Origin of the sequence: Desemzia sp. C1, from assembly GCF_020882875.1 — a bacterium.
GTDB classification, from domain to species: domain Bacteria; phylum Bacillota; class Bacilli; order Lactobacillales; family Carnobacteriaceae; genus Desemzia; species Desemzia incerta.
Genome location: NZ_JAJIZP010000003.1, coordinates 1,935,183 through 1,992,853, shown reverse-complemented (window position 1 = coordinate 1,992,853; position 57,671 = coordinate 1,935,183). Strand labels below are relative to the sequence as shown.

At 37.7% G+C, this 57,671-nt stretch carries 49 protein-coding genes and 1 other annotated feature (2 of these 50 cut by a window edge); of the genes, 7 read left to right on the top strand and 42 right to left on the bottom strand.

Annotated elements, in window-relative coordinates; genetic code table 11:
* The 4 genes from pepF to spxA form a co-directional block, all read right to left on the bottom strand.
* Positions 1–549: the beginning of an oligoendopeptidase F gene (pepF, locus tag LMF32_RS10105; RefSeq protein ID WP_230524662.1), read on the bottom strand. The gene continues 1,272 nt to the left of window position 1, outside the view; only the first 549 of its 1,821 coding nucleotides appear in the window; its start codon is at positions 547–549; its stop codon lies off the left edge, out of view.
* A gap of 85 nt (positions 550–634) precedes the next feature.
* A complete protein-coding gene (locus LMF32_RS10100) occupies positions 635–1,798 on the bottom strand; it encodes a competence protein CoiA family protein (protein ID WP_230524661.1) in 1,164 nt (387 codons plus the stop codon).
* A 222-nt stretch (positions 1,799–2,020) separates the two neighbouring features.
* Complete coding sequence (locus tag LMF32_RS10095; protein WP_092479725.1) at positions 2,021–2,698, bottom strand: adaptor protein MecA; 678 nt, start codon at positions 2,696–2,698, stop codon at positions 2,021–2,023.
* A 275-nt stretch (positions 2,699–2,973) separates the two neighbouring features.
* Entirely contained in the window at positions 2,974–3,372 is a 399-nt protein-coding gene (spxA, locus tag LMF32_RS10090) for a transcriptional regulator SpxA (protein ID WP_092479726.1), read from the bottom strand.
* 515 nt (positions 3,373–3,887) lie between these two features.
* On the opposite strand from spxA, the gene trpS reads away from it, so the two are divergent.
* Complete coding sequence (gene trpS, locus LMF32_RS10085; RefSeq protein ID WP_230524660.1) at positions 3,888–4,892, top strand: tryptophan--tRNA ligase; 1,005 nt, start codon at positions 3,888–3,890, stop codon at positions 4,890–4,892.
* Between the two features lie 148 nt (positions 4,893–5,040).
* Here trpS and LMF32_RS10080 read toward each other — a convergent pair whose 3' ends face one another.
* From LMF32_RS10080 to murC, 19 genes are all read right to left on the bottom strand, one after another.
* On the bottom strand, positions 5,041–6,060 hold the full coding sequence (locus LMF32_RS10080) for a lipoate--protein ligase (RefSeq protein WP_230524659.1): 1,020 nt from the start codon (positions 6,058–6,060) through the stop codon (positions 5,041–5,043).
* Positions 6,061–6,124: 64 nt separating this feature from the next.
* A complete protein-coding gene (locus LMF32_RS10075; protein ID WP_230524658.1) occupies positions 6,125–6,865 on the bottom strand; it encodes an MBL fold metallo-hydrolase in 741 nt (246 codons plus the stop codon).
* Positions 6,866–7,084: 219 nt separating this feature from the next.
* Positions 7,085–8,491, bottom strand: a complete 1,407-nt coding sequence (gene hemG / locus LMF32_RS10070) for a protoporphyrinogen oxidase (protein WP_230524657.1) — start codon at positions 8,489–8,491, stop codon at positions 7,085–7,087.
* Between the two features lie 99 nt (positions 8,492–8,590).
* Positions 8,591–9,673: a M42 family metallopeptidase gene (locus tag LMF32_RS10065; protein ID WP_230524656.1), complete on the bottom strand. Its 1,083-nt coding sequence runs from the start codon at positions 9,671–9,673 to the stop codon at positions 8,591–8,593.
* A gap of 323 nt (positions 9,674–9,996) precedes the next feature.
* The gene (locus LMF32_RS10060) at positions 9,997–10,278 is read right to left on the bottom strand and encodes a DUF1232 domain-containing protein (protein ID WP_188205433.1); all 282 of its coding nucleotides are present in this window, start codon (positions 10,276–10,278) and stop codon (positions 9,997–9,999) included.
* A 129-nt stretch (positions 10,279–10,407) separates the two neighbouring features.
* Complete coding sequence (locus tag LMF32_RS10055; protein WP_230524655.1) at positions 10,408–12,081, bottom strand: peptide ABC transporter substrate-binding protein; 1,674 nt, start codon at positions 12,079–12,081, stop codon at positions 10,408–10,410.
* Positions 12,082–12,322: 241 nt separating this feature from the next.
* Positions 12,323–13,612 (bottom strand): group II intron reverse transcriptase/maturase, encoded by a 1,290-nt coding sequence (gene ltrA, locus LMF32_RS10050; protein WP_230524654.1) that lies wholly within the window; start codon positions 13,610–13,612, stop codon positions 12,323–12,325.
* Positions 13,613–14,145: 533 nt separating this feature from the next.
* Entirely contained in the window at positions 14,146–14,505 is a 360-nt protein-coding gene (rplT, locus tag LMF32_RS10045; RefSeq protein WP_092479733.1) for a 50S ribosomal protein L20, read from the bottom strand.
* 102 nt (positions 14,506–14,607) lie between these two features.
* On the bottom strand, positions 14,608–14,808 hold the full coding sequence (gene rpmI, locus LMF32_RS10040) for a 50S ribosomal protein L35 (protein ID WP_092479734.1): 201 nt from the start codon (positions 14,806–14,808) through the stop codon (positions 14,608–14,610).
* Positions 14,809–14,831: 23 nt separating this feature from the next.
* Positions 14,832–15,356, bottom strand: a complete 525-nt coding sequence (infC, locus tag LMF32_RS10035; protein ID WP_188205450.1) for a translation initiation factor IF-3 — start codon at positions 15,354–15,356, stop codon at positions 14,832–14,834.
* A 28-nt stretch (positions 15,357–15,384) separates the two neighbouring features.
* Positions 15,385–15,527: a sequence feature (ribosomal protein L20 leader region), on the bottom strand.
* Positions 15,528–15,592: 65 nt separating this feature from the next.
* A complete protein-coding gene (thrS, locus tag LMF32_RS10030) occupies positions 15,593–17,533 on the bottom strand; it encodes a threonine--tRNA ligase (protein WP_188205455.1) in 1,941 nt (646 codons plus the stop codon).
* 490 nt (positions 17,534–18,023) lie between these two features.
* Positions 18,024–18,965 (bottom strand): primosomal protein DnaI, encoded by a 942-nt coding sequence (gene dnaI / locus LMF32_RS10025; protein ID WP_230524653.1) that lies wholly within the window; start codon positions 18,963–18,965, stop codon positions 18,024–18,026.
* 3 nt (positions 18,966–18,968) lie between these two features.
* Positions 18,969–20,417, bottom strand: coding sequence for a DnaD domain protein (locus tag LMF32_RS10020; RefSeq protein WP_230524652.1), 1,449 nt, complete (start codon positions 20,415–20,417; stop codon positions 18,969–18,971).
* 24 nt (positions 20,418–20,441) lie between these two features.
* The gene (gene nrdR, locus LMF32_RS10015; protein WP_092479739.1) at positions 20,442–20,909 is read right to left on the bottom strand and encodes a transcriptional regulator NrdR; all 468 of its coding nucleotides are present in this window, start codon (positions 20,907–20,909) and stop codon (positions 20,442–20,444) included.
* A gap of 212 nt (positions 20,910–21,121) precedes the next feature.
* A complete protein-coding gene (gene coaE, locus LMF32_RS10010; RefSeq protein ID WP_092479740.1) occupies positions 21,122–21,721 on the bottom strand; it encodes a dephospho-CoA kinase in 600 nt (199 codons plus the stop codon).
* 40 nt (positions 21,722–21,761) lie between these two features.
* The gene (gene mutM / locus LMF32_RS10005) at positions 21,762–22,616 is read right to left on the bottom strand and encodes a DNA-formamidopyrimidine glycosylase (protein WP_092479741.1); all 855 of its coding nucleotides are present in this window, start codon (positions 22,614–22,616) and stop codon (positions 21,762–21,764) included.
* A 29-nt stretch (positions 22,617–22,645) separates the two neighbouring features.
* Positions 22,646–25,306: a DNA polymerase I gene (polA, locus tag LMF32_RS10000; RefSeq protein WP_230524651.1), complete on the bottom strand. Its 2,661-nt coding sequence runs from the start codon at positions 25,304–25,306 to the stop codon at positions 22,646–22,648.
* A gap of 166 nt (positions 25,307–25,472) precedes the next feature.
* Positions 25,473–26,705 carry a hypothetical protein gene (locus tag LMF32_RS09995; protein ID WP_230524650.1) on the bottom strand — a complete coding sequence of 411 codons (1,233 nt, stop codon included), beginning with the start codon at positions 26,703–26,705 and terminating at the stop codon, positions 25,473–25,475.
* 216 nt (positions 26,706–26,921) lie between these two features.
* On the bottom strand, positions 26,922–28,253 hold the full coding sequence (gene murC / locus LMF32_RS09990) for a UDP-N-acetylmuramate--L-alanine ligase (protein WP_278046294.1): 1,332 nt from the start codon (positions 28,251–28,253) through the stop codon (positions 26,922–26,924).
* Between the two features lie 508 nt (positions 28,254–28,761).
* Here murC and LMF32_RS09985 point away from each other — a divergent pair.
* Positions 28,762–29,586, top strand: coding sequence for an aldo/keto reductase (locus LMF32_RS09985; RefSeq protein WP_188204429.1), 825 nt, complete (start codon positions 28,762–28,764; stop codon positions 29,584–29,586).
* 204 nt (positions 29,587–29,790) lie between these two features.
* Complete coding sequence (locus tag LMF32_RS09980; protein ID WP_230524649.1) at positions 29,791–31,191, top strand: FAD-binding oxidoreductase; 1,401 nt, start codon at positions 29,791–29,793, stop codon at positions 31,189–31,191.
* A 55-nt stretch (positions 31,192–31,246) separates the two neighbouring features.
* Here LMF32_RS09980 and LMF32_RS09975 read toward each other — a convergent pair whose 3' ends face one another.
* The 6 genes from LMF32_RS09975 to pepA all read right to left on the bottom strand — a co-directional run bounded on the left by LMF32_RS09975 (position 31,247) and on the right by pepA (position 38,830).
* Positions 31,247–32,911, bottom strand: coding sequence for an FAD-dependent oxidoreductase (locus LMF32_RS09975; protein ID WP_230524648.1), 1,665 nt, complete (start codon positions 32,909–32,911; stop codon positions 31,247–31,249).
* Positions 32,912–33,046: 135 nt separating this feature from the next.
* Positions 33,047–36,136, bottom strand: coding sequence for a DNA translocase FtsK (locus LMF32_RS13715; protein WP_230524647.1), 3,090 nt, complete (start codon positions 36,134–36,136; stop codon positions 33,047–33,049).
* Positions 36,137–36,311: 175 nt separating this feature from the next.
* Positions 36,312–36,920, bottom strand: coding sequence for a YtpR family tRNA-binding protein (gene ytpR, locus LMF32_RS09965; protein WP_230525110.1), 609 nt, complete (start codon positions 36,918–36,920; stop codon positions 36,312–36,314).
* Positions 36,921–36,925: 5 nt separating this feature from the next.
* Positions 36,926–37,393, bottom strand: coding sequence for a universal stress protein (locus tag LMF32_RS09960; RefSeq protein WP_230524646.1), 468 nt, complete (start codon positions 37,391–37,393; stop codon positions 36,926–36,928).
* 27 nt (positions 37,394–37,420) lie between these two features.
* Positions 37,421–37,732, bottom strand: a complete 312-nt coding sequence (locus tag LMF32_RS09955) for a thioredoxin family protein (protein ID WP_092479748.1) — start codon at positions 37,730–37,732, stop codon at positions 37,421–37,423.
* Positions 37,733–37,750: 18 nt separating this feature from the next.
* The gene (gene pepA, locus LMF32_RS09950; protein ID WP_092479749.1) at positions 37,751–38,830 is read right to left on the bottom strand and encodes a glutamyl aminopeptidase; all 1,080 of its coding nucleotides are present in this window, start codon (positions 38,828–38,830) and stop codon (positions 37,751–37,753) included.
* Positions 38,831–39,015: 185 nt separating this feature from the next.
* On the opposite strand from pepA, the gene LMF32_RS09945 reads away from it, so the two are divergent.
* Positions 39,016–39,354: a PepSY domain-containing protein gene (locus LMF32_RS09945; protein ID WP_230524645.1), complete on the top strand. Its 339-nt coding sequence runs from the start codon at positions 39,016–39,018 to the stop codon at positions 39,352–39,354.
* 72 nt (positions 39,355–39,426) lie between these two features.
* Here LMF32_RS09945 and trmB read toward each other — a convergent pair whose 3' ends face one another.
* From trmB to LMF32_RS09920, 5 genes are all read right to left on the bottom strand, one after another.
* Positions 39,427–40,086: a tRNA (guanosine(46)-N7)-methyltransferase TrmB gene (trmB, locus tag LMF32_RS09940; RefSeq protein ID WP_188204425.1), complete on the bottom strand. Its 660-nt coding sequence runs from the start codon at positions 40,084–40,086 to the stop codon at positions 39,427–39,429.
* 130 nt (positions 40,087–40,216) lie between these two features.
* Positions 40,217–41,002, bottom strand: a complete 786-nt coding sequence (locus tag LMF32_RS09935) for a phosphotransferase family protein (RefSeq protein ID WP_092479752.1) — start codon at positions 41,000–41,002, stop codon at positions 40,217–40,219.
* A gap of 301 nt (positions 41,003–41,303) precedes the next feature.
* The gene (gene dat, locus LMF32_RS09930) at positions 41,304–42,179 is read right to left on the bottom strand and encodes a D-amino-acid transaminase (RefSeq protein WP_188204424.1); all 876 of its coding nucleotides are present in this window, start codon (positions 42,177–42,179) and stop codon (positions 41,304–41,306) included.
* An 80-nt stretch (positions 42,180–42,259) separates the two neighbouring features.
* Entirely contained in the window at positions 42,260–43,498 is a 1,239-nt protein-coding gene (locus tag LMF32_RS09925) for an ABC transporter permease (RefSeq protein WP_188204423.1), read from the bottom strand.
* Complete coding sequence (locus tag LMF32_RS09920) at positions 43,495–44,235, bottom strand: ABC transporter ATP-binding protein (protein WP_092479755.1); 741 nt, start codon at positions 44,233–44,235, stop codon at positions 43,495–43,497. The genes LMF32_RS09925 and LMF32_RS09920 overlap by 4 nt, the downstream gene beginning before the upstream one ends.
* 149 nt (positions 44,236–44,384) lie before the next feature.
* Between LMF32_RS09920 and LMF32_RS09915 the strand changes: the two genes are divergently transcribed.
* From LMF32_RS09915 to LMF32_RS09905, 3 genes are all read left to right on the top strand, one after another.
* A complete protein-coding gene (locus LMF32_RS09915; protein ID WP_188204422.1) occupies positions 44,385–44,813 on the top strand; it encodes an HIT family protein in 429 nt (142 codons plus the stop codon).
* A 2-nt stretch (positions 44,814–44,815) separates the two neighbouring features.
* A complete protein-coding gene (locus LMF32_RS09910) occupies positions 44,816–45,193 on the top strand; it encodes a YtxH domain-containing protein (protein WP_092479757.1) in 378 nt (125 codons plus the stop codon).
* Between the two features lie 245 nt (positions 45,194–45,438).
* Positions 45,439–46,389: a peptidylprolyl isomerase gene (locus LMF32_RS09905; protein WP_092479758.1), complete on the top strand. Its 951-nt coding sequence runs from the start codon at positions 45,439–45,441 to the stop codon at positions 46,387–46,389.
* A 199-nt stretch (positions 46,390–46,588) separates the two neighbouring features.
* Here LMF32_RS09905 and LMF32_RS09900 read toward each other — a convergent pair whose 3' ends face one another.
* The 8 genes from LMF32_RS09900 to LMF32_RS09865 all read right to left on the bottom strand — a co-directional run.
* Positions 46,589–47,557: an HD domain-containing protein gene (locus tag LMF32_RS09900; protein ID WP_092479759.1), complete on the bottom strand. Its 969-nt coding sequence runs from the start codon at positions 47,555–47,557 to the stop codon at positions 46,589–46,591.
* Positions 47,558–47,636: 79 nt separating this feature from the next.
* Complete coding sequence (locus tag LMF32_RS09895) at positions 47,637–50,492, bottom strand: AAA family ATPase (protein ID WP_230524644.1); 2,856 nt, start codon at positions 50,490–50,492, stop codon at positions 47,637–47,639.
* Positions 50,482–51,729 carry a DNA repair exonuclease gene (locus tag LMF32_RS09890; RefSeq protein ID WP_230524643.1) on the bottom strand — a complete coding sequence of 416 codons (1,248 nt, stop codon included), beginning with the start codon at positions 51,727–51,729 and terminating at the stop codon, positions 50,482–50,484. The genes LMF32_RS09895 and LMF32_RS09890 overlap by 11 nt, the downstream gene beginning before the upstream one ends.
* 148 nt (positions 51,730–51,877) lie before the next feature.
* The gene (locus LMF32_RS09885) at positions 51,878–52,231 is read right to left on the bottom strand and encodes a YlbF family regulator (RefSeq protein ID WP_092479762.1); all 354 of its coding nucleotides are present in this window, start codon (positions 52,229–52,231) and stop codon (positions 51,878–51,880) included.
* Between the two features lie 125 nt (positions 52,232–52,356).
* Entirely contained in the window at positions 52,357–54,468 is a 2,112-nt protein-coding gene (locus LMF32_RS09880; protein ID WP_230524642.1) for a PBP1A family penicillin-binding protein, read from the bottom strand.
* Positions 54,469–54,799: 331 nt separating this feature from the next.
* On the bottom strand, positions 54,800–55,756 hold the full coding sequence (locus LMF32_RS09875; RefSeq protein WP_092479764.1) for a bifunctional oligoribonuclease/PAP phosphatase NrnA: 957 nt from the start codon (positions 55,754–55,756) through the stop codon (positions 54,800–54,802).
* Between the two features lie 49 nt (positions 55,757–55,805).
* Positions 55,806–57,146, bottom strand: a complete 1,341-nt coding sequence (locus LMF32_RS09870; protein WP_092479765.1) for a DRTGG domain-containing protein — start codon at positions 57,144–57,146, stop codon at positions 55,806–55,808.
* Between the two features lie 30 nt (positions 57,147–57,176).
* Positions 57,177–57,671: the 3' portion of a metal-dependent hydrolase gene (locus LMF32_RS09865; protein WP_230524641.1), read on the bottom strand. The gene runs 189 nt beyond the window's last position; the window shows 495 of its 684 coding nt (coding positions 190–684); the start codon falls outside the window, past its right edge; it ends in the stop codon at positions 57,177–57,179.

The following is a 57,671-nucleotide window of genomic DNA, read 5'->3' as shown; positions in this document are numbered from 1 at the left end:
ATCTGCATTGTTCAACACACTGAACGTCTTGCTTGAAGCTCCAAATATTTCACTAGCTCCTGCTAATAAAGCTTCTTCATTTGCAGATAGAATATGATCTCGGTTATCAGTCATCTGATCGATAAAGTGACGGTAAACAGCTAGTTCTTTATTTTCTTCAAAATAACTGTTTAGTTGATTTTCAGGAATTTCTAGTACTTCTGGTTCAAACCAAGCCATTGCTTCTCCAGATTTGGCTGCCAATAAAGAAGCTGAATCATACATACCTTGATAGGTAGAATTAGCTGTATCCTGATCATTTTTTAAATGAGCGTATACATAGACTGTTTCAAGTTTGTTAGAAACATCTAATAACGTTTCGACAGCTTGTTGGAATGTTGTTGCACCTTCTTGCAATTTACCCTTAAACCCAGTTATTTTAGCTAAACTTCCTTCAACATCCTGGTAGGCTTTTTCAAATTCAGCATCTGAGTTAAAAATAACTGTTAGATCCCAAGTCAGTTCTTCTGGTACTTCATGTCGTTTTGGTAATTTGTTTGATTCACTCATAACACATAACCTCCTAAATTTTATCACTTTCTAATCTTAACATAATTTTCACATAAAAAAAGTGAGAGCTGCATTTTTTTCTGTTTTACAGCTCTTTTTTGTCCAATTTTTCAAATTCGTCTAGTTTCTCACTTTCGTATTTGTATGTATAAGGCAGATTATTAATCCGCCATTCCCTTGCATTCAACGAAGTAAGAACAGTCTGTTTTTCCAGTTTTGATAAATAAGAATAGAACACTTTTTCCTTTATTGTATTTTCAATAAAAGGTAAAAGACAAAAATGGAATTCTTTATTTTTTTTCATATCCTCTATTTTTGTATCCAATTCTTCCTTTGAAAATATTTTTCCGCTGCCCTTTTCTTTTATCCATTCTAGAAGAATCATTTTCCAGAAATGTGGGATCGTTTTAATGATCCATTCATTCTCTACAGGTATGTATACTTCTTTAGGTAGGGAAATCAGTGAATATCCATGATAGTAAATATATTTTTGAAATTCGACCATCTTTGGATTTTGATAGAGTCTTCCTTTTATTAAGTATTCGTGGCTTTTTTGGTAAGAAAAATTATGGGTTATTTCATTTGTTGGAACCGTTGATTCGGACATATCGAACCATTTTTTTAATCCGGCCAAATCAACGTGCATTACCCTTTTTCTGACCGAACCGCCTGGCTGGTCAACGGATATATTGGCATAGATTTCGAATAACTGTTTATCTTCTCTTAAACAAATAAAATAAATCCCTAAAAGTGGATGATGTCTCAGAAATAGTTGTTGAAAAGGAGTCACCTGTCTTTTTAATTGAAATTTGCTGCCGGCAATCCATAGAACTTCATACCCGTTTTTTCGATACCCTTCTGTTCGCTCCAACATTTTTTCAAATGATAACGGACTGCACTGAAATTCTATCGCTATCGGTCGGTCTGCCTCTGGCCAAATCAATAAGTCCGGTCTTTGATGCAACTCCGGCAAATAGGCTTCTAATTGACAAGGAATATTTTCATTTGAGAACCATTCAAACAATAATTTTTTTCCTGCTAAATGTTCTTGAGTCTCTCCTTCTGAAAAAAGCGAACAGTTGCTATGTCTGAAGTGAGCAAAATGCGCTTGAATAACTTTGCCGCTTTTTAAAAATACTTTTTCATGACAACCTGGACAGAAATAAACGTGTTGCACCTCCTGGTTATTCCCTTTATTGATTTGGTCAGCAGTAATGTGTTCATTTTTAACCGTTAAAGCTACATACATCCTTATCACTCCTTATTCATCATGATTCCTTATGGATAATATGCGCAAAAAAATAGACTTTTCTTATAAAAAATGATATTTTGACAATTTTTAATTACATATACAGAAAGACGCTCATGCTTTTAGGAGGCGGTATAGAGAAGACCCCTTGATTTTCTATACACAAAAATACCTGATGAGAAAACAAATTCTCATCAGGTATTTTGCACATAGTATTCTAGTTTACTTAAAAAAGTAGCGAAGTGTCTCTAATGCACTTCTTTCAATGATTGATTTGCCGTACTCTTCAAGAATACCACTGGTTACATTGGTTTTCTTAGCAAATTCCAGCACTAAAGCTGTTTCGCGTTCCATATTGAAGATTTGCGCCCCATCTACGAAGAGGACGATTTCTAAATAGTAGCGATTGTTGTAATAATAAACATTTGACACAGCGTTATTCAAATACAATATTTTTGATAAACTGATTAGATCTTCAAAATCTTCAAATTCCACAACCAATTCTTTCGTTTGATTTGATGGATCACCTAAATACATATCGATTTCATCCATATCAGTATCTAAATTTTGATTATCAGAAGTAATTCGGTCTTGAATGTACTGAGTTATCTCATCTTTACTAAAATTTTCAGCATCAGATAAGTCCAAATGGTCAGCAGAAGGGCCTTCTTTACTAATAAATAATTCAAGTCCATTTCCTTTAGGTAAAACTTGAAAAGTTATGGCATCAGATTCATGGAACTGTTCATCAATATCTACTTCTTCCAAAATACTATAAAAGAAATTTTCAATTTGTTTACGGTTTCCTAAGAGATCTAAAAATTTAATTCCTCTTTCTTCTAAATCAGAATTATCAATTTCTACTCGAATGGTATCTTCATTAATACGTTCCATTTCCATAGTCTTGCACCTACTTTCTATGCAATTCCATTGAATTGCTAGCTAAAAGCTCATTTATATCTATAGATTTATTGTATAGGAAATTATTTAAATGTAAAGCCAAAAAACTGTAAACTACTAGCTGGAGGGTAAAAAAATAGAGCTGGACCAAGAGTATTGGTTCAAGCTCTGTTAAATTTTCGCTTTTAGACAAACAGTAAAAATCAACTTCATTACTCAATGTTTATGGATACGACATTTCTTTGAGTCGTTAACCTTTGCTTAACCTTTTGTGTTCAAATTCCTGCTATTAGTTGTGCTTTTTGTAACTCTAATGCACGAACTTCTCTTGGCAAGAAACGACGAATTTCATCTTCATTGTAACCTACTTGCAGACGTTTTTCGTCTACCATGATAGGGCGACGTAATAAACCAGGGTTTTCTTGGATCACATCGTATAATTCTTGTAAATTCATATCATCTAAATCGATGTTTAATTCTTGGAAAGCTTTTGAACGAGTCGAAATAATTTCTTCCGTACCGTCTTCTGTCATACGTAAAATGGATTTGATTTCTGTAATCGTTAACCCTTCAGAAAAAATATTTCTTTCTACATAAGGAATATCATTTTCTTCTAACCACGCTCTCGCTTTTCGACATGATGTGCAGCTTGGTGATGTAAATAAAGTAACCATATGTATTCTCTCCTTTGTAATGAGCTAGTTTTTTTATCAATGGTTGATGTCTCACTTGCTAACTTACAAGGATTATTATAACGAATGATTTATACAAAGTCTACCCCTTTTTGACATTTTTTTGTCAAATTTAGTTATTATTTTTGTATATTTTAGTCACTTTTATTATTTCGTTCACAATAATCATCTTTAAACCTTTTTAAATCAACGTTATTTTATACTTGTGTATATTTATAATAATTATAAATAAGTTATTATTACATTCTGAACTTTTTCCGCCTTTTTAGTGAAAACCGTTTAATGTCAACTTTCTTAAAACAATTTCCATTTTCACTTATCATTTTTTTCGAAATAGTAGACACCCAACAAGTTTTAATAATTTTTCCTTTTATTTAAGGAAAGACCTAAATTTTCAAGGTTTTAAGCAATTATTTCCTATTTTTCATAACAAACGGCTCTTTTTTTGTTATGATATCTAGGAAGCAAGAATTGTATAGATACAGGGAGTGTAAGAAATGACAAAAACTATTTTTTCAGGTATTCAACCTAGTGGTACGCCTACCATAGGAAATTATATTGGAGCTATGAGACAATTCATTCCTTTACAGGAAGAATTTAACTGCTTCTATTGCATTGTAGACGAACATGCTATAACAGTTCCTCAAGATCGCCTGCAATTGAGAAAGCAAACAAAGAGTTTAGCGGCTTTATACTTAGCTATTGGATTAGACCCAGAGAAAGCTACAGTATTCATTCAATCAGAAGTTTCTGCTCATGCAGAAGCTGCTTGGATCGTTCAATGCAACACCACGATTGGGGAACTCGAACGAATGACTCAGTTCAAGGACAAATCCGCTAAAAATGGAAAAGCTGGTGTATCTGCCGGATTACTAACTTACCCCCCACTAATGGTAGCGGATATCATCTTATACCAAGCTGACTTAGTTCCTGTAGGGGAAGATCAAAAACAACATTTAGAATTAACTCGCGATTTTGTCGAACGCTTTAATAATCGTTATGGAAATAACAACGCCATTTTAACGTTGCCTGAAGTGCATATTCCTGAAGCAGGTGGTAGAATTATGAGCTTACAAGATCCTACCAAAAAAATGAGCAAATCAGATGAAAACCAAAAAGGATTTATCTCTATGTTGGATGAACCTAAAGTGATACGAAAAAAAATCAAGAGTGCTGTTACTGATTCAAGTGGTGTTATTGAATATGACAAAAAAAATAAACCAGGAGTTTCTAATTTGCTGACAATTTATTCTTCTTTCACAAACGAATCTATCGATACCATCGTTAAACGCTATGAAGGTGTAGGTTATGGTCAATTTAAAGAAGATCTAGCTGAAGCTGTTGTGGCTGTTTTAGAACCTATCCAACAACGACACGATGAATTATTGGCATCAGAAGAATTAGATCTTATTTTAGACAAAGGCGCTGAAGAAGCAAGATTAGTAGCAAACAAAACTTTAAGAAAAATGAAAAATGCTGTTGGATTAGGCAGAAAAAGATAATATTCACCATTAAAAAGTTCTGTGTCATTATTCCAAGCAATTAAAGTTGACCGAACACAGAAATTTTACACCTATTTCAAAATAAAAAAGACTGAACAAAGTTTACCGCCCAAAAGTTGGGCGCTACTTTGTTCAGTCTCATTTTTATTTAATAAATCAAATGGACTAATTCTTCTTTAGTAATATCTCCAAAATACTTCTTGATATCTATTTCGTCAAATGCTGCAGAAATAGTTTTTGCTTCATATTTAATGCCGGTTAATTTTTCTTCCACATCAGAAATTTCTCCTAGTCCAAAGAAATCTCCGTATATTTTGATGTCTTGGATGATACCTTTTTCAACGTTCAATTTCACATCGATAGATCCTATAGCAAATCGTTGACTTCTTTCAATGTCAAAGTCGGGTGATTTCCCATAATTCCATTCCCAATTTCCAGTGTATTGTTTCGAGAACTCTTCTATTTTATCCCAGTCTTTTTCTGTTAACTTGAATTCTTTAACCTCTTCAACAGAGTCGACTTCAAAAATGTTCAATAACAATCTTTCACGGAATTGCTTCGTATTCATAAATTGGAATTCATCAGACATAAATGGTTTGATGTTGGTTACGCGACTTCTAACAGACTTGATCCCTTTAGATTCCAACTTTTCTTTTTTTGGTTTTAAAGCTTTTACTACTGCATCGATTTCGCTGTCAAACATGATTGTTCCATGAGCTGTCATACGTCCATTTTTGGAGTACATTGCATTTCCAGAAAATTTTTGTCCATTGATCAGCAAATCATTCCGTCCTTTTAGTTCAGCACCTTCAACCCCGATTTTATGCAAGGCTGTAATCACCGGTTCAGTAAATTTGCTGAAGTTACGGAAAGAATCCCCATCATCTTTTGTGATAAAACAAAAAGACAGATTTCCGAAATCATGGTAAACAGCACCGCCGCCAGAAAAACGACGCACGACATGAATATTGTTTTGTTCTACATAATCGCGGTTTACTTCCTCATATGCATTTTGGTTTCTTCCTATTATAATGGAAGGCTCATTGATATAGAACAACAAAATCGGTTCATCGAGATGAATTTCATTCAATAAATAATATTCAATCGCTAAATTTAATCTAGGATCTGTTATTTCTTCTCCATTGCGCTCATTTTTTACGTAATACACACTGCATTCCCCTTTTCTTATACTCACTTCATCCTACTAATTCATGAATCTCTATTCCGTTGCTTCAAATGGTAATCAGCAGATCCTTCTCTGCTAATAGGACTTCTTGAGAACCAAATTCTGCTGCAGCTTGTTCTTTCAATAAAGCTAAATCACCTTGTTGGGGCAAATGAGTCAACACCAATTTTTTAACTTGTGCTTCTTTTGCTATTCTCCCTACCTCGGTAGCTGTCATATGCACTCGATGGTTCTCCATTCCATGAAAGAAATTTGTATCAGCCAGCAACAGATCAGCATGTTTTGAAAATGGTATAAAGCCTTCTAGATAACCTGAATCTGCTGTAAACACCAACACTTTCCCTGTACTAACTTCTTCGATACGAAGCGCAAAACAAGGTACAGGATGCAAGGTCTTCATGGCTGTAATCTCAAAAGGGCCAACTGTAAAAGACTCATTCTCTCTGTAGCCTATTCCTTTTGAAACGCGGTCCATTGTCAATCGATCAAAGTTTTCTTTATCTTCCTCATGGCCGTAGATAGGTACAATTGGAGCTCGGTTCTCACCTACCCCCTTCAATTGACGGGTAAACTGGAATACTCCTAAATCTGCTATATGGTCATGATGATAATGAGAAATCAAAACAGCATCTATATCTAATGGATCTACATGGTTTTCTAACGCAATCAAGGACGCACTTCCCGCATCTAGCCATAGATGGTATCCATTAGATTCAATCAAATAAGAGCTGGTTCCTTCATTTTTCGTGGGGTATCCTCCCCAATAACCTAAAATCGTCAGTTCCATCATCTTACCTCCTAGTTTTCTTTCCTTCACTTTAGTCCAGCGGGGTGTAAAAATCAAACAGCCGCTTTGTTTGGGTTTTACTCGTCTTATTTATGATAACTGATAACTTACTTTAGAATTAAATTCACAAACACTACTTTACAGTATTTCAGAAAAATATGAAATAAAAAAAACATTCAAATCGCTAAATTTGAATGTTTTCTCATTTTCTATCCTACATTAAAGACAATTCTGTTTTTTTATCACTTCTATTAATTGTTCACCAATTTCGTTTCCTTGCCTGATGCAGTGGTTTAAACCAAAACCTTCTAATCCGTTTCCGCCTATTAAGACTCCAGGATATTTCTCTTCCAACATAGGACCAACGACTTCTTTCATCGCCTGTTCTTGGTGAACAGAAAAATGAGGAATGGCATCTGGCCAACGTTTAATGATACGATAATTTGGTTTTTCTGTTACGCCAAGGATCATTTCTAAATCGGCTAAGATTTTTTCTTCGATCTCTTTATTGCTTAACGAAACAATCATGTCTTCACCTTTACGACCAAAATTCACTCCAAGCAACACTTCTTTAGAGCCGTATAAACTTGGCCATTTTTTTCCTAAAAAAGTAATGGAAGAAACAAATGAATCATTTCTTCTAGGAGTCAATATCCCAAAACCATCAGGATAGTTCTTGATCGATTCTGGGTTAAAACTAAAAACAATATATCCAATAGAAGCGGTTTTGATTTGAGAAAATTGTTTATTCAGTTCTTTATCTTTAAACAGCTTTGTATACTCAGTTGTTGGTGTTGCGACACAAATCGCACCTACACGAACCTCTTCTTTAAGATTTATATTGAGAATGTATGTATTCTCTACACCAGGTTTGATTTCAACTACCTTTTTACTGTACTGGATATGAGGCTTTAGGATTTCTTCAAGTTTATCGGTTAATACTGAAAGACCATGAGCAAATGTAGCATAATTTCCTGAACGATCTTCTAGTTCGGGATGCTCTTGTAAGGCTTTTTCAATCGTTCCATACTTTTGTTCTAACTCAAAAACCGTTTCACGATTAGCTTTAACACCCATATCATCAATATCGTTGGCATAAACTTTTGAAAAGAACGGTTCTAACATCAGTTCAACAATTTCATCACCAAGTCTTCTCTTTAAGAAACTGCTCACTTCAATATCCTCTGTTAACTGCTCTGGTTGCAAGAAACGATCTTTAAACGTAGCCACTTTCCCGTTAAAAGAAAGCATTTTACTTTTCCAAATATCCATTTTGTTCATCGGGATACCTTTATACGTCGGAAAAGAATTATGGTGCAACTCATTATAGTAAAATAGATCTTGTTTACCGCCTTCGCTATAGACGAGTTGGTCCTCAATTCCCAATTCTTTAATCAATTCCAAGGCTTCTGGATAACGAGTATCAATAGATTCTGCACCTAAATCCAGGTATTGATTCTCTACTTTCATACTGTAGATTTTACCGCCGACTCTAAGAGAACTCTCTAAAATAATCAGCTCAAATGGTAAATCTTCCGCCTCAATTTTCTGTTTGATACGATAAGCAGCCGTCAGACCCGTTATACCTCCACCGATCACTGCAATCCTTTTTTTTGCTCGCTTCATGCTATTATCACCTGCCAACAACTCGAATTCATTTACCAACAACCTTCTCTAAAAATACTTACTTTATTAACTATTCAGAGTTTTAATGCATATTTTTCACTAGTCGAACGTAATCCTTTTTACTGTCTCAGCATCTAATCGTTTAACGACTTCAGTCATCAATTTTACCGTATTCATGTAATCTTCTTCATGAATAACGGATGTATGAGAGTGCAGATAACGAACCGGTACCGTCACAGCTAGAGAAGGGATTCCATTGTGAGAAACGTGCTGACTTCCAGCATCGGTTCCCCCACCCATTATGACTGTCAGCTGATAAGGTATGTTCAATTCTTCTGCTATTTTAATAACAAAATCGCGTAATCCTTTATGAGCCACCATAGAAGCATCGTATAAAATGATTTGCGGACCTTCTCCCAATTTCGAGTCTGCTTCTTTAGCTGTCATACCTGGTGTATCACCAGCCGTTCCAGTATCTAACGCAAACGCAATATCAGGATTAACTAAATGAGTAGCCGTTTTTGCTCCTCTTAACCCCACTTCTTCTTGGACATTCCCTACTCCATAAGCTATGTTAGGATGGTCCGATTTACTCAAATTTTCCAGAACTTTTAATGTTACAGCTGTTCCAATACGATTATCCCAAGCTTTTGCTACTAAAAACTTCGAATCGTTCAGTCTTCTAAACTCAGTATAAGGAGTAATCATATCTCCTAATTTCACACCCCAAGAAGCAACTTCTTCTTTGCTTCCAGCTCCTATATCAATAAACATATCTTTTATATCGTAGGCTTTTTCCCGTACTTCTTTTGTGAGAACATGAGGCGGCTTACATCCAATAACTCCATGAACTACCTTACCAGAACTTGTAGTGATCTCTACTTGTTGAGCTAACATGACATTTGCCCACCACCCGCCTAGAGGAGTAAAACGGATAAAACCATCATCTGTGATAGAAGTCGCCATAAAGCCTACTTCATCTAAATGACTGGCAAAAAGAATTTTGGGTCCTGATTGATCCCCTGTTTTTTTAGCAATAATACTTCCTAAATTATCATATGTAATCGAGTCTGCAATAGGATCTGCATACTTTTTAAATACTTTACGAACTTGTCCTTCATTTCCAGGAACTCCTTTAGCATCCGTTAGTTCTTTTAAAAAATCGATATCTGTATTTTCCAAATTGGACCCCTCCATCTGTTTTTCACATCATCCTCTTTATTATATCATGTATTATTTCGTTTTGGTTAAATACCACTGAATTAAATTTCTTTAATTGTGAACATCTAGTTCTAATTTATAGGCAATTTTTTGGAACAAATTAGATTCCAATTTAAACCCTTTTTAAAAACAATCGTTTCTTCTATACTATAAAGTTTTTTCTAGTTTCTGTCTCTTTATTTGTCTTTTTTATGATGTAAAGAAAGAAAACTTTATTCATTTCTAAAAAAAAAGTCCGAAATGATTTTCTCTTTATAAGAAAATCATTTCGGACTGTATCGTCATTAAGCTTTTTCTGCTTCTTTTATAGGAGTTGGATGTTCTGATGGAGTTTCGTCACTCAACATTTTGTCTATGACCAAAAAGAGAATCGGCAATAAAATATCGTCTGCGTAACCTGCTAGTGGAATAAAATCAGGAATGATATCTATTGGGCTGATGATGTAAAGAATCATCCCTAATACAGCAAGTTTCTTTTTCCCTTTTACATTAGAGTTGAACAGCGCCAGACATAATGACTTGATTTTGTTTACAGGAGTCTTCACCGTTTTTTTTCTCATTTTCATTGTACATTGTCCTTTGCCTATAATATTTTACAACAAAGACGTTTTCAGTTTCTTTGCTATGTCATTATTATAAGTCACTATACACAATAAATAATCAGACTAAAGGATGACTTTTGAACTTAAAGTAAGTTACTGTACGATATCGGCCCATTTGTAGGTGTACTCTGCTCCAACAGGATGAGCAATAATGCCGTCTACTTTGTCCTTTTGTAAAACAGCTTTATATTCTTGATAAATAGGCGCGATAATACCTTCGTTTAATAGTTGTTTTTCCGCTTCCAACAATAACTTCCATCGTTGGCTCGGCGATATTTCAACTGATTCAGCGTCTGCAATGAGAGCATCATAATTTTCACTTGAAAAACCAGTATTATTGTTTCCATTGTTCGTTGTAAACAATCCTAGAAAGTTGATTGGATCTGCATAATCCGCACCCCATCCAGCTAACTGAATATCGTAATTTTGTTCTTCGTCTGCCGTTAATCGAGCATAAAAAGGCTTATTAGAGATATTGATTTGCAACTCAGGAAAAACATCCATTAAGTTTTTTTGCAGATAAACCAACGAATCTCTGCCTACTTGAGTATCGTCCCCAATAATTTCTAATGAAAGTTTGTCTACACCCAATTCTTCTAATCCTTTTTTAAATAGCTCTACTGCTTCTTGTCTATTGTAAGGCATTAAATAGCCGTTTTGTTTCCTAAAGTCTGTACCAGTCTCAGGGTCATATGCAAAACGTTCAGGAACTAACCCATCTGCCTCGATTGACCCGTTGCGCAAAACTTTTTCGACAAAACCTGATTTATCAATAGCTTTAGCAAGAGCTTTTCGAATATTCTCGTTCGCCAACGGTGTAGGTTCACCATCTTTGTTTTGATTAAATTTCAAATAATAAACCGAAGAGGTTGGGATGTATTCTAACTCCGGATGATCCTTCTCTAACTCAATGAATTCACCAGTCAGCATGATATGATCCACTAAATCATTATTGTATAAATTCAATGCTGTATAAGTTTCTTTCACTACATCAACATTGATGGTGTTCAAATTAACTGAGTCGCGGTCCCAATACTGTTCATTTTTTTCATATACCCAGCTCAACCCTGTGCCATCCCACTCTTTTAGTACAAAAGGTCCATTATATAAGAGAGTTTCACTCGACCTAGCATATTCATATCCCATTTCTATTACATACTCTTCTTTTTGCGGGAAGAAAACTGGAAGAGTCAACAAATTGCTGAAGTAAGTGAACGGTTTTGTCAGTTCTACTTGTAATGTTTTATCGTCTAAAGCTGTTGCACCCAGTTCATTTGAATCCAATTCGCCGGATATGATTGCATTGGCGTTCTTAACGATATCTTGAATCAAATGGCTGCCAACACCTTTTGTTTCAGGATCAACTAACCGTCTCCAAGCAAACACAAAGTCATGTGCCGTGACTGGGTCTCCGTTTGACCATACAGCATCTTCTTTGATTTTGAACGTATAGGTCAATCCGTCATCACTAATAGCAGGTTCTTCTGCTGCCATACCAAGAACGATCTCTCCATCTTTTCCTTGTCGATAAAGTCCTTCAAAAACATTGTTCATCACGTTTCCGCTAACGATGTCTCGCTGCATGACCGTATCCATTGTGGGTATTTCAGATGACTCTGTTAAGTTTAATACATTTTCGTTATTGTGTCTGTTCGTATACTCTTCTGTTAGATATGGGTTACCAGATTGCTTCTCACACGCTCCCATAAAAATCAGTACAGCAACTAACGGCACAAGAACGTTTTTCAATTTTTTAACGCTTCTCATTTTAAATTCTCCCTAATCTAAAAGGCTACCTTACTAAATTACTTGGTTCACCTCTGCTCTACCTATTGATATTATCATCAAACTTTACTGCTTACAATGCTTTATTGAATAGTTCAAAAATCTTAACAAGCACTTAGAGGACTCTTATTAGACAAATCGAGTAGGAGATAAATAATTAATTTATTTATTTATCGTCCTCTCACACCACCGTACGTACCGTTCGGTATACGGCGGTTCAATTTCATATAACATGCTTTTGTTTTAAATAGTAACTATCTGGAGATACTAGACCTTTGAAGGCTAGTATCTTATTGGTTACTGTGGTTGTCATAACCCAGGACAGGGCTATTCGGGCAGTTCCTTTGGAACTGTGGCTATTCATGTAGGCGTTGTAGTCGCTCATCCCTAGTTTAGTGAGGGCTCTTCTTCGATTTTTGGCTGTTTTCCATTGGTGCCAGATACACATCCTCAGTCGATAACGAAGATGACTCGCTATTTTCTTGAGTTTTGTGTGCATATTTCCTATTTTGAAATAGTTCACCCATCCTCTGATGACTTGATTCAATTTAACGATGCGGTAAGCCATATCAATGCCCCAGCTTTTCTTGCTTAGCTGATGAAGCTTATATTTAAACGTCTCGATTGATATGGCATGAGGCTTTGCTTGATAGCCTTTATCTGCTTTCGACCAATAGAATCCAAATCCCAAGAATTTAAAGGTTGGGTCATTAGGTTTAATGATTTTCGATTTACTCGTGTTCACAGTTAAACCCAGAGTTTCCTCAATATATCGTGTAACCGAACGCATTACGCGCCTTGCTGCGAATTCGCTCTTAACGAGGATAATGCAGTCATCTGCGTATCGCACGAAGTGTAGACCTCTTCTCTCTAGTTCTTGGTCGAGTTCATTTAAGAGGATATTACTCAATAATGGCGAGAGGTTTCCCCCTTGGGGAGTGCCAACTGGACTTTCCTCATATTCTCCGTTTACCATAATGCCACTCACGAGATATTTCCGAATCAATGATATCACATCACCATCGGTTATTTTCCGAGAAACTAGATTCATCAGTCGATCATGGTTAACAGTGTCAAAGAACTTCTCTAAATCAATGTCGACAATCCAGTGATAACCTTCGTTCATATCTCTTAGCCCTTGCGCTATAGCCATATGGGCGTTGCGGTTTGGACGGAATCCATAACTACTGTTGTGGAAGTGTTCGTCAAAAATGGGTGTGAGAACTTGTGCAATCGCTTGTTGAATAACTCGGTCAACCACTGTCGGTATACCCAGTAGTCTGACCCCACCCGATGGTTTAGGTATTTCTACTCTTCTGACAGGTTTAGGTTGATAGTGACGTTGACGAATAGTCTGAATAAGCTCTTCTTTGTGCTGACGAAGATATTCTTTAGCCTCTTCGATAGACATACCGTCAATGCCTGCGGCACCTTTATTCCGTTCCACTTGTCGAAAGGCTTCGTTTAAATTATTTCTGGATAGGATTCTATCCAGTGTCCTGTTTTCCTGCATGCTTGTTACTCCTTTTCTGCTCTCGTAAGGCAGCTATCTACTTTTACGCTGTCGTAGCCAATAGTCTTTGGCGGCCTCCAATAAAGATGTTTGTAACGATAAAATTGTTCGGTCCTTCGCTCTTTCTAGCTTTCACTAGCTGTCTTCACTACTACGACCTCTGCTGACTTCTCATGAGTCAAGCACTTATCACTAAGTGTATTTGGTATAACGTCATGAGACCTCCCCAGTTAAGGTGCGAACTCTTTCACTCCATCTATCTGCCACATTTATGCTTCGAGTTAGGACAGTTATCGGACTTTAGCTTCTTTCGCAGCCTTATCCACTCGACTCACCTCTTATGTGATTTCTGTTCGTCAGACCAGAGTTTTGCCTTAGGCTTCCTTCAGATTCCACCTCACGGTGGACACCCTTGCCGTCAGCTATATGCTTACCACTGTCAGGTCGCATTCGGGACTTGCACCCGTTAGAGTTCGCCCATGCTGGGCGAACAAAAAAAGCACCTTCTAAACGAAGGTACTTTTAAAATCGATTTATTTGTTTAATGCTGATTTAGCTTGTTCAGCTAAAGCTGTGAATGCTGCTGCATCTGTAATAGCGATGTCAGATAACATTTTACGGTTAATATCGATTCCAGCAAGTTTAAGACCATGCATTAATGTGCTGTAGCTCATGTCGTTCATACGAGCAGCTGCATTGATACGAGTAATCCATAATTTACGGAAGTTACGTTTTGTAGTACGACGGTCTCTGTATGCATACAAGTAAGACTTCATTACTTGTTGGTTAGCTACTTTGAATAAAGTATTTTTAGAACCGTAATAACCTTTTGCTAATTTTAAAACTTTTTTACGACGTTGGCGTGTTACTGATCCACCTTTTACACGTGGCATAATAATTTCCTCCTTTAAGCAATCCCTTACTAGGAAAACTTAACAAAATATGATTTTAGTTGTTCTCTGTTACAAGAGAACCTTTTATCGTTATGAAATAAATTATTTCATTTGTGAAAGCATTTGACGAATACGTTTGAAATCGCCTTTTGAAACCATTGCTGATTTACGCAATTTACGTTTTTGTTTTTGCGATTTGTTTGCAAACATATGGCTCGTTTTAGCGTGATGACGTTTTAATCCGCCATTACCTGTTCTTTTGAAACGTTTTGCTGAACCACGGTGTGTTTTTTGTTTTGGCATCTGTATATCCTCCTAAAGTCTTCTTACTTATCAGTAGTTTGAGGTGCTAACATCATAAACATGCTGCGACCTTCCATTTTAGCTGCTGTTTCTAAAACAGCGATATCAGCTACTTCTTTATAGAAACGGTCAAGAACTTCTTTCCCGATTTCTTTATGTGTAATAGCACGTCCTTTGAAACGGATAGAAGCTTTCACTTTATCTCCTTTTTCAAGGAACTTACGTGCATTACGAAGTTTCGTATTAAAGTCACCAATATCAATAGTTGGGCTTAGACGAACTTCTTTTACACTAATGGTTTTTTGATTTTTACGAGCTTCGCGTTCTTTCTTTTGCTGTTCGTATTGATACTTACCATAGTCCATTACACGAGCAACAGGCGGTTTTGCATTTGGAGAAACAACAAGTAAATCCAAGTTTGCTTCTTCAGCAATCTTTAAGGCTTCACTTTTTGAGATCACACCAATTTGTTCACCATCGGTACCAATAACTCGCAATTCATGTGCACGAATGTTTTCATTTAACATCATATCTTTTGCTATGGTCATTCACCTCCGTAAAATTTGAGAGAAAGATCAGCAGAAAAATAGACGGGTTCATTTCTGAACCCGCCCATAAATAAATACGTACTTACGCCGTGCGTAAGACATCTTCGTTTATATCTAGCCCAGAGACTTTTCGTCAACTAAGGCGAGAAGCGGGTGCTTCTGCTTTGTTTTCTCAACTTCTATATTATATGATTATTTGAGCCGAATGTCAACACCTTTTTCGAAGATAGAACTATTTATCGTGTTACTTTACCAAATGTTCTGATTTCATCACCGATCATTTGCATAAATGCATCTAGTCCTTGGACATGAGTTTCTTTGTGTCCATATCTGCGGACAGTTACAGATTGATCCTTCAACTCGTTATCTCCCACAACGATTTGGTATGGAATTTTTTGAGTTTGAGATGCACGAATCTTGTATCCCATTTTCTCGTTACGGTCATCAAGTTCTACTCGCATACCTAATTTTTGCATACGTTCTTTGATTTCAGCAGCATATCCTGTATGAAGATCCAAGTTAACAGGAATAATAGTTGCTTGAACTGGTGCCAACCATGTTGGGAAAGCTCCTTTGTATTCTTCGATCAAGTAAGCCACAAAACGTTCCATTGTAGAAACGATTCCACGGTGGATAACAACTGGACGGTGGTTGTTTTCTCCGTCTTCACCTACGTATGTTAAATCAAAACGTTCTGGAAGCAAGAAGTCTAGTTGAATAGTTGAAAGAGTTTCTTCAATACCAATAGCTGTTTTTACTAAAACGTCTAATTTAGGACCATAGAAAGCTGCTTCGCCTTCTGCTTCGAAGTACTCTAATTCCATATCATCCATAGCTGCTTTAAGCATTGTCTGAGCTTTGTTCCACATATCATCGTCATCAAAGTATTTCTCAGTATTGTTAGGATCACGATAACTTAAACGGAAACGGTAATCAGTGATATCGAAGTCATCATAAACGGCCAACATCAATTCTAGTGTGCGTTTGAATTCATCTTGAATTTGATCAGGACGCACAAATGTATGTCCATCGTTCAATGTCATTTCACGAACACGTTGTAATCCAGATAATGCTCCACTTTTTTCATAACGGTGCATTTGGCCCAATTCAGCGATACGAATCGGCAATTCGCGGTAACTGTGAATGTCATTTTTATAAACCATCATGTGATGCGGACAGTTCATCGGACGCAAAACGAGCATTTCGCCATCTCCCATGTCCATTGGCGGGAACATGTCTTCATGGTAGTGATCCCAGTGACCAGAAGTTTTATATAGGTTCACATCAGCCATAATAGGTGTGTAAACGTGTTGGTAGCCTAAACTCACTTCACGATCTGTGATGTAGCGTTCGATCGTACGACGAATCGTAGCACCTTTTGGCAGCCAGAATGGTAGACCTGAACCAACTTCAGGCGAAATCATAAATAAGTCGAGTTCTTTTCCTAATTTACGGTGATCACGTTGTTTCGCTTCTTCACGCATTTGCAAGAATTCTTTTAAATCTTTCTTGTCAAAGAATGCAGTACCGTAAATACGTTGCATCATTTTGTTGTCAGAATTCCCTCTCCAATAAGCTCCTGCTAGTGATAACAGTTTGAAGACTTGGATACGTCCAGTTGTAGGCACGTGAACTCCGCGGCACAAGTCTACAAAATCACCTTGGTCGTAAACGGTAATAATGTCGTCTTCTGGAAGCGCAGTGATCAATTCTACTTTATATGGATCTTCTTTAAATAACTCTAATGCTTCAGCACGAGAAACTTGTTTGCGGACGATCGGATTATTTTCTTTAACGATTTTCATCATTTCTGCTTCAATCTTAGGCAAGTCTTCTTCAGTGATCGGTTGCTCAGTATCTGTATCATAGTAAAAACCAGTCTCAATAGCTGGTCCTACACCAAAATGGATATCTGGGTATAAACGGCGTAAAGCATTTGCCATCAAATGAGCTGCAGAATGACGCAAAACTTGTAATGCATCATCGTGTTCCGGTGTCACGATTTCGATGTTTCCATCAACTTCCAATGGACGATCATAATCCACCAATTCACCATTGAATTTACCAGCTAGTCCTTTTTTTGAAAGGCTTTTACTGATGCTTGCTGCAATTTCTTGTGTTGTCGCTCCAGAAGGAAATTCTTTTACTGCTCCATCTGGGAATGTTACGTTAATAATTGACATATTGCGTTCCTCCATATCCTGTAATAGATTTCGTTGAAATACGTTTAGAAAAAACAAAAAGTCCCATTTATGATTCATACAAATCATAAATGGGACGTCAAATTTACGTGGTTCCACCCAAGTTTAGCTCATACACTTACATTTGTAGGTATAAGGGCTCTCTTGGCTAAATAACGCTAGCTAAACGGCTGGATGCTACTACAAAGTTCACATCCGCTCTCGAAAGTGGTCAATACAAGTCCATTTCAGGAAATTCTCAGCAAATCTTTCCCTCTCTGTAAAACGTGCCGCTTCTATTGGTGTCTTTCTCAACGATTTTTATATCACATACATTAAACCACGTTTAAGGTTTAGGCGCAAGCATTTTTGAGAAGATTTTTTTGAGTACCACAATGATTTGACGGATTTAATTTAGCGATTCAACTACTTTTCTTTGTACACATAAAAATCCGACCCAGAAGGTTCAGGGTCGGATTTTCATTGATTAATTATTTTCATATTGCTGTTGGCGTCTATTAACACCTTGCATCGTGACTTCTTTCGCCAAAAAGCGCACCCTTTCCATAATCCGTTGAGCTTTTAATGGTTCATCTTCTCCACGTTGAGAAAATGTCAGATGCTCTTCCAATTGTTTCAAATCTAAGTTAGACGAAAAGAACGTTGGCAATTGTTCTTGCATACGATATTGTAAAATAACCCCCAGCACGTCATCTCGAATCCAACTGGACATCGAGTCTGCTCCGATATCATCCAACATTAAAATAGGAGCACGTTTGACGGCTTCTATTTTCTCACCTGTAGTGTTTTCACCGATAGATTGCTTCATTTCAACTGCAAATGAAGGGAAATGCATCAAGGTAGATGGGAATCCGCTCTCTGCCAAATCGTGTGCTATGGCTCCCAACAAATATGTTTTCCCCACACCGAACGAACCTTGCAAATACAACCCGCGATGAAATTTTTTAGGAGCTGTCAAGTAGGCTTCAATAAAATCCAAAGCTTCCATCTTAGCTTGTAATCTTTCGGAAGTGTTCTGAAAGTCATCCAATGTTGCTTCCCGTATCCCTTTTGGCATATCCATTGAATGAATCAGATTTTTAATGCTTTTCTCCCGTTGTTTTGCTACCAGTTCAGCTGTAGGTACATATGTTACATCAATGTAGTGATGGTTCATAATTAACTTAGGCTGGTATCCTGGAGCCAATTGATTTTCTTTGTTCTCTTGGTACTTTTTCTTTTCATTAACAAATTCATACAATTTAGCAGCACTTTTTTTTATCGCACTGTTATCCAACATCTCAGAATGTTCTTGGATAAAACTGACTACATCCGGATCTCTCATGACTTCTTTCATCAATTGATTGAACTCTTCATTCCATTTGCGTTCCTTGATGATTTTTGTCAGGCTCTTTCCTATATCATCCATTTTTTACTCACCTTCTTTTTGCATATTTCGAATACGTGCTAATCTTTCCTGAAGTTGTTTCTCAACCTCTGGACTTATTGCAGTCTCTTCGGGCGCTTTATATCCTTCTTTAGCCCATTCAGGCAGTTTTTCTTTTCGGACAGTATTTTTATTTCGCGAATAATTGTTGTTTGAACGAGAACCGGCCGCTTGTTTCCGCTCTTGGTTTTTCTTATATCTATCCGCATTTTCTTGGTACATATCACGCACCTTTTTCAAAGCCGCTTCAGGAGTCGTGATTTTATTTTGAGCCCAGTCATTTGAAATTTTATAAGCCAATCCCTTTTCGAAGACCACATTCCCTTGTATGACCAAAATATAATGAATCAAAATATTGATCACGGCATTTGGTAATCGAGATTTTTTAACAACGTCTTCCAACGTCCACTCCTCTGGTTTAGAAATGTACCCGTTTTTCTGTTCTTTGATGCTTCTCATAAATTCTGCTGGAGAATATTGATGACTGGATTCAATAATCGCAATATCGTAATCAGAAAAGCCTTGTCCCTTCAAGTTTTGCTGATGTTGTACTTGTGTAGTAGCTATTTCTTCCATCTCTTGTTGGACCACATCATTCAGCTGTACTTTCTCATTCGTTTTGCGATGGAAATCATCCACAACGTTTTTCTTTAATAAACGAGCATCAATCGTTCCTGTGTTGATATCGGATGCCTCTAATATATATTGCTGCATCGCCAACTCATCTACTCCATACATATGATGCAGCGTCAAGATCGTTTCTCGAATATCTGCGGTTACTGACGAACGATTGACATAATGTTGATTTAGACCATTAAAGAAAAAGTTCCAATCAAATGAATCTGAATCCAAAGTAATTTTTGACGTCGACGCATCACCGATCAATGTCCCTGAAGTTTTGAACAGTTCTTCATGCTGTTTTATTTGATTCGTATTCAAATGGTAAACATCTAAGAACGATTTTGTGATCTCTAAAAAGGAATTTTGATCTACAGGTTCTACCGAAAATCGATTTCTGAGTTGTTTAAATTTCCGTTCGCCCACCCTCTCCAATAATAACAAGCTAAACAAGTCTTCTTCAAAAAAAGCTTTACTGGATTGGGGCTTTTGAAGTTCATAAACATACAATTTTTCAGGTTCCGTTTGTACGAATGTCTTCAGTAAGCCGATAGCTTCTAACCGAATTCTAGCCTGATACACTTCCGGCATTCCAATATTCAGCAAAGCCAATAATTCTGCATGAAGAATTCCTTCACTCCAATAGGTGTCTTTTTCTGTTTCAGTCCATAAAGTCATGTATAAACTGTAAGCCGTCGATCCGATCAAAGGTTGATACAAAAAGGTGAGTATCTGTTGGTCGATATCCGAAAGCAAACTACTTTGTCTTACCATAAACCCATCTTTTGGACTAAGATTTTTCCAAGGATACGACATGTTTGATTACTCCCTTCGTACCATTTATTTCTTCTCGGTTTTTTTTCGTTCCAACTCTTTCATTTCTTCCATAAATACATCAATGTCTTTAAATTGACGGTACACACTTGCGAAACGAATATACGCCACATCATCAACCTCTGCTAATTTTTCCATGACATGTTCTCCGATAACGGTAGAAGAAACTTCATTCTCTCCCAAATTGCGCAGTTCGTTTTCAATTTCATTGACCATTTTCTCCATTTGGTCCATAGGCACAGGTCTTTTTTCACATGACCGGATAATGCCCTTTAGGATCTTTTCGCGATTGAATTCTTCACGGTCTCCATTTTTTTTCACGATTAATAACGGAACACGTTCGATTCTTTCAAAAGTTGTAAAACGGTATCGACACGATTCACATTCTCTGCGACGTCTTATAGCTCGTCCTTCGTCTGCAGGACGACTGTCAACGACTCTGGTTCCATTATTTTGACAGCGAGGGCATTGCACTGTTCATCATCCTTTTTTAAGCTGTATTTTTATTAAAAAGTTCGCATTTCGCCTTATTATATGAATTATTATACCATACATTTAGTTGCTTAAAAACACTCTAAATGCTGAATATATAAGGATAATCATTTCATTTCCTAATTGTTTCGTTTTAACAGTATACAAAAAGACTAGCCGCATGGTTTGTCGATCCACGGGGCTAGTCTTTGGTCTTAATGTAAAAAATGTTGTTTCTCTAACCAATTCATTACTTGTATTCGAGTATTCTCTTTAGTTCCATTATTATCAATCACGAAATCGGCTTTTAACATTTTATCCATGATCGGTTCTTGAGCAGCTATTTTCTGGCGAGCTGTCTGCTCATCAATTTGGTCCCGTTCCATCAATCGCTGTAATTGGACATCTGGAGTAGTCGCTACCACCATGACTTGGTCAACCACCTCCTGATAACCACTTTCGAATAATAATGGAATATCTAAAACGACCAGCGGATGATTCTCTTCGATGTACCGTTCTTTTTCATCATGAATCCACTCTGCGATCAAATCTCCCAGAATCCGATTCAGTTTCTCTAACTCCTTTGGATTCTCGAAGACAATTTTTCCTAAAGCTTTTCTATCTAGCTGCCCGTTTGAAATCACTTGATGGCCGAAGACTACTTCAATTCGTTTTAAACCCTCGGTCCCTGCTTTTACGACTTCCCGAGCTCCAACATCAGCATCAACTACTGGAATCCCATTCTCTTTGAAGAGATTACTGACGGTTGATTTTCCAGTAGCAATTCCGCCTGTTAATCCTAAAATAAGAGACATCGCTGCTCCTCCATCCCTACTGCTTACGTACATTCTTAGATCACATTACAGGTAATACATTTTCTTCTGTCAGTTTTTGACAATGAGCACAGAAGTGTGTCCCGCGTTGAGCGACTTTAGTTTTTTGAATCGGGTTTCCACAACGAACACACGGTTCTCCAGTTTGACCATAAACTTTCAGATCTTGCTGGAAATTCCCTGATTCTCCTAAGGCATTTAAATAAGTTCTTATCGTTGTTCCTCCAGCTTGAATAGCTTTTCCCAACACTTCGATGATAGATTGATGCAATACAGCTGCTTCATTGGGTGTCAAAGAATTTCCCGGTCTTAAAGGATGGATACCAGCTTGAAACAAAGCTTCGTCTACATAAATATTTCCCAGACCCGTTACGAGGTTTTGGTCCAATAATGCAGGCTTGACAGCTTTTTTGATTCTGCTTAGTTTAGCTTGAAAAGGTTCTAACAAAAATACATCTGCAAAAGGTTCAGGACCTAAACGCTGGATCCCGGCAACCGTTTCTTCTTGTCCCCGCAACACTAATTCCATACGACCGAACTTTCGCACGTCTAAATAACGGATATCTCTTCCATCTTTCAAATGAAAGACGACATGTGTATGCAATTTGAGTGGTTCATCAGTGGGCACCACTTCATATTTACCTTCCATTCTCAAATGGGAAATAAGTGTATAGCGATCAAAATCCAGCAGCAAGAACTTTCCTCTGCGTCTAATTTGTTGTAGTTGTTCACCGACTAATGCTTTTTTAAACGATTCGCCAACTCTGGATCCAGTTATGATTCTCTCCCAAAAAATTTCTACTTCTTGAATAACGGCTTTTTCTACTAAGTTTTCCAGCCCTTTACGGACCGTTTCTACTTCTGGTAATTCTGGCAACCTGTATTTCCTCCATTCGTGCAAAAAACTTATTTGGCATCATACCAACTTTGACCGAAGTCGCTTTCTACTTTTAAAGGTACATTTAATTCAACCGCATGTTCCATCACATCTTCAACCAATTTCTGTAATGCTGGAATCTCCTCTTCAGGCGCTTCAAAGATCAGCTCATCATGTACTTGCAGTAACATAGTAGCTTTTAAATCAGACTCCTTTAAAGCTTGAGCAATTTTGATCATTGCTACTTTCAAAATATCAGCTGCACTTCCTTGAATCGGCGTATTGATTGCTGTTCTTTCCGCAAAAGACCGTAAGTTGAAGTTACGCGAATTGATTTCCGGCAGATAGCGGCGACGATTAAACAATGTCTCTACAAAACCTTTTTCTTTGGCTTCGCGAACTACCTCGTGCATATACGTTTCGATACCTGGATATTTTTTAAAGTAAGTATCGATGAACTGTTGTGCTTCTTTTCTTGTGATCCCAAGATTTTGAGATAAACCGTAATCACTGATACCATAAACGATTCCGAAGTTGACAGCTTTGGCACGACGACGAATATTAGACGTTACCTCTTCCGGCTTTTCAACACCAAATACACGCATCGCTGTGCTTGTGTGGATATCTTGTTCCTCTATAAAGGCCTCTTTCATATGCTCGTCATTAGAGATATGAGCCAATACCCGCAATTCGATTTGAGAGTAGTCAGAAGCAAAAATTTTCCACCCTTCTTCGCGTGGGACAAAGGCTTGTCTGATTTTCCGCCCTTCTTCTAAGCGTATCGGGATATTCTGCAAGTTGGGATCTACTGAACTCAAACGACCAGTACGTGCGATAGTTTGCATATAGCGCGTATGGACTCTGCCTGTATCTTCACGAACCACTTTTAACAATCCTTCCACATAAGTAGATTGGATTTTAGCAATTTGACGGTAGTCTAGAATGTATTCAACGATTGGAGCTTGGTCTTGCAATTTTTCCAACACGTCAACTGCAGTAGAGTATCCCGTTTTCGTTTTCTTGATAACCGGGTAGCCCATTTTTTCAAATAAGATCACGCCTAATTGTTTAGGAGAATTGATGTTAAATTCTTCTCCTGCTTCAGCATAGATTTTTTGTTCGATCTCTTTCAACCGAGCAGAGAACTCTTCTCTCATTTCTTCTAAACGATGACCGTTCACTGTGATTCCTTGTATTTCCATATCTGCAAGGATTTTAGCCAGCGGCAACTCCATATCCGCAAAAAGTTCTTTTTGGTGATTATTCTCTAATTGTTCCATCAAATCAGGACCTAAAACAGCAATTGCTTTCACTTTACGTGCCAAATGTGTGTGCATTTCCGTGATGTCCTCAGGGACTTTAATTTTTGCACCTTTTCCATAAACAGTTTCATCATTTGCTACATCATGATAGTTGTATTCTTCTGCAATCGCAGCTAAATCGTTAGAGTTGTCTTTAACGTCAAGCAAATATGCTTCTAGTAAAACATCGTATTTTACTGCTGCTAATTTGATGCCATAGCGATTCAATGCTACGTACGTTTGTTTGGCATCAAACGTCGCTTTAGAAAGCGAGTCGTCTTCTGCCCACTCTTTAAATAAAGGAGACGTTAAAACATCTTCAGCGGCACCTACATAAATGTGGTCCTCATTTCCCCAACTTACACCAACCACTTCAGCTGTGTGGTAGTTATCACTCAACAACTGTACATAAACAGCCATATCATCTGTAAACATCTCACTGGTAACTTCTGTCACCACTTCAAAATTGATTTCTGTTCGCTTAGCTTCTTTCTCTTCATCTAATTCTGAAGTGTCTAATTTGCTCAAATGAGATTTGAAGTCCATTTCTTTATAAAATTCGGCTAATTTTTTTAAATCTGCACCTTTATACTCTACATCTTCAATAGCGATTTCAAGCGGTGAATTCGTATCAATCGTTGCTAGACGTTTGCTCAAGAATGCTGTTTCTTTATCATTGATCAGATTTTCTTTTCGTTTACTTGGTTTCATGCTGTCGATATTTTCATAAACGCCTTCAACTGAACCAAATTCTTCTAATAATTTTAAAGCTGTTTTTTCTCCGATTTTTGTGACACCAGGAATATTATCCGAGCTGTCTCCTGCCAGACCTTTCATATCAATGATTTGTAAAGGAGTGATCCCCATCTCTTCTTTGATCGATTCCACTGTATAAGGTTTCAGATCGGAAACGCCTTTTTTCGTAATATCTACACGAACATTTTCTTTTGCTAATTGAGTTAGATCTCGGTCCCCAGATATGACTACGACATCAAATTTTTCTGGGTCAGCCTGTACCGATAAAGTTCCAATGATATCATCAGCTTCATAGTTAGCTAATTCGTAATGTGCTATCCCGAACCCTTTCAACAAATCTCTTAAGTACGGCATTTGCTCTGTGAACTCGCGCGGTGTTTTAGAACGACCAGCTTTGTATTCTGGAAAATATTCTGTCCGGAATGTTGTATTTCCAGCATCGAATGCTACCAGAACATGAGTCGGTTTTTCTGTATTTAATACGCTTTGGATCATATTATGGAAACCATACAGTGCATTTGTATGCAGTCCATAATGATTTTTGAATTTCTCTAATTGACCATGCAACCCAAAAAATGCGCGGAAAGCCACACTGCTGCCGTCTATTAGTACCAATTTATTTTTTTTAGCCATTTTATATCTCCTCATAACTGTTATTTAGCTGCTTTTTTACTGCGCCAATATAGTTTTTCTCTTTATTATTCTATCAAAAAAGACAATAGATAGCGAGAATCGAACCATGTACTCCATCTACACGAGGACAAAAAACAAAGAGACCAGTTTCCTAGTCTCTTTTTGATTAGTTCTTTTCCCAATTTAAATTTTTGTATTTTTTAAAGTAATTGATTTGACGTAAAGTCATGAACGCCTTGCGCTTCCATCCTTTATCATGTCTGTAAAACAAAGGATTTTTGTATTTGCCTTCTTTGATCAATTTTCGAACTTCAGCGGCTACTTCCGGGTTCGAAACATGACGTTTCAAAACACCTTTTGGAATCACAGCAAACAAATGATCGCTTTGTACATATTGCAATTCTTTTTCTTTATGGTAAATCACGTCATCAACGATCATCTTGGCAATATTATGTCCGCTCTGAGTCAAGTAGTAACTTGAACGTCCTTGACGAATATTCACTTCAAACACTTTAAACGTATTGTCGCGCTCATCATATTTGATATCAAAGTTAGCAAATCCAGTATACTGGATAGCTTGCATAAATTTGACCAGCTTGTCCATCATTGGTTTGTTTTCTCGCACGATCAAAGAAGTGTAATTCCCTACACCCGATTTAGTCGGTTCTTGAAGGACTACTTGCGCAAATGAGATCAATTGCGGATTCGCATGACGGTCTGCATAATAAACAGCATCCCACATGTACGTATCATCACCAGGAATGTAGTCTTGAATGATCAACTCATCTGTATAACCACTATTTTTGATTTTATTGATTACACGATGCAACTCGTCTTCATTATTTACTTTGAATACTTTTTGCATTCCTTCAAATGGATGTTTGTAGTACTCAATACCATTACTTGGCTTAACAATTAATGGGAAAGGCACTTTTTCATTAAAAGGTGTTTCGTCTTTACAAGAGTAAAAGAAAGTCAATGGAGCATCCAAACCATGCTCTGCACACAATTGGTAAAAATTCTTTTTCAAGAATAGTTTAGGTACCCATTCTTTATCAATGTAGCTAAACACAAAATCTTCTGATAATGCCTCTTTATTGTTAATGATAAAAGTGACGTAAGTATCGTTTGTTCCAATCAATAATAGATCTTCATAATATTGATGATACTCTTTAGCCAAATTCTTCAAGTAATCGATAAAAAAGGCAGTATCATTGATTTTATCCGTATAATAAAATTTCTCGATAATTGTACTGCCTGTTGTATAAGGAATAGGTGCTTTCCCCACAACAATTGGTTTAATTCCATATTCTTCGTGAAAAGAAATCGACATGGTATAACAATTCAAGTCGGTACCTATGATAATAGGAAGGAATTTTTTTTTGCCAGTTTCTTTCATTCTATTTTCTCCTCTGAATAACATAGTAAACGGTGATGTATGTCAATCCCCCGTCAATGTGACTGTTGTTTATCTAAATTCGATTCATTCGTTAACCTTACTAATTATAAATTAGGTTAGCAAAACAGTCAAGATAAGCCCCTTTTGTCAGCCTAGAGGATGCTATCTTGATGATAGAAAAAAAGAGATAGATGGCTCTATCCCTTTTTACGTGACTTACTGATTGCTTAAAGAAGTTTGACTTAGAATCGTTTCGTAAGCTGCTTCGAATTTTTGGACATCTCCAGCACCCATGAAAATAACGACCGCATCATGATGGTCTAACAATGGAGACATGTCATCTTCGGTAAGGATTGGTGCTCCACTTTCAATTTTCGCAGCTAAGTCTTCGATTTTAACTTCGCCTTTTTCTTCTCTTGCTGAGCCAAAGATATCACATAAATAAACACTGTCAGCTAAACTCAAAGCTTCTCCAAATTCACTCATCAAAGCTACCGTACGTGTAAATGTATGTGGTTGGAAGACTGCAATGATTTCTTTGTCTGGGTATTTTTGACGAGCCGCATCAATCGTCGCACGAATTTCAGAAGGGTGATGAGCATAATCATCAATAATCGTCATATCTTCCATTTTCTTCTCCGTAAAGCGGCGTTTTACACCTTTGAAGGTCATCAGATTTTCTTTTACTTTTTCCATATCAATGTTTTCGTAGTGGCAAATTGCAATTACCGCTAAAGCATTTAAGACATTGTGTTTTCCAAAAGTAGGGATCTCGAAATGACCAAAATATTCATTATCATTATAAACATCAAACTCAGAACCCGTTGTAGAACGAGTCAGATTTTTTGCTTGGAATTGATTGTTGTCTTCAAAGCCATAATACACAACTGGAACACTTGCTTCTAGTTTTTGCAGCTGTTCGTCATCTCCACAAGCAATAATGCTTTTTTTAACTTGATTGGCCAACGTTTGAAAAGCATCCACTACATCTTCTAAACTTGTGAAGTAATCCGGGTGATCGTAGTCAATGTTAGTAATGATTGCATAATCTGGTTTATAAGCTAAGAAATGACGACGGTACTCACATGCCTCAAGTACAAAGAAATCAGCATCAGGTACTCCGTGCCCAGTTCCATCTCCGATCAAATAACTCGTCTCTTCTATATTGCCTATAACGTGGGATAATAAACCAGTGGTACTCGTTTTACCATGAGAACCTGTAATAGCGATACTGGTATAATTGTTAATTAACTCAGCTAAGAATTCGTGGTAACGAATGACTTCTAAACCAAGTTCTTTTGCCGCAACGATTTCCTCGTGTGTGTCTGGAAAAGCATTTCCTGCGATAATGATTTGTCCTTTTTGAATGTTTTGTTTGTCGAAAGGCATAATAGGAATGTGAGATTCTTCAAGATTCTTTTGAGTAAAGAAGTATTTTTCAATATCGGAACCTTGAACTTTGAAGCCTTTGTCATGCATGATCAAAGCTAAAGCACTCATTCCAGACCCCTTTATTCCTACAAAATGATACGTCATTTCTTCATTCATCTGTTCATATCCTCCATACTGTGAATCAACTAATAAAAACTGGTCAGATCCAACACTTTGATTTTTGTTCATCTCATTTTTTTTACATAGAAAAATAAATCAACTTTTGAGAAAACACACCTTACATTCTCTCTATTCCTCAGCTGATTTCCATAGGTTGTCTTGTCATAAATCAAGCCTTACTTATCTTTTGTATAGGCTCAGAACGGATACAGTATACCACGATTTAAATCAGACTGAAACTCAAAAATACTAAAAAACTTATTGTTGTAACGTCTTCCCAATAATAAACCGCCTTCATAGCAAATGTGTATCGGAGTTAAGACGATTCTATGAACAACTATGCTCTATTTAGGCTTTTTCCTACCAATTTTATCTTTAGTTGCGCTTCAGCCTGTCTCTAATGCAAAATGAATTCCATTCCTACTATGTAAAATACTAGCGAAAATCGTTTCATTGGAGTAAAGTATAAATTGTTAACGAACACATTAAAAGGAGGATTTTTCGCATGGCTCAAAAGAACACATTTGTTTTTCACAATGATGTAGAGATTCCACATATTGGTTTTGGTACTTGGCAGATTCCTAATGATGAGGTGTATGAACCAGTTACTGTTGCTTTAAAAACTGGATACCGCCACATTGATACAGCTGCTGCTTATCAAAACGAAGAAAACGTTGGAAAAGCGATCAAAGATTTCGGTTTGAAACGAGAAGAAGTATTCATTACCAGTAAATTACGTGCGAGCATTAAAGGGTACGAGTCTACTTTGGAAGAGTTTGAAAAAACAATTTCTAAATTAGGCGTAGATTACTTGGATCTATATCTGATCCATGCTCCTTGGCCTTGGGAAGAAAAAGGAAAAGACTGTAGTGAAGGCAACGTACAATCTTGGAAAGCAATGGAAAAATTGTACAACGATGGCAAGATAAAGGCTATCGGGGTGTCCAACTTCGAAATTTCAGATCTGCAACCGATTCTTGATCAGTGCGATATCGTGCCGATGGCTAACCAAATTCCTTTCTACATTGGTCGTTACCAAGCTCAAAAAGAATTAGTCGATTTCTGTCATGAACACAACATTGTTGTAGAAGCTTACTCACCTCTTGCTACAGGTGAATTATTAAATGGTAAAGAAATCACTGAATTAGCAGAGAAATATGATGTTACTCCAGCTCAAATTTGTTTACGTTACTGTTTAGAAAAAAATACTCTGCCATTACCTAAATCAACACATGAAGAACGTATTGTTGAAAACATGCAGCTGGACTTTACGTTATCAAAAGAAGACGTAGCTTTATTAGATGCTGTTAAAGATGTACGTCAATCGTAGACAAAACAAAAACCCTTACTTGCAGAAGTTGAAAGAACTCACTGGCTCTGTTCCAGTGAGTTCTTTTCTTATTTAAATGAGAAACATCACCTTTTTGAGTTCTTTCGTCAACTTGCAGTTGTCAGATCAAAAACAGAGTGCTAAAGTGTTAATGAAATGGTTTCCAAGCCATTTAGTGTGTATTTCGAAAGGAGTTTTTTGAAAGTGAATCAAGTGTGTGCTATACCTGAAAAAGAATTGTCTCTATTAACAGACATCATTTCCGATCCGAATCGTTTATTGGTAGGAGAATCTATCCCGGAGGATTATTTATCTGACGAGTACGTTAAAGAAACAGGCAAAGTGTACGCTGTTGCTTTACCTCTAACTAAAGAAGAAATCATTCAATTGGTCAAATTTGCTCAATCAGCGGAATTACCAATCATCGTTCGCGGAGCTGGAACGGGACTATCCGGTGCTACTGCACCGATGAAAGGTGAATTGGTCATTGACGTTCATATGATGAATCACATCATCGGACTGGATGAAGAAACTCTTACTCTAACAGTTGAACCAGGAGTCTTACTGGGCGAAATTCAAGAATTCATCGAAAAGAAAGGCTATTTTTATCCGCCTGATCCAGGATCTAAACACTCTTCTATTGGAGGGAATGTCGCTACCAATGCTGGTGGGATGAGAGCCGTAAAATACGGTGTTACACGAGATTATGTAAGAGAAATGGATGTTGTTTTAGCTAATGGCGAAGAAATGACACTGGGCTCTTTAAACATTAAAAGCAGTTCTGGATACGATTTGAAAGATTTGTTCATTGGTTCTGAAGGTACTCTTGGTATCACAACATTAATAAAACTAAAAGTCATCCCTATTCCTAAAGCAAGTCTGTCTGCTATCGTTGCCTTTTTAAATTTACAAGATGCCACTAACGCAGTATTGGATATTTTAAAACATGGTGTGGATCCAACTGCCTTGGAGTTCTTCGAAAAAGAGGGAATCGCCATCAGTGAAAGAGAAAACAACATGCTCTTCCCTGTTCAAAATGGACAAGCGTTTCTATTGATGACACTTGACGGTGACAGCAGTGAGTCTATTGCACGCCGTATGACTTTATTGGAAGAAACGGTCAAACAACACAACTTAGTTGAATTATTACCTTTAACTGACCCTGCCGATGAAAAAACAGCTTGGTTTTTACGCGACACATTATTGACAGCTGTTGTCAATTACACCGAGCAAGTAACGATGGACGAAGTAGTGCCTATCAATCAATTAGCTGCTTTATATCAATACACAAAAGAATTAGAAGCCGAAAGCGGATTAAGTATGATCAGTTTTGGACACGCAGGAGATGGTAACTTACATACATGCGTAGCTCGAGGAAAAGTCACTGATCAAACAGAATGGGAAACCAAACGTGATGACGTTCTACACAAATTGTACGCTAAAATCAACGAGTTAGGCGGTCTGCCCTCAGCTGAACACGGTATTGGCGTAATCAAAAAGCCTTACTTCAAAGAAATGACTGCTGATATCAACATTGAGATGATGCGCAAAATCAAGTCAGCATTTGATCCAGATAACCGATTGAATCCTGCAAAATTATTTTAATCTAAATTAAAAAAAGAATGGAGACCACATTTCTGGTCTCCATTCTTTTTTGCTTTTATTTTTGCTGTTTCATCTTTTTATACAGTTGGTAATTCTTGTTCCCGCCAGAAAGATTGTATACTTCTTTAAATCCTTTATTCAACAAAAGATTCTGAGCAGCATTTCCTGTAACACCTTTATTGCAATAAACAACGGTAAGTAATTGAGGATCCAATTCTTCTGACCGTTCTCTTAATTCAGCTAACGGGATATGAACAGCACCTTCTACATGTAATGTCTCATAATCTTTTTTTCCACGTGTATCAATAATTTGCATGGTCACATTGTATTGTTGTTTCTCCACCAATTCTTTAGGCGTGATTAAGGGATTACGATGCAAAGCATTTTCCAGGGCCATTCCAGTGTACATTACAGGATCTTTTGTCGTAGCAAATGGTGGAGCATACGCCAAATCCAAATGAAACAAATCTTCTGCTTTAGCTCCAAAATTGATAGCTGTAGCAATTACATCGATTCGTTTGTCCACTCCATTCTCACCAATTGCTTGAGCGCCTAACAGACGTCCAGTTTTTTTATCTGCAATAGCTTTTATTGTTAGTTCTTTCCCGCCCAAGTATTCTGCGTGGTCCGGTTTGATACTGAAAAGCACTTCAGTCTCGTAGCCTGCCTTGGTTGCTTCTTTTTCGGTCAATCCGGTTTGTCCCATTTGCATATCAAATAATCGGAATATTCCTGTTCCCAACACTCCTCTATGTTCTAATTTCCCACCAGTTATCACATCTCCGGCGATACGGCCCATTTTATTGGCTGTAGAACCCAGCGGACGATAAAGGGGTTTTCCAGTAATCACTGAAAAACTTTCTGCTGCATCACCTACTGCGTATATATCAGGAATATTGGTCTGCATTTTTTGATTCACGGCGATAGCCTTAGATTCTCCTAAAGCCACTCCGATTTCTTTAGCTAATTGAGTATTTGGCCTTACTCCAGCAGCTAAAATCACTAAGTCCGTATCAATAGATGCTCCATTTGCGGTAATAACTTTTTCAATCGTTTTCTCTCCTAGGATTTCTTTGACTGTATCCTCTAAGTGAAGAATAATACCTTTAGTGCGCAAATATTCTTCCGCTCTAAACGTCATATCCGCGTCCATCGAAGGCATGATTTGGTCCTCTAATTGGACGATCGTCACCTCAAGTCCTTTGTGAGTCAGCTGTTCCGTCAATTCCAAACCGATAAATCCGGCTCCGACAATCAATGCTTTTTTAGGTTGATGGGTAGAGAGAAACTGATGGATATCACGATTGTCTTGAATACTGCGTACTTGAAATACATTCTCATAGCTCGTTTGGTCAAACGGAGGCGGAGTAAAAGGAGATGCTCCTGTAGCAAAAACCAACACATCATAATGATCTTGTTTTACTTCTCCCGTTTTTAAATCAGTGACCATAATGTTTTTTTCTTCTCGATTCACTTTTGTGACTTGGTGCTCTGTAAAAATGTCTACAGCGTATCTCTTTTTGAACCACTCTGCATTACGAGGAACCAAAGTGTCGATTGATTCAACCTCTCCTCCGATTTGATACGGAATCCCGCAAACTGAATACGAAATATCTTTTCCTTGATCGTAGACAACGATTTCTGCTTCTTCTGTATTTCTTCTTGCTTTAGCCGCAACAGATGTACCAGCTGCCACCGATCCAATAATCACTATTCTCATTCTTGCACCTCATTTTTCTTTTCATCCCATATCATATATTTCAAATATAAATGAGTCTCCAGCTATTGTCAAAGGACTTTGATGCAAAAAGAAAACGAGAATTCCCATTTAAATTGGGAATCCTCGTTTACTCATCTATAGAAACTTTTCTTCATAATCAGACCTTGTTAAAAACACATCTCTTGGTCTGGACCCTTTATTTTCTGAAATTAAATTTTTGCTTTCTAATGCATCGATCAAGTTTGACGCTCGGTTAAACCCGATTTTGAATTTTCTTTGCAGTGAAGAAGCCGATACTGTTCCTTTGTCTATAATAAACGGCAATACTTCGTCCAATAATTCGTCTTTTCCTTCCAGCGCCTCAGCTTTGGCTAAAAGAGATTCTGATTGGAAGAGATAATTGGGTTCTTGTTGTTCTTTTACAAAATCTACAATACCGTCAATTTCTTCCTCAACATATGTCCCTTGGATTCTGACTGGTTGGCTGGCACCATTTCCTTGGAATAACATATCCCCTCTTCCAAGCAGCTTTTCGGCTCCGCCTGTATCCAAAATGGTTCTGGAATCCACTTGGCTGGAAACCATGAAAGCTATTCGAGTCGGAATATTGTTTTTAATCGTTCCGGTCACGACATCAACACTCGGACGTTGTGTCGCTACGATCAAATGGATTCCTGCTGCTCGAGCTTTTTGAGTGATTCGAGCAATCGACTCTTGGACTTCGTTGCTGGCTACCATCATTAAGTCGGCTAACTCATCGATGATAATAACGATGTAAGGCATTTTTAAGGCATGGTCCCCTCTTGCTTCAGCCTTTTTATTGAAATGCTCAATATTGCGAACTCCGCCGGCAGCTAATTTCTGATACCGTTCTTCCATCTCATTTACAGCCCATTTCAGCGCCTCATTTGCTGCTTTAGGTTCCGAGATTACAGGAGATAATAAGTGCGGCAAATCATTGTATGGCGCCAATTCAACTGCTTTCGGGTCAATCAAAATCAGTTTCACTTCATTAGGGGTTGCTTTATACAACAAACTGACCAATAAAGAGTTGATAAAGACACTCTTACCTGAACCGGTGGCTCCTGCAATCAAACCATGCGGCATTTTATCGATGGTAGATACAACCGCTTCGCCGGCCAGGTTGACTCCCATTGCGATCGTCAATGGGGAATCACTGTTTTCAAATGCTTCACTTTCAATCACCTCAGAGATCATAACCGGACGGGATTTCAAGTTGGGGATTTCTACCCCGACTGTACTTTTACCAGGTATTGGAGCTTCTATTCGAATATCTTTAGCTGCTAAAGCCAGTTTTAGATCATCTGAGAGATTCGTGATTTTATTTACTTTCACGCCTCGACCCAATTGCAATTCAAACTGCGTAATAGCAGGACCTATCGTCCATCCTACAACTTGAGCTTCAATATTGAAAGCTTCCAATGTCTCGTTCAAACACTCGGCTTGTTCTAATACCCAATCATCTATAGCATTCGGTTCAAAAGTAATCGGTTCATTCAACAAATCTAATGAAGGAAATTGGTAGTGTAAGGATTGGTTCTCTGCAGCTAATCTGCCTTCCACAGGTTTCCATTCTTCTGTATCCATTTCTTGATTCTCTTCTTCGTTTTCTTCTTGGTCAATGACTTCACTTTGATGAGCCTCTTCAGGTTCTGTGTAAAGTGTATCAGGTTCATTAGTAAAGCTATCCTCGATGGAACGTGAAGTTTCATCTTCTTTGGTTGTATCTTCCGGGATCATCACATCAGCTTTTGATTCTTCTAAAAGAAGTGGAGATTCTTCCTTCCCCTCTTGAAGGTCATTCACCTCATTCGATGATTCTTCTAATAAGATAGATTGTTCAGTTTCGTTTTCTTCTACTTCAATGATTTCTGCATCCACTACAACAGGCTCTTTTGATGGAACAAATTCCTCTTTCGAAACAGCAGAATCTGGAGTTGGGTCTTCCAATAAGCTTTCTAATTCATCCGTATACGCTCCACCTTGAGTCATCTGAGCCAACAATTCAGTGATTGTGGCAGGATATGCAGCAGTCGAATCGCTAGCTGATTCTTCTTGTTCCACTTCTATTGGAGTATTCTCTACTTCTTCAACATCCAATGCTGATGTTTCTAAAGAAACTTCTGTCTCCATTTGAGAAGGCTCTTCTATAACCGACTCTAGCTCATTTCCCTCTTCTTCTTGATGGACTTTTTCAATCTTTTCAGTAAAGGCAGCTGAGTCATCAAAGGATTCTTCTTGATTTGATTCTGCGATTTCCTCTGCTGCTGGTTCTGCGATTTGAATGGATTCCTCGACAACCTCTTCTTCAAATTCTGTGTCAACTTTTGTTGCAACAGGTTGATTTTCAGCCGTCATCGGAGTATCTAAAATAGCTTCCAATTCTTTAGGATCTTCACCTTGATTAGCTCTTGCCAACAACTCTGAGATTGTTGCAGGTTGAGAGTTTTCTCTTGAATTCGATTCCTCAAAATAGCGAGCGATGTTTTTCCCTTTATTCAATCTCTCATCTTGCTCTTCTTGAATCATCCCTGCTAAAGAGCGAGATAAACCTCTTTTTTTGGTTTCTTTCAGCATATTGTTTTCTGGAACTTGTTCAGACACAAATGATTCTTCTTCAAGAAAATCATTCGACACTTCTTCCTCTTCTTTAGGCACTAAAAGTTCGTCTGACGCGTCGTCTTCAACGGTTGAAGAGTCTTCTGTGATTTCTTCACTCAAGTCGATTTCATCATTTTCCTCCAACAGCAAAAGATCCTTTTCCGCTTTTGGAGTTTCAAGCACTTCTTGTTCAGAACTGCTGTCCGTTTGTTCAAATTGTTCTTTTCCTAATTCAGACAAATAGTCTTCAAACAGGAGAAAGTCTTCATGTTCTTTTGTTAGATTTTGATAAATGATTGCATACTGAATGGATTCTTTTTTCTCTTCTCTTCTTTCTTGGTAACCATAAAAAGGAGAAGGTACTTTTTTTACTTTAAATGGTGTTGAACTTCGATCTTCTTGATAAGGGGTGACTTTATGAGTCAAACCCTTTTTAGACAATGTTGGTTCAGTGGCTGGTTTAGCTTCATGGTGTTTAAAAAACGGAATATCGTTTGTAGGACTTTTTTCTTGTTGTTTTCTAACTTCACGAGGAGTCGTTTTCTGAACAGTTCTCTCTGATTGAAGTCGTCTATGAAAGACTGGGCCTTGGTATTTGGCCATAGTCGCTCTCCTCCTTCTGACTTGGTACTCAGCCATTTTATCATAATTTGAGTATAGTTAGTAGGCTTGTTCGAAAGTTCTCTGATTCGATTTTTTTAAGTTCACTGCTTTTTTCCTCTATAAAAAAGGCTGTCAACTAAAATTCATTAGTCGACAGCCTATGACAATTTTGATCTTAACCTTTAAATGCTTCTCCAGTAACAGCAGTTTCTGGTAAAACCAAGATCCCTTTTTCGTTTGGTGCATCTTCCAGTTCTAATTCTCGGGCTGAACAAATCATTCCATAGCTTGGTTCACCACGTAATTCGCCATCCCAGATCACTAAACCGTTTGGCATAATAGCTCCCACTTTAGCGACAACTACTTTTTGGCCTTCAGCAATGTTTGAAGCTCCACAAACGATTTGTACTACTTCACCATTGTCAATTTCAGTTTGCGTAATCGACAAATGATCTGAGTCAGGATGCGGCACACATTCTTTAACATGTCCTACAACAAACTTAGGCGTGTTGTCAGCCGTTAGTGTTTCTTCAAATCCTGATTCGGCTAACGCTTGATTCAATAGTTCAACATCTTTTTCAGATAGCACTACAGGACCGTTTCCTTCAATTGTCACGGTTTCAGAAACATTAAAAAAATTGTAGCCTACAGTTTCGTTTGATTCAGCATCGAATATACGAGCGATATTCCCTTTGCGTTCAAAACTTTGTGCTTCTTTTTCACTGTTTTTCAGCATCAGGAGTAACGTATCTCCAACGCCTTCTTTGTTATAACTGCTTACGATCATTCTTATTCCTCATTTTCTAATTCATTTTTTACAATCAGCACGTCACACGGAGCTGTACGTAAAATATACTCGCTGACGCTTCCGATCATCCAACGTTCAATAGCATTCAATCCAGTCTGTCCGACGATGATCAAATCCACTTTATGACGTTTAGGCAATTCTTCCGCTAATAAGGTCCTAGGATGCCCTTTTGCGTTTTCTACGCTGACATTTGAGACTCCTTGTGCTTGTGCTTCTTGTTTGTATTTTTCTAGTTGTTCCGTCATTACTTCTGATTCTGATACAATGCCCTCTGTATATAAAGCGGGCATTCCCATACTATAGGTTCGGGTATCAACGACATGTGCGATCACTAAATCACTATGATTTCGTACAGCAATTCTTGTTGCTTTTTTAAAAGCTCTCTCTGCGGAATCACTTCCGTCTACTGCAACCATAACTCTTTTGTATTCTTGAATAACTTCTGTCATGATAATCCCTCCAATTTAGTTTTCAGTCTATAATGTTGAGATAAATGATTCTATTTCTTCTTTTGTCTTGCGATCTTTATTAACGAAGCGTCCAATTTCACTTCCATTTTCAAAAGCAACAAAACTTGGGATACCAAAGATAGAAAGATCTCCGCATAAATCAATAAACTTGTCGCGATCAACTTCAACAAATGTCATATCCGGATGATTTTCTACGATTTCAGGCATAACGGGTTTAATGAACGAACAATCTCCACACCAGTCAGCTGTGAAGAAAAAGATCGTCTTGCCTTTAGCGGTTAACGGTTCAAATTCTTCTATAGTCATTAATTTTTGCATAAAATCCGCTCTTTTCGTTTAATTATTTTTCATGATTGTTTCTAAAGTGCTGCGATCTAGTGTACGTACGATATGGGTCAGCATTTCTTTAGCCGCTGCGTAGTCATCAATATGGAAGACTGTTTGATGAGTATGGATATAACGAGCACAAACTCCGATGACCGCACTAGGAACCCCATTATTCATTACCTGAGCCGCTCCAGCATCTGTACCGCCTTTAGAGACAAAATATTGGTAAGGGATGTTGTTTGTTTCAGCTGTGTCTAATAAGAATTCACGCATCCCTTTAAGAGTGATCATTCCTGGATCTTGCAGACGCAGTAAGAATCCTTCTCCTAAGTGTCCAAATTTAGATTTGTCACCAGTTAAGTCATCCGCTGCAGAACAATCTACTGCAAAAAACAAATCAGGTTTCAGCATATTGACCGCGCCTTTAGTACCGCGCAAACCAACTTCTTCTTGAACATTTGCTCCTGCGATCAAGGTATTCGGTAAAGCTTCACCAGCTAGTTCTTTCAATAATTCTACTACAACGGTAGTTCCGTAACGGTTGTCCCAAGCTTTAGAAAGAATCTTTTTGCCATTTGCCATTTTAACCGTTTCTACAGCAGGGACAATGGCATCACCCGGACGTACACCGTAAGATTCTGCTTCTTCTTTTGAGTCAAAACCAGCATCAAACAAAATATCGGCTATATCTGGTGCTCCGCCTTTACCATCTGTTCCTCTTAACAAATGAGGCGGTACAGAAGAAGACACACATGGATAATCTCCCTTAGCCGTTTGAAGAGTAAATCGTTGTGCTGAAACTACATAAGGGTTCCAACCGCCAAGTGGGACAACTCTGAATAGACCTTCATTGGTAATTTGAGAAATCATAAACCCAACTTCATCCATATGAGCAGCTACCATGATTCTTGGGGCATCTTCTGTTTTACTTTTTCGAATTCCAAAAACCCCACCTAAACCATCTTGCTTGATTTCGTCCACATAAGGTTCGATTTGTTTACGAAGTTCTTTACGAACACGGTGTTCAAAACCGCTTGTTCCTTGTAGTTCGGTCATTTTTTTGATTAAATCAAATGTTTGTTGTTCCATAAATTGCAGTCACATCATCTACGAATAGAATTGTGCCGCTCCCCCCTTTCAAGTCTATGATTCATCTTTCTCATCAATTATAACTGATATCCTCTTCAATTTTAAGGTAGAACTATCTAATTTCTTTTTTTCTATGAAATAAGCTATACTATATCTATAGATAAATTGAAACTGGAGGTAACTTTATGACACACAAAAAAGTTTTTTCCACGACATTAAGTGTCTGTGGTGGTGTCTTGTTCGGCGCCGGAATAGTTAGCGGGTACTTGTTAAATGGTTATGTGAAAAAAAATAAACCGTTGAACGGAGATAAAATCCTGAAACGCATCAAAAAAGCCTTTTTAGAAGAAGGTCCTATCGAAGGTTCTTGGATTGAGTTGACAAAAGTCCCGATGCAGAAATTTGCTTTAAAAACAAAAGTTTATTACGGAGGCATCTCTCGGATTGAAGAAAACCAACTGGTTCAGTACGAATTTCTCGCAGATGCTTATACCGGAACTGTATTAGATATTTATAGACTCTGATTCTCGTTAACGACTTTAAAAATCCCCACTTCGGAGAGTATCTCCAAAGTGGGGATTTCCTTGTATAAAAGCTTAATTTCCTGCTGCTCTTTTATCTTTGAACTGTGCTTCCACTCGATAAATACGGTTCCCTTTATTGGAGAACTTTTCTTCGTACTCTGTCATCACATTGCCTTCGAAATCACTCTCATGTAAATGCAGCCATACTTGCTTCAAGATCATTCCGTATTGAGAAAAACTAGCCAATGAATATTCAAATAATCCTTGGTTGTCTGTTTTGAAATGAATTTCTCCTTTTGGTACAAGAATCTCTTCATAAACAGAAAGAAAAGATTGATACGTTAAACGTCTTTTTTCATGCTTTTTCTTCGGCCATGGATCAGAAAAGTTCAAGTAAACTTGGTTGATTTCATTTTCAGCAAAATACTGTGTTAGTTCTCCGCCGTTTACTTGCAACAATTGAAGATTCGGCAATTCATTTTCAATCAACTTGTCTAGAGCTGTGACAATAACGCTCATTTGAATTTCGATTCCGATGTAATTGATCTCTGGATGCAATTTGGCCATTTCATAAATAAAACGACCTTTTCCAGTTCCAACTTCAATATGGATCGGGTTATCATTTTTAAAACGAGATTGCCATTTGCCTTTCCAATCTTCTGGAGTCTCTGGAATGTATTGAGGGTAGCTGGCAATTTTAGTTGGCGCCTCTGGTTTATTTCTTAAACGCATAGTATTTCTCCTGTCTTTTTTTAGATTAGTGTTTTCAAGGAAAAAGGAGCTGGACGTAATCGTCTTGGCTCCTTCGTTCTTATTTGTCTATAATTGAATGATGATAACGATAAATAAGTTCTATAATAATTTATTTTTTATGTTGCATCAATTCTTGCAATCGGATAATGTCTTGATTCATTTTATGGAATCGAGCTTTTTTATGGTGTTGCTTGATTTGAGATAAGTAATTCATTGCTGCATACCAAGTCATTTTCTCTGTTAACTCTTCTGTTAACGTTATTCCATAATGAGATAGCCATTCTTCCCATGATGATCTGTCTATGTACTGACATAATAAAACACCTAAGTCCATAGCGGGATCACACAACATGGCAGAATCCCAATCTACTAAATATAACCGATTTTCATCAGATAATAACCAGTTTTTACGATACACATCTCCATGGCAGACACGCAACAATGACGAATCCGTGAAAGGAATCGTGTGCATCAAGTGGTTAAATACTTCAGCTAATAATGAATGATTTTTTAAATCCAATGGAAGATTCCTTTGATAATCTTGCATCAGATCAGTTGGCCTGATCTCTTGACCTCCAACTCGAGTCAACATTCTTCGTAAGTTTTCAGAATTGTGAATACGGCTTAGTAATTGAGCTACAGCTAAAGAAGACATTTCTTCTTTCTCCAAGGTACGACCATTCAGCCATTCTTGTGCTGTTAACACATCACCATTTCCAATACGTTTCGTCCAAATCAATCTTGGTGTGATGCCTTCAACAGAAAGCGCAGCTAAAAAAGGTGATGAATTACGCTTCAAAAAAAGCTTCTCCTCAGCCTTGGTTCCCATATAAGCTTGTCCAGTGTCACCACCGATTGGATGCAATTTCCATCCAGAATTATATTCTAAGTCCATACCAAAATCATTCCTTGCTATAATTTAAAAAGCAACTATCTACTCTTTGGACAAAAAAAGACAGATATCAGCTCAGACATCCATCCTACTCTTCGTTATCTATTTTAGATACAAAACTACATTCAGTCAAGCAACAAATTGAAAATTACAGAACTTCTCTTCATGCAACGGTTTCCACTAGACGAATTTTCGTTTTATTTGTTAAATTGCGATTCAATTATTGGTCATTCTATAAAAAACGTCCCTCACAAGAAGCCTTTTACTTTCTCAACTTCTATCGTAAGGGACTTATTTTAAAGGATTAGATTAAGGAATTCTCCATAATACTTCCACATTGTGCTTCAATTTCTTTTATATAAAACTGTTGCAGCATTTCTACGACAGGTCCTCTTTTACCTGTCCCTACCGCTGTGCCATCGATTTCAACGATTGGCATAGCTTCAATAGTTGTACTGGAAGAAAAAGCTTCATCTGCTTCTTTTAATTGCTCTAACGTAAATTCTTTTTCGATTACTGGAATACCTGCTTTAGCAGCGGCTCTCAGCAAAACGATTTTTGTAATTCCCGGAAGGATCAAGTTTCCGTCTGGATGCGTATAAATAGTTCCGTCTTTGACCATCCACATATTAGAAGACGAACACTCTGTCACGATTCCGTCTCGATGTAAAATGGCTTCATCAAAACCTTTTTTATGAGCCGTGTGTTTTGCCATGATATTCCCTAATAAACTGATAGATTTAATGTCACAATGTAACCAGCGAGTGTCTGGTACGACTGCTGCCGTAATCCCTTTAGACATCTTTTCTTCATTTCTAGGTACTACTGTTGTCGATGCTGTAAATACTGGAGGAACAACAGTCGGCTCAGGAAAAACATGATCTCTAGGAGAAGCGATTCCTCTAGTGATTTGGAAATAAACATTCCCTGTATCTACTTTATTTACATTCAGTAATTCTGCTAAACGTTCTTTCAATTCTGCTTTAGTAAAAGGGGCTTCTAAGTCGATTTTGCTCATACCAGAAAAGAAACGATCGATGTGTTCATCCAACGTAAAGAACTTGCCATTGTAAGCTCGAACCACGTCATAAATCCCATCTGCAAATTGGTAACCTCTATCTTCTAGATCGATTTTCACTTCAGTTCTATCGACAATTTGATCATTCCAAATGACTTTCACTTGATTTCCTTCTCCCTGAAAATTTATTTCCTTTTTATCCTATCAAATTTTATTTACGAATGCATTATTTTTTTAACGAGTCAGACTAGATTTCTTTCATTATTCGACAACTTTTTTATTCGAGCCGGGAAATAGACTTGACTAAATAAGATACTGAATAAACTATTCAGTCCAAATACACTTAAACTAGTGAGAAATGGCATGGTCAGACTAGTAGCGATAAAAAATAAACCGCTTTGAGCAACTAACAGTGTGAACAAAATCTTCTGCATGGCTTTCAATTTCTGTTTCTTTTCAACGGGATACAATACAGAAAGTAAATGATCATCGTAATGGTAATACAACGGAATCAACTGAAACCCTGTCAAATAAAGAAACAATAAACTCATGACAATCACTAATATGGGATACGTTATTAAAGCCACTACTCCCAATCCGATCAAGCTTAGGCGAATGACTAAACCGCTGTATTCTGTCCCTCTCAATAAAGCTTTAGAGAATAAATAGAGATACGTGTTGTCTTGTTTTAATTCCATTCGACCCATGATGTTGTCCAAATAGGCTCTGCGTTTGACCGTCCCTTTCAATGCAGGGATATCTGTAAACAAATTGATGAACTGATAGATATTTTTTAAACGAGTCGATTCTTTTTGAACCAAAAACTCCCATTGGTATCTAGAAACTCTTAACCAGCGATTGATTCTTCCATGCCACAGCACACTGCTCATAAGAGCGCCTGTTAATCCAACGAATGGGTGGACATACAGCCCTAAAAAACTGCTGACAATGGATAAGATTCCTACAATCAATGTCGTTAGATTCCGCTCTTTTTTTTCTACTTGTTTGATTTTGACTATTTGAGCATCTAATTCGACTTCTTTTATAAGGACCATAGAAGCAAAAAATACGATCCAATCGGAGAAAGCAAACGAACTGGTCGCTACTAATAATGGCATGACCGCTGCTGAAATAAACCCGATAACAATCAACGGCAGAATCAAGCTGTAGCTTTTTGCTTTTTTAAAATACCCTTCCATTTCGGCCTCTTTTTGCAGTAAAAACACACTGTCTGCCGGTTGAATAAGCGTAGCTAAGTTTCCGATAAAGATTAGGCTCGAAAAAACGATCCATGCCAAAACTTTTCCATAAGCAAAATCGGTGGAGACACTTTTCAGCATTTCAGAATAAGCATATCCAAGAGCTCCTAATAAGAATAAGCAAACAATCACGAAATGATCATTTAGCACGTATTTTAAATATTTCATCATCTTTTTTTGGTGTTCTGTTACTCGGCGTTTCCATATATCGATGATACTCATACTAAACGACCTTCCTCTTTAGTCAATTCAATATAAATCTCGTCTAAGTTTGCTTCAGGCATTTCAAATGTTTGTCTCAAATCTTCTAATGATCCAGCCGCTCGTACTTTTCCTTCATGGAGAATAATGAATCCATCACAGTAACGTTCAGCAGTCGCTAAGATATGGGTGGACATTAAGATAGACGCCCCGGCTTCTTTCTTTTCTTGCATCAATTCCAATAAGGCGTGGATCGCTAACGGATCAAGACCTAAAAAAGGCTCGTCAATAATATACAAACTAGGTTCTACCAAGAAAGCACAAACGATCATTACTTTCTGCTTCATTCCTTTAGAAAAGTTCGCAGGAAACCAGTCCAGTTTCTTTTCTAAACGAAACGTTTTTAATAAGTAGTCTGCTCGCTTCATCGCTTCTTCCATTGGAAGATCATAAGCCATAGCCGTCACTTCAATATGTTCTTTTAAAGTCAATTCTTCATATAAGGCGGGTGTTTCTGGGACATAACCGAATTTTTTTCGATAATCAGAAGCACTTTCTTTAATGGTCAGCTGGTCTATCTTGATCTCTCCTTTGAAAGGATCCATTAAACCGATAATGTGTTTTAAAGTAGTACTTTTACCGGCCCCATTCAGTCCAATTAACCCAATCAATTGACCGTTGCCAATTTCAAATGATACATCTTTTAATACCGGAAACTGGTTGTACCCTCCAGTTACGTTTGTGACTTCTAAACTCATGCAGGTGCCTCCTGTGCTGTATTATTTTATTTATTGTACCATAAGACACTCCTCTTATTTCACATTAAATCGCTTTTATGATACATTTGACTTATACGAAATTGACATTCCAGATGTTATAAATACTGATGTTGGAAAGAAGGATTTGAATGGAAGATTGTATTTTTTGCAAGATTATCAAGAATGAAATACCTAGTAGAAAAGTATATGAAGATGATGAAGTTGTCGCTTTCTTGGACCTTACTCAAGTGACTAAAGGGCATACTTTAGTCGTTCCCAAAAAACATGTAGCCGATATTTATGAATACGATGAAGAATTAGCAGCACAGACATTCTCTCGCATTCCTAAAATTGCTAGAGGTCTTAGAGATTCAGATCCATCAATCAAAGGGATGAATATCCTGAACAATAACGGTGAGTTAGCGTATCAATCTGTTTTTCACAGCCATATCCATTTAATCCCTCGATACACTGAAACAGATACTTTCAGTGTTGAGTTCGGAAACAATTCTCAAAAACACTCTCCTGAGGAATTAGACACTATTAAAAATGCGATTCAAACCAGAATGGAGGAATAAAGATGAAATTAGGATTAGGAAGCGGTATGTTATTTGGAGCATTAGTAGGCGGTGCTTACGGCTTAATGAAAACACCTCGTAAAGGAACAGAAAACAGAGAAGCAATGAAAAGCTACTTAGACGACACGACTGTTCTTGTACAGGATGTCACAGATAAAGTAAAAGATTTAAAAAGTGCTATCTCAGAATTAACAAATGAAGGTAAATCTCTTGCAACGGATTTTTCTAAAGAAATGAATGAAACCGTACAAGAATTTTCTTACGAAGCAGAACCAAGATTACGCAGAATCCAGGAGCAAGCCAACAAGTTAAATGAAGACGTTCAAGACGTTACAGAACAGTTTTCTTCCTCAGCAGATCAAAAAAGCTCTGCCAGTTAAACAAGATAACTATAGATTGAAAGAATGAGATCTATTTTCTGGTCTCATTCTTTTTTTATGTACAAGTACCCAAAGTTTTTGAAAAAAGACTTTTTAATGACAGAGTATGAGTTTTTTGTGATTTTTCATTGATTTTAAACGAAAACTTGTGAGTTGAGATTTTTTTATCAAATCGATTGTGTTATATTAGTAAGCGAGGTTGTTAATTTGATTAACGACGAAAATAATGAAACGGATGTGTTTAAATGAAAAAAATGTTATTGACAGCGACAGCTATTTTAACAGGTCTAGCATTAGCTGGTTGCGCTGATGATACAGTGGCTTCTTCTACAGCAGGAAAAATTTCAAAAGATGAACTATACGAAGAAATGAAAGAAACTCAAGGAGCAGCTACCCTTCAACAAATGATCATTAACGATGTATTAACAGAATCTTATGGAGAAACTGTTGATGATAAAGCGGTAGATACTGCTTTTGAAGAAGAGGCTGAAGCATACGGCGGCGCCGAAACATTTGAATACGTATTGAGTTCTTCTGGTTACACAGCAGATTCATACAAAGATTTGATCCGTTACAGCTTGTTAGTTGAAGAAGCTGTTAAAGACAATACTAAAATTGAGGATGAAGAATTAAAAACTGCATATGAAGCTTATGTTCCACCAGTTACTGCTTCTCATATCTTAGTAGCTGAAGAAGATCAAGCTAAATCATTGATTGAGCAATTAAACGATGGGGCTGATTTTGCTACTCTAGCTCAAGAAAATTCAATTGATCCAGGTTCAGCTGAAAATGGCGGTCAAATGACTTTCACTACTGGACAAATGGTTGCTGAATTCGAAGAAGCTGCTTTTGCTTTAGAAGAAGGCGAAATTACTCAAGAACCTGTTCAAACGGAAAATGGTTTCCACGTAATTAAAATGGATGAAAAACCTGAAAAAGGATCATTAGAAGAAGAAACTGATGTCCTGAAAGAAAATATCATCAATGAAAAATTAGCAAATGACGAATATGTATTCTCTATTCTTTCTACTATTCTTCAAGATGCAAATATTCAAATCAATGATGAAGACTTAAAAGGAACAATGGATACTTTCTTATTGCCTGAAGATGCTCAAGGTGAATCTGGCGAATCTGGTGAATCAACTGAAGCACCTGCTGAAGAATCTAGTGAACCTGCTGAGTCTAGCGAAGAATAATTTAATCTATCAAAAAGAGAGCATGAAAAAAGGCGTTTAGCCCCGAATCACCGGAGCGAATAAGCACAGGATGGTCGTAGACCATTCGAACATTATTCGTGAAGTGGATGTCGGGGCTGCCTTTTTGAGCGCGTTTACGAAAGCAATATTCGTAAAAGAAGAAGGAACTGGGAATTATTTCCCAGCTCCTTTTTTCGTTTTATTCATTTACGATGGGTTCTGTTTGAGAAGGGTTGTAAAACGACCGGTTGTCTAAGCCGAAAATGCGCTCCGTAAAGCTGCCCGGTTCCGTACGACTCAGTGCGTTATCCAGCATGTTGATCGTAGCGTCTAAATGATCCAAATGATAAAGGATTTCAGCTTCTCTCAATTTTGGCTGAACCGGCGACCCGAATTCCATTTTCCCATGATGTGCTAGAACCATATGTTTCAACAACAACACGTCTTCGATACGCTCATCGATTTTCAACGTCGCACAAGCTTTAGAAATTTCTTCATCTACCAGCACAATATGTCCAATCAAGTTTCCTTCTAGGGTGTATTCTGTAGACACAGGGCCCGTCAATTCCAATACTTTTCCTAAGTCGTGGATAATGACTCCGGCATACAATAGAGATTTATTGATGTTCTCATATTGATTGGCTACTGTTTTTGCCAATCTCAGCATAGACAAAGTATGAAAAGCCAACCCCCCATGGAATGCATGATGAAATCTTTTAGCTGCTGGAGCTTCAAAGTATTCTTTTTGGTACTTCGTCAGCAAGTGACGCACGATTCGATTCCAATGAGCATTGGTGATCTCGAATAATGTTTGGTTCAATTCTTCTACCATGTCTTCTTTCTTGATAGGTGCTTTTTCAATAAACTGCTCTGCTTTGTCCGGCTCTCCAGATGAAGCTAAACGCAATTTAAAAATTCTGATTTGCGGATTTCCTTGATAAAGTTCTCTTTTTCCTGACACTTTAACAATAGCACCTGCGACATACTTCTCAATATCTTCTGAAGAAGCATCCCAAAATTTGCCGTCCATTTGTCCACTTTTATCTTGGAACGTAAAGGCAATAAACTTTTTCCCATTTTTCGCTACTCGTACTTCAGCTGATTTGACCAATAAAAATATCTCAAATGAATCATCAACATTGTATTCATATAAATTTTTTTCTGACATCGTGCCCCTCCTCTAAATACTATTTCATTTTCAGCTCATTCTTCTCGTCTAATTTCCATTCATCGACTCAACACTTTCATTATAGCATTTCTATCGTTTCTTGTGGATAACTTTGATCTATAGTCTCATCAAAGGTAAAATATAAGATTTGAGTCGTTTGACTCATTTGATTCATCAGTTCGAACATTTCATTTTTTCTCTGAGAATCAAAATTGACAAAGCCGTCATCAATCAACAAAGGAAGCTTGACCAAATCACTAGTGTTTTTCACAAAGGCGAAACGTAAGGCAACATATAATTGTTCAGCAGTCCCTTTAGACAACTCTGCTGCATCGAACAACGCCCCATCTTTACGTTGTACGAGAAGTCGTTCTTCTTCTACATAAACATTTTGGTAATTTCCTCTGGTTAATAAGGCGAAAAATGCTGCAGTGTCTATAATGGTTTGAGGGAATCTATCTTTTTTAGCCAGATTCAATGTTCTCTCAATCATGGTAGACGCAACTTTATAACTTGACCATTCATCTACAATCATTTGCAGTTCATTTTCTAAAATACTCATCTCTTGAAGCAAGACAGAATACTCTCCACCTTCTTCAAGACGTTGCATAGACAATTCATAATTGATTTTTTCATTCAGCATCTCTTCTTCGGTTTGTTTCATGTTTTCAATCGCAAGAGAATGTTTCTGGATGCTTTCTGTCAATTCTGCTTGATCTTTGAATTGATTGTACAAATTCAAATCATCAATCAATTGAGTTTCAAGGACACTCAACCGGTCTTTTTTATCCGTCAAATTTTGGAATAGGATGTATTTTTTCCGGAATTCATCTTCATCTTTCACTTGGATGGAACGGAACAGTTCCATCCGCTGTGTCTCCAATTCTTTTTGTTGTTTATCCCAATGCTGCAACCGGTTGTGAACTTCCTTTTCTGACTGGAGCAACTGATTGCGCTGGATTCTCTCGTTGGCTACCTCTTCTTTATAATTTACCAACCCATTTATGATGCTGGGTAACGAATTCCAGTCTAGGAAAACGACAGCCTCTAACAGACTCGCTTTTTCGCTCCAATATCCGATAAATTGTTCCAACTCCGCTATTCGTTTTTCTTTCGAGCGAATATCCGCATTCAACTCTCTGATAAACTGAAACGGATCTGCATCCATTCCGCTGCCAACAACAGAAAAAGAGGCAGGATACCCATATTCAGTTCTTAATCCGTTCTCTTCTTTCTGCAGCTCCTTCGATTCATGTTCTAATCGAACGATCAATTCTCTGATCTGATTGAGATCATAAGTAACTTGATCATTTTCAGCTAATTTTTCTCGCCATTGTTTCTTGAGCTCCTTTTGTTGGATAAACTCTTCATAAGAACTAGCGGAAAATTCGTCATCTGCTGTTTTAGATGGAGTTGCCGATGATTCAACAGCTGTCGGTGATTTTCTTTTCAATCCCCATACTATCGATAAAATTCCTATGCCAATCAGCCCGTATCCCATCATATTATGGATAAGCAACCCGATTGCTACAGCTAAAACTCCTAATATCAGGAAAACAGGACTTTTGCTCTTAGTGCTATGAGCTTGGTTCGATGTCGCTCTGCTAGTAGTATATGCTGTTTCTTCGACATTTCTTTTTTTATATTCTTTTTCAGCATCTTGAAATTTTTCTTGGCTCCACAATCGTTGCTCAAGTGAATCCAACTGCTGAAATAAACTTTGGTTTTGATAGTTTAAATATTGTTCTTTTTCTTTTGCCTCTGCTTGTTCTTGTTCAACTCTTTTCATCAACTCTTCCAATTCGTAGAATCGCTGTTTTACCTGATCCGACAAGGGTTCAGGAATCGAACTATCCGGAGCTAGACCTAAATCAAATTTTTTCTGGATGAGTTGCTGCTCCAGTTGGTGAACTTCTACCTGCAGTTGTTCTTGTTCGATAGCCTGTTGTTGGATATCATTTAATTCTGCTAGTAATTCTTCTACTGTGGTCTCGTTGTTGAAATAGAACCGCAACTTTCTAGAAGGTTCTTGTTTCTTTTGAATCGTCAGCAATTCCTCGTGAATGTCAGTGATTTTCTCTTTGATTTCTCCAATACGCTCTTGCAAATTATTGAGTTGGTACACCCCTTCTTCAGGCAACTCCGTCAATTTCTCTTTAGTCATCTGTTGCTGGATAGACTGCATTTCTGCATAATGATTCCAATTCGCATTTAGTCGTTGATAGTCTTGGATTTTTTCTTCCAGTTCATCCCGCTTATCTTTACTTTGTCGAATTTTTTCCTCTAATTCAGATTTAAGCTGATAAAACTCCATATATTGCTGATTCTTTTCTTTAGCTGCTTGCACTTGCTTTCGTTTGGCTTCAACTTGTCGAATCTTTTGGTTGATTTTGGGTTTGCGTCCTGTCGGCTTATACAATTCGTTGGCTTTTTTTTCAAATTTATCGGCTACACGCAGCAACTGCTCATTACCTAAGGTACCGATACTCAAAAAATAGCGGTTCAATTTCTTTTGATTCATTTTTTGCATGTGCTGCAACCCGTCCAAATCAAAAGAAAATAAGGTTTGATAGGTCTTTTTATCTATCCCATATAAAATGGTTTCCAATAATTCATCTGAGCCTACGACCCCGCTGCTCAACGTAACGGTCACATCTCCATTGGCTTTTCCTTTTACTCGTTCTATCACTGCATCTCCATAGGGCGTATCTGTTACGGTCAGACGTCCTCCGTATCGTGTACTCTCTTTTGGCTCGTAGCGTAATTCGGAACTTTGTTTCGTCGGAAAACCAAATAAAACACTGTGGACAAATGACATCAACGTTGTTTTTCCTGCTTCGTTTTTCCCGTAGTAAATTTGCAGCGAACCGATATCGGTGAATGATTTGTCGACCCATTTTCCATAACCATATATTTCTATCTCTTTAATCTTCATTTAAATCACTTCCTTCAGGACCACCCAATTGCTGACGTATCTCTTGTTCAGCTAATTGAACGATTTTCTTGCGGTAGGTTTCATTTCGTGGTCGCAGAACTCCCTCAACTCTTTGACTATCGAAAAAGCTCTGTGTCACTTCACTAAACAGTTCATCTTCTTGGAGCTCCATGATGGTTTGATGCCATTCTTCAGGAAACAGCTGAATCAAAGAAGGCAGATTCGCTTCTTTTTTTCGTTGAATCGATAGCTGATGGACAAAAACAAACGGTGTTGAATGAGTTATTTCTTGCAGTCCTTCCAGCAAGTCTCCTTGATGAAGTTTCCGTAAGACTCCTTCCATCAAACTTTCTGTATCCGTCAATTCAATCGTCAACAGAGTACTATGGGTAGATTGCTGGTACTGAGAAATGACTTCATTCAGCACGTGATAGACTTCTTGCAGTGTCTGTTTGCCTTTTAGCGTAACTTCAATCGTTTCCCATTCAATCGGCGCTAAAGAATGAAACTGTATATCCTCAGTACGATTTTCCAGTGTAACTATATAACAACCTTTAGGACCGCTTTCTGTCCGGTTTCTTCCTTGCGTGTTTCCTGAGTAAACGATTAAAGGGCGCTCAGACAAGACCTGTCGTTTATGAATGTGCCCTAATGCCCAATAATCGTATTGTTTACTCTTTAATTCAGTCAAATGAAATGGCGCATAACGGCCATGTTCAGAGGAATTTCCTTCTTGATAACCGTGCAACAGACCGATGTGGTAATCTACATCAGGGCATCTTGCTGGATAGTCGACGATTCTCTTTTCTGTTATCCATCGTTTGTTGTAACTGAATCCTGTCAATGCAATTCGTTCTTGCTGATCCGTTTCGTGATACAGTGTCTCGACTGTTTCTTTAAAAATCATCACGTTACTTGGCATATCCAAGTGTAATCCTTGCTGCTCCATATAATCGTGATTTCCGTGGATTAAGTAGACAGGTATATGCGCTTCTTTTAAACGTGTCATTTCTTTTTTTAAATAAGCTTGAGCTTTTACACTGCGATCTTCGCCATCATAGATATCTCCGGCTAAGCAAATAAAGTCTACTTGTTCTTTGATAGCCAAATCCACTAAACGAGTCAAAGCTTGAAAAGTTGATTGGTAGATCGCTTCCCAGATAAACGCAGGCAAGCTTTTGATTCCTTTAAAAGGACTGTCTAAATGCAAATCGGCTGCATGAATAAATCGCACCATTTACTTTACCTCTTTCTTTTTTTATATACATCTATTATACAGAAAAGATGCACACATATGTTCTTTTTAGTGAAAAATAATCTGCAAAAAAAGCTGTCTCATAAGAGACAGCTTTTTACTGAATGAACAGTTATAATCCGAATCAGTCTTATTCAGCTTGACCTTGGTATAAATCTTGGATGGGTTGCATAATAATGCGGTTCAGATCATCGATCATAGAGCTGATTTGTTGCTCAGCTTGCATCAAGTTTTGAACTTTTTCATTTTCGCCAGCTTTTTCAGAGATCGTTTGAGCTTCTTGAATGTCTTCTTCAGTGATTTCTAAGCCGCTTTGTTGTTTTTGTTGCAATTTCATTTGGATGCCTTGCACTTCTTGGAAAACGCTGCTCGCTTCAGCATCTGATTTAATTGCTGATAATGCATTTTGCAATTGCACATAGTTTTCAGATTCTCTTAATTCTCTCTCTAATTGGTTGGCTGTATCATAAACATTTGTACTCATAATAGTCAATCACTCTCCTGATAAAATATTGTGAACCGTTACATCTCACTAACTATAACATTTCAATAGTCATTGCACTAGAAATACCGGTTATTTCACATAAAAAGTTAATACTTCAAAAGAGTTTAATTCCCAAAGACACCATTCAACCAACCGGATGTTTTTTCTTTTAGAGTAGAAACCCCATCGTTGATTTTTTCTTTCAAGTTATCAACTGATTCTTTGATGTCTTCTTTCCAATCCTCTTGTGGATTTTCTTCTGCTACAAGTGTTTCAGCACTCTTCGTTTCAAACGCTGTTAGAGGTGTCTGAGGCAGCAGCTGTTCCATTTGCGCTTTGAACAACGGACCTACACCTAAAGCAGCACTGCTGGTCGTCATGTGGTGTTCTTCATCCGTATGATCAAAGCCCATCCATGTCGTCAATACGATGTCCGGAGTATAACCTACTGTCCACTGATCTTTAGTTCCATTGTATTCATTCTCAAACGTCAACTGAGTACTTCCCGTTTTACCAGCTATCGTATAGCCAGCTGGTTTATTGCGCTCTCCAGTACCGTTTGTAAATACGCCAATCAATAAACTGGTCATTTTTTCAGCCACTTCTGGAGAGGTTGCTCTATTTTGTTTTGGCTTCTCGTTGTCCACCACTACAGCTCCTGTAGAATCAACGATTTTTGTGATGAAATACCCTTTACTACGGATCCCACCATTGGCTAATCCGGTATAGGCGCTGGCAATATCTAATGGCGAAACGCCCTTATCCATTCCGCCTAATGCAATAGCGGATAAATTTTTGTCTTCTTCATTAGTCACTTTGATTCCAAATTTAGATAAACTCTTGATTCCTGCATTCAAACCAATCTCATTCAACAACCATACTGCTGGAACATTCAAACTATCGGCTACCGCTTTGTAAAGAGGAACTTCTCCTAAATACTGGTTGGTTGCATTTGAAACCGAATAATTGTCTTCTCCGAATTTCAGTCCTTCTTCATCTGGAAGAATAGAATCCAAGTCGTAATTTTTCTCTAAAGCCGGTGTGTATATAGACAAGGGTTTTAAGACTGATCCAGGCTGCAATGTAGATTGAGTAGCACGATTATAACCTCTAAACGAATGCTCTCCTCTTCCGCCTATAACGGCCAAGACTCCGCCTGTTTTAGAATCCAGCATAATTGAAGCACTTTGCAATAACGTTCCGTCACTTGCATCTTCGAAATACCCATCTTTTTCATAAACTTGATCCATTTCTTGTTGGTACGTTTGATCTAATGACGTATAAATTTTATATCCGCCACCTAATATTTCTTCTTCCGTAAATCCATGTTTTATTGCTTCACTGATCACAGCATCAAAATAATACGGGTATTTGTACCCATTTGATTCTTGGTAATTGTCGACCAAGGTTAAATTTTCTTGCTGGACCGCAACTGCAGTATCCCGAGTGATCGTTTCATTATTTACCATCAAATCTAACACAATGTTTCTTCGGCCTATTGCTTTCTCCATGTCATCGATCGGGTTGTAATTCGAAGGTCCTTTCAGCATCCCTACCAATGTAGCCGATTCTGCCAAATTCAATTCAGCAGCAGACTTGCCGAAGTATTTATGAGCCGCATCTTCAACGCCCCAAACCCCGTTTCCGAAATAAGATTTATTGAAATACATTTCTAAAATCTCATCTTTGGTGTATTCTTTTTCAATCTCAATCGACAAAAATAATTCTTTCAACTTCCGGATCAAAGTTTGATCTAACGTCAAAAAACTATTTTTTGCCAATTGCTGCGTGATTGTACTTCCCCCACCGCTGATTTGACCGCCTTTCAACACATACTGGACAGCCGCTCGACCGATCCCAATGATGTCAAATCCTTTGTGCTTATAAAAACGGGTATCTTCTGTTGCTATTACAGCGTTGATCAATTCAGGAGACATCTCTTTGATAGAGACATAAGACCCTCTTTGAGAATACAAAGTCCCCGCTTCTTCTTCATTGCGATCATAAACGGTCGTAACTTGTTCAATCCCTGCTTTTAAATCTTCCACGTCTTCTACTTTTGCATAGATATATAACGAAATCGTTGCAAATAAAGAAATGATCAGTCCCAATAAAATCAATATTTTCCCAATATGAAATTTTCTCCATATGCGAATAAAATGATTCTTAAGTTGAATCAAATAAGGGGATATCCATTTCCAAAATTTAGTTAAGTAAATTTTTAATTTTTCTTCCATCTCATTCATTCCTTATTATTCATTTCCTATCCGCTTTTAGCCTGCTCGTTTCCCATGAGTCAAAAATAGTTTACCAAAAACAAATTTAAAAAACATCCTCCTCAAGTAGGAGGTGTGCATTAAGTAATGAGGTTTTATATTTAATAGAGCCCGCCCATGCAGTACTAGGAAGATAAACCTGCTGTTATGCCACCAATCTCAATCTCTTGACTAATTTATGACAAAAAAATTAAGAAAATCAAAACCTTTCTGTTACAAAGAAAAAAGAGGCAGATGATCCCCTCTCCTCTTCTTTCTACCACAACTTGACTTGTTTCGTACCTATACTATTTTATTTTTCCCAGTCTTTTGCTAAGTCCTCAAATTCTGAGAGGATTTGATTTACTTCATTCAAATCTTTGGCATTCGCTCCACTGGCTAAAGGATGCCCTCCACCATTATGACGCTTAGCCACTTCATTGATAACCGGACCTTTTGAACGTAGTCGGCATCTAAAATAACCTTCTGATTGTTCTACAAAAATCCCCCAAACTAACACTTCATCTATCGTACCCGGCAAAGAAACTATCTGAGCCGTTTCTGTATCGGTCACACCAAATTCATTCATTAAGTCCGTTGTTAAAACGACTTTACCTACCCCGGTAGAACTGATTTCCAAGTTTTGCAATACATATCCGGACAAGTGGGCTACTTTTCTTGGCATCGTGTTCAACTGGTTGCTGATTTCATTTGGTACAAAGTCATATTCCATTAAAGCAGCTGCTATACGCATGGTTTTTGGTGTCGTTGAAGGGTATAAAAATCGCCCAGTATCTCCGATGATACCTGCATAAAGCAATCGTGCAGCCTCGTTTGATAGGGTCAACTGACTTTCATGGCTCAGGTAAAAATCTGCAATGATTTCACTGCAGCTGCTTGCTTCGGTATTGACACATACAATATCCCCGTACGAATCATCATTAGGATGATGATCTATCTTGATCAGGGCATCTCCCAATGAGTATCTTTTGTCGCTGATACGCGGAGTATTAGCCGTATCTGTTACGATCACTAATGCCCCAGAATAATCTGCATCCTCTACTTTATCCATTTCAGCCAAAAACCCAAGATCTCCAACAGTTTCTCCTGCTGTCAGGATTTTCTTTTCTGGAAAAGAAGCTTTCAGCAATTCTGCTAATCCTGCTTGAGAACCGATCGCATCCGGATCTGGTCTCATGTGTCTGTGTATGATAATCGTTTGGTATTGTTTGATCATTTCAAAAATCTGAGCATAAATTGATTTAGACATTTTTTCTCTCCTTTGTCTGCTGAACAGTCACCAGACAGTATTTTCTCTTTTAAGTGCGTTGCATAATCTGGCATACGACAACAGCTTTAGCCACAAGAATATTCTCGTGATAAACTTCTACATCTAATTTTGATGATCGTCGACCGACTTCGAACAGCTTCGGTTTAATGATCAATTCGCTGCCCATTTGAATCATTTTGATGGAAAACAAATTAAATTGTTCAATTACGGCATTTCTTTTTTTAATGCTTTCTAAGCTTAACGTAGCTACATAAGAAATCGTTTCGCTCAATACTCCGATAGACAAATTCCCTACTGGATCTGTCATTTGAGGAGTGACTCTGAAACTGTATTTAGATAGCTCGTTTTCTTGCGAATCGTCTGTAGATTCTAATTCTGCAACTTTCTCGACTTGTTCAACAATTTGATCCGAAATCGTCGCGCCCATCTGCGGTTGACGTTGAGTAGTTTGCATAGCTTTCATTACATCTTGCCTTGAAATGATCCCGATCAACGTCAAATCATCTTGCACCACAGGCATCACTTCTAATTCGTCCCAGATCATTAAATGGGCTACACTGGCTACACTCATATGGGTTTTGACTGAGGCCGGATTTTTGGTCATTACACGCTCAACTTTAACGGTGTCGGATTTACCGATCACATCTTTAGCCGTAACGATTCCAATAACCCGCATATTTTTATTCACAACAGGAAAACGTGAATGCTGGCTTTGTTTGTTTAAATCTCGGTATTCTTTGATCGTGTCTTCCATTGTTAAGTAGATGGTTTCAGACAATGGGATGAAGATGTCTTCGATCAACATAACTTCTTTTTTGATGAGTTGGTCCGCCATAGCACGATTGATCATAGTAGCTACTGTAAAAGAATCATAACTCGTTCCAATAACGGGCAGATTCATTCTGTTAGCCAATCTGATGACTTCCGGAGAGGCATCAAAACCTCCCGTTATCAACACGGCCGCTCCATGCTTCAACGCCAATTGCTGCGCGTTCTCCCGGTTCCCTACAATCATTAATGAACCTGGAGTAATGTATCGAATCATAGCCTCTTCTTCCATGGCTCCAATAATAAATTTTCTTAATGGATTATCTAATCCTGCTTCTCCGCCTAGTACGGAACCTTCAATGATATTGACCGTTTCTCCATACGTTAAGATTTCAATACTGTCCGTTGTTTTCCGTTCGATACGAATAGTTCCTACACGTTGGATAGTAGAAACCATCCCTTCATTTTCTGCATCTTTAATTGCTCTATATGCCGTTCCTTCACTGACGCCTAAGTGCTTAGCTATAGAACGCACCGATATTTTTGCCCCTACAGGCAGATTTTCAATATGATTTAATATTTGATTGTGCTTCGTCGCCATTTGATAACCCCTATTTATGTCTAATCTGATTTATGTGAGTTCGAATTCTTGTCCCACTTCCAAATACAACCCTTGTTCCTCTGGAAGACTGTCGCAAAACCCTTTTCCGTCTTGTTCAATTAATGGGAAAGTATTGTAGTGGATCGGAACAACTTTTTCTGCCTGTACAAATTTTGCCGCTATTGCAGCATCTTCAGGCCCCATTGTAAAATTGTCTCCGATTGGTAAAAATGCTACATTAATTTTTTTATATGCACCGATCAATTTCATGTCGCTAAACAATGCTGTGTCGCCTGCATGGTAAATGGTCTGTCCATCTGCCGTAAACAACACTCCAGCTGCTAAACCTAAGGTAAACGGTTTTCCATCGATCTCATAAGAAGAACCATGAATGGCTTGGGTGAGCTTGACTTCACCAAACTCAAACAAATGCTTGCCGCCCATTTGCATCCCGTGCGTCTTCAATCCCTTTGCCTCAAAAAAAGCGGCGATTTCTACGGTTGATACGATCAATGCACCTGTTCT

Excerpts from the sequence above, each read along its gene's own strand:
- LMF32_RS09910 (WP_092479757.1), top strand. The coding sequence starts at position 44,816 with ATGAAATTAGGATTAGGAAGCGGTATGTTATTTGGAGCATTAGTAGGC.
- LMF32_RS10075 (WP_230524658.1), bottom strand. The coding sequence starts at position 6,865 with ATGGAACTGACGATTTTAGGTTATTGGGGAGGATACCCCACGAAAAAT.
- dnaI (WP_230524653.1), bottom strand. The coding sequence starts at position 18,965 with ATGGATGATATAGGAAAGAGCCTGACAAAAATCATCAAGGAACGCAAA.
- LMF32_RS09900 (WP_092479759.1), bottom strand. The coding sequence starts at position 47,557 with ATGTCAGAAAAAAATTTATATGAATACAATGTTGATGATTCATTTGAG.
- LMF32_RS09975 (WP_230524648.1), bottom strand. The coding sequence starts at position 32,911 with ATGAGAATAGTGATTATTGGATCGGTGGCAGCTGGTACATCTGTTGCG.
- LMF32_RS09880 (WP_230524642.1), bottom strand. The coding sequence starts at position 54,468 with ATGGAAGAAAAATTAAAAATTTACTTAACTAAATTTTGGAAATGGATA.
- ltrA (WP_230524654.1), bottom strand. The coding sequence starts at position 13,612 with ATGCAGGAAAACAGGACACTGGATAGAATCCTATCCAGAAATAATTTA.
- LMF32_RS09875 (WP_092479764.1), bottom strand. The coding sequence starts at position 55,756 with ATGTCTAAATCAATTTATGCTCAGATTTTTGAAATGATCAAACAATAC.
- trpS (WP_230524660.1), top strand. The coding sequence starts at position 3,888 with ATGACAAAAACTATTTTTTCAGGTATTCAACCTAGTGGTACGCCTACC.
- spxA (WP_092479726.1), bottom strand. The coding sequence starts at position 3,372 with ATGGTTACTTTATTTACATCACCAAGCTGCACATCATGTCGAAAAGCG.
- rplT (WP_092479733.1), bottom strand. The coding sequence starts at position 14,505 with ATGCCACGTGTAAAAGGTGGATCAGTAACACGCCAACGTCGTAAAAAA.
- LMF32_RS10020 (WP_230524652.1), bottom strand. The coding sequence starts at position 20,417 with ATGTCGTATCCTTGGAAAAATCTTAGTCCAAAAGATGGGTTTATGGTA.
- LMF32_RS13715 (WP_230524647.1), bottom strand. The coding sequence starts at position 36,136 with ATGGCCAAATACCAAGGCCCAGTCTTTCATAGACGACTTCAATCAGAG.
- LMF32_RS10055 (WP_230524655.1), bottom strand. The coding sequence starts at position 12,081 with ATGAGAAGCGTTAAAAAATTGAAAAACGTTCTTGTGCCGTTAGTTGCT.
- LMF32_RS09905 (WP_092479758.1), top strand. The coding sequence starts at position 45,439 with ATGAAAAAAATGTTATTGACAGCGACAGCTATTTTAACAGGTCTAGCA.
- LMF32_RS09915 (WP_188204422.1), top strand. The coding sequence starts at position 44,385 with ATGGAAGATTGTATTTTTTGCAAGATTATCAAGAATGAAATACCTAGT.
- LMF32_RS09895 (WP_230524644.1), bottom strand. The coding sequence starts at position 50,492 with ATGAAGATTAAAGAGATAGAAATATATGGTTATGGAAAATGGGTCGAC.
- murC (WP_278046294.1), bottom strand. The coding sequence starts at position 28,253 with ATGAATGAAGAAATGACGTATCATTTTGTAGGAATAAAGGGGTCTGGA.
- LMF32_RS10060 (WP_188205433.1), bottom strand. The coding sequence starts at position 10,278 with ATGAAAATGAGAAAAAAAACGGTGAAGACTCCTGTAAACAAAATCAAG.
- LMF32_RS09925 (WP_188204423.1), bottom strand. The coding sequence starts at position 43,498 with ATGAGTATCATCGATATATGGAAACGCCGAGTAACAGAACACCAAAAA.
- LMF32_RS10100 (WP_230524661.1), bottom strand. The coding sequence starts at position 1,798 with ATGTATGTAGCTTTAACGGTTAAAAATGAACACATTACTGCTGACCAA.
- LMF32_RS09955 (WP_092479748.1), bottom strand. The coding sequence starts at position 37,732 with ATGCAAAAATTAATGACTATAGAAGAATTTGAACCGTTAACCGCTAAA.
- LMF32_RS09945 (WP_230524645.1), top strand. The coding sequence starts at position 39,016 with ATGACACACAAAAAAGTTTTTTCCACGACATTAAGTGTCTGTGGTGGT.
- LMF32_RS09890 (WP_230524643.1), bottom strand. The coding sequence starts at position 51,729 with ATGGTGCGATTTATTCATGCAGCCGATTTGCATTTAGACAGTCCTTTT.
- LMF32_RS09985 (WP_188204429.1), top strand. The coding sequence starts at position 28,762 with ATGGCTCAAAAGAACACATTTGTTTTTCACAATGATGTAGAGATTCCA.
- LMF32_RS09935 (WP_092479752.1), bottom strand. The coding sequence starts at position 41,002 with ATGGACTTAGAATATAATTCTGGATGGAAATTGCATCCAATCGGTGGT.
- trmB (WP_188204425.1), bottom strand. The coding sequence starts at position 40,086 with ATGCGTTTAAGAAATAAACCAGAGGCGCCAACTAAAATTGCCAGCTAC.
- rpmI (WP_092479734.1), bottom strand. The coding sequence starts at position 14,808 with ATGCCAAAACAAAAAACACACCGTGGTTCAGCAAAACGTTTCAAAAGA.
- LMF32_RS10095 (WP_092479725.1), bottom strand. The coding sequence starts at position 2,698 with ATGGAAATGGAACGTATTAATGAAGATACCATTCGAGTAGAAATTGAT.
- pepA (WP_092479749.1), bottom strand. The coding sequence starts at position 38,830 with ATGGAACAACAAACATTTGATTTAATCAAAAAAATGACCGAACTACAA.
- LMF32_RS09920 (WP_092479755.1), bottom strand. The coding sequence starts at position 44,235 with ATGAGTTTAGAAGTCACAAACGTAACTGGAGGGTACAACCAGTTTCCG.
- polA (WP_230524651.1), bottom strand. The coding sequence starts at position 25,306 with ATGGCTAAAAAAAATAAATTGGTACTAATAGACGGCAGCAGTGTGGCT.
- coaE (WP_092479740.1), bottom strand. The coding sequence starts at position 21,721 with ATGTCTCTTATTTTAGGATTAACAGGCGGAATTGCTACTGGAAAATCA.
- LMF32_RS09870 (WP_092479765.1), bottom strand. The coding sequence starts at position 57,146 with ATGGCGACGAAGCACAATCAAATATTAAATCATATTGAAAATCTGCCT.
- LMF32_RS09885 (WP_092479762.1), bottom strand. The coding sequence starts at position 52,231 with ATGAGTACAAATGTTTATGATACAGCCAACCAATTAGAGAGAGAATTA.
- LMF32_RS09960 (WP_230524646.1), bottom strand. The coding sequence starts at position 37,393 with ATGACAGAAGTTATTCAAGAATACAAAAGAGTTATGGTTGCAGTAGAC.
- hemG (WP_230524657.1), bottom strand. The coding sequence starts at position 8,491 with ATGAAGCGAGCAAAAAAAAGGATTGCAGTGATCGGTGGAGGTATAACG.
- infC (WP_188205450.1), bottom strand. The coding sequence starts at position 15,356 with ATGACCATAGCAAAAGATATGATGTTAAATGAAAACATTCGTGCACAT.
- LMF32_RS09995 (WP_230524650.1), bottom strand. The coding sequence starts at position 26,705 with ATGAAAGAAACTGGCAAAAAAAAATTCCTTCCTATTATCATAGGTACC.